Genomic DNA, 54,464 nt, shown 5'->3' on the forward strand with positions numbered 1-54,464 from the left:
AAACCGTCCACCATGTCTCCGAACATGTGTCCACCATGTCTCCGGTACATACACCGGGAGAGGGTTAGGGTGAGGGGCAACGTCAGACCCCGCCGACTCGCCCCGGGTGCACCACGACAAGGCACCAAGACCCGTAATCGCGCACAGCGCCCCTTGGCCTACTCCGTCGAAACCCGCGTAAAAAACCAAACGCAAAATGCACAAAAGCCCCGTATTACGGGGCCTTCGACATTGTGTCGGGCTTTTTTGTTTCAAAACGATAAAAACTGGCACGCCCCCTGCAATAACCCTTTCAGGTGATTCGTTTCACCAACCCTTTCGGGGGCCTTGGTACAGGCAGGCCGGGGATTCCCCTCTTTACACCGGACTCATCGAGTCCACCCTTTTGGGGCCCTTGATACAGGCAGGTCAGGGGTTCCTTCTTTACACCGGCTCAGTACGCGATGCGATGAGCCCGCCCGTTTCGGGAACCTTGGTACAGGCAGGCCGGGGATTCCCTCTTTTATTGCTCCCGGAGATGGATCTCCAGCCGCCAGCGGTCATCGACCGCCTGGCCGGCCCAGTCGCCCTGCAGCGGCCGCGCCGCCACCAGCGTCAGCAACAAGCCCCCGTCACTCAATCGCGTCCGCCAGTTCACGTCCTTGCCATTGAGCTTGAGCTGGCCTTTCTGCGCCTTGCCTTCAGCCTCGAACAGCAGCGCAACGCTGCCATCGACGATCTCGCCGTGCAGCTTCGGCTCGTTGTTGAACCAGACCGCCAGACCGCCATCAATCACCTCGACCTGCTGCAAGACACTCGGGTCAGGCGTGGTCAAACGGCCGATCATCATCCCGACCATCACACCGACGATCGCCAGCGACGCCATCACCCGCGGGAATAGTTTCGAACGCGGGTCGGCTTGCGGCGTAGAATGCGCGTCATCTTTACCTTCGGAGCCGTGCATGTTTCACGTCATCCTTTTTCAACCGGAAATTCCACCGAACACCGGTAACGTTATCAGGCTCTGCGCCAACAGCGGCTGCCACCTGCATTTGATCGAACCGCTGGGCTTCGAGATGGACGACAAGCGCCTGCGTCGCGCCGGTCTCGACTACCACGAGTACGCCACTCTGCAGCGCCATGCCGACCTGGCCAGTTGCCTGGAAAGCCTCGGCCATCCTCGGCTGTTCGCCTTCACCACCAAGGGTTCGCGACCGTTTCACGATGCCGCGTTCGTCCCGGGCGATGCGTTCATCTTCGGCCCGGAAAGCCGTGGCCTGCCGCCGGAAGTGCTGGATGCCCTCCCCGCCGAACAGCGTCTGCGCCTGCCGATGCGTGAGGGTTGCCGCAGCCTGAACCTGTCGAACACCGTGGCAGTGGCCGTGTACGAAGCGTGGCGGCAGAACGACTTCAAATAACACCGCATAACAAATGTGGGAGCGGGCTTGCTCGCGAAGGGGCCGCATCAGATGACATTTATGCCACCTGACACACCGCTTTCGCGAGCAAGCCCGCTCCCACATTGGACTTGCGTCAACGCTCAGATCATTTACTGAACGGTCGGGGTCTCGCCGGCTTCCTGCATGCGCTGCAGCTCTTGCGCGTACAGGGCGTCGAAGTTCACCGGAGCCAGCATCAGGGCCGGGAACGAACCACGGGTCACCAGGCTGTCCAGGGTTTCGCGAGCGTACGGGAACAGGATGTTCGGGCAGAACGCACCCAGAGTGTGGCTCATCGAAGCCGCGTCCAGGTTCTTGATCAGGAAGATACCGGCCTGTTGCACTTCAGCGATGAAAGCCACTTCTTCACCGTTTTTCACGGTGACGGACAGGGTCAGCACGACTTCGTAGAAATCGCCTTCCAGCGCCTTCTGGCGGGTGTTCAGATCCAGACCGACCGCCGGGTCCCACTGCTGGCGGAAGATCGCCGGGCTTTTCGGGGCTTCGAAGGACAGGTCGCGTACGTAGATGCGCTGCAAGGAGAATTGCGGTGCGGTTTCTTCTTCGCTGGCTGCAGTGTTCTGTTGGTCAGTCATCTCAGATCCTTTCTGATCTTGGGTCTTTTAGGGTTCTTTACGTGTGCAGCAGTTCAGGCCTTGAGCAGCGCGTCGAGCTTGCCGGCGCGCTCCAGGGCAAACAAATCGTCACATCCGCCGACGTGGGTGTCGCCGATCCAGATCTGCGGCACGGACGTGCGTCCGGCCTTCTGGGCCATGGCGGCGCGCACCTGCGGCTTGCCATCGACCTTGATCTCTTCGAAGGCCACGCCTTTGTTCGCGAGCAGGTACTTGGCACGCGAGCAGTAAGGGCAGTAATCGCTGGAGTAGACGATGACGTCGCTCATGTCACTTCACCAGCGGCAGGTTGTCGCCTTTCCAGCTGGAAATCCCGCCGGACAGCTTGGCGGCGGTGAAGCCGGATTTCATCAGCTCGCGGGCATGAGTGCCGGCAGTCTGGCCCAGGGCGTCGACCAGAATGATGGTCTTGGCCTTATGTTTTTCCAGCTCGCCGATGCGGGCGGCCAGTTTGTCCTGGGGAATGTTCACCGCGCCAACGATGTGACCGGCGGCGTATTCCTTGCTCGGACGGATGTCCACCACCACGCCGGCTTCCTTGTTGACCAGTGCGGTCAGCTCGCCCGTGCTCAGGCTTTTACCGCCGCCCTGCACTGTATGCGCCAGCAGCAATGCCAGCAGTACGACGAAGATACCGACAAGAATGTAGTGGTTAGTGGCAAATTCAATCAGGTGAGCAACCATCGAAGGAGGTTCCAGGGCGTTAAAATGTCGGCCAGTATACACAGCCGCTATGGTCGGCCAAACCCCGTCCGGCGGTGACGCGGTCGGAACTTCGCTTTAAACTCCAACTCCCTTTTCCATCGCCCTCTTCTTTATTAGCCACGAGTGGATTCCATGACTACCACGCCTAAACCTTTGGTCCTGATGATTCTCGACGGCTTCGGTCACAGCGACAGCCCCGAGTCCAACGCCGTCTTCGCGGCCAAAAAGCCTGTGCTGGATCGCCTGTGGGCCACCGTGCCGAACGGCCTGATCTCGGGCAGCGGCATGGACGTCGGCCTGCCGGACGGCCAGATGGGCAACTCCGAAGTCGGCCACATGAACCTCGGCGCCGGCCGCGTGGTGTATCAGGACTTTACCCGCGTGACCAAAGCGATCCGCGACGGCGAGTTCTTCGAGAACCCGACCATCTGCGCCGCCGTGGACAAAGCCGTGGCCGCCGGCAAGGCCGTGCATTTCATGGGCCTGCTGTCGGACGGCGGCGTTCACAGCCATCAGGATCATCTGATCGCCATGGCCGAACTGGCCTTCAAGCGTGGTGCCGAAAAAATCTACCTGCACGCTTTCCTCGACGGCCGTGACACCCCGCCGAAAAGCGCCGCTTCGTCGATCGAACTGCTCGATGCGACCTTCCAGGCCCTCGGCAAGGGTCGTATCGCCAGCATCATCGGCCGCTACTTCGCCATGGACCGCGATAACCGCTGGGATCGCGTTTCCCAGGCCTACAACCTGATCGTCGACGGCAAGGGCGAATTCAACGCCGCCACCGCTCAGGAAGGCCTTGAAGCCGCTTACGCCCGTGGCGAGAGCGACGAATTCGTCAAAGCCACCAGCATCGGTGAGCCAGTGAAAGTCGAAGACGGCGACGCCGTGGTGTTCATGAACTTCCGCGCCGACCGTGCCCGGGAACTGAGCCGCGTGTTTGTCGAAGACGGTTTCAAGGAATTCGAGCGCGCGCGCCAGCCAAAAGTGCAGTACGTGGGCCTGACCCAGTACGCCGCCAGCATCCCGGCCCCCGCAGCCTTCGCGCCGGGCAGCCTGGAAAACGTGCTCGGCGACTACCTGGCGAAAAACGGCAAGACTCAGCTGCGCATCGCCGAAACCGAAAAATACGCCCACGTGACCTTCTTCTTCTCCGGCGGTCGCGAAGAACCGTTCCCGGGCGAGGAGCGCATCCTGATCCCGTCGCCAAAAGTAGCTACTTATGACCTTCAGCCGGAAATGAGCGCACCGGAAGTCACCGATCGCATCGTCGATGCCATCGAGCACCAGCGTTACGACGTGATCGTGGTCAACTACGCCAACGGCGACATGGTCGGCCACAGCGGCGTGTTCGAGGCGGCGGTGAAAGCCGTGGAATGCCTGGACACCTGCGTCGGCCGCATCGTCGAGGCACTGGAAAAGGTGGGCGGCGAAGCGCTGATCACCGCCGACCATGGCAACGTCGAGCAAATGGCCGACGAAGCCACCGGCCAGGCACACACTGCGCACACCACCGAGCCGGTGCCGTTCATCTATGTTGGCAAACGCGACCTCAAGGTGCGCGAAGGCGGCGTACTGGCAGATGTGGCGCCAACCATGCTCAAACTGCTGGGCCTGGAAAAACCGGTGGAAATGACTGGCACTTCGATTCTGGTCTGATATCAAAAACGCCCTGTAATCAGCCTGAAACGGCTTTTTATGACGAACGCCTCAAAGCAGTTGGCTTTGAGGCGTTTTTTTTGCCGCGTGGGGCGGGCATACTAGGCCGTCCCTTACCCTGGTGCCGCCCGCCTCTATGCTTCGCGTCCTGATCGCCCTCGCTCTGACATGCCTGCTCCAACCGGCCTTCGCTGACGAGCGCGCGCAAACCCAACAACAGTTGGACGCCACGCGTCAGGACATCGCCGAGCTGAAAAAACTGCTGGGCAAGCTCCAGGAAGAAAAATCCGGCGTACAGAAAGAGCTCAAGGGCACTGAAACCGAGATGGGCAATCTCGAAAAACAGGTCGACGCCCTGCAAAAAGAGCTCAAAAAGAGCGAATCCGAGCTGCAGCGGCTCGATGCGGAGAAAAAAAAACTCCAGAGCGCGCGCACTGAACAGCAACGACTGATCGCCATCCAGGCCCGTGCGGCCTACCAGAACGGTCGGCAGGAATACCTCAAGCTGCTGCTCAACCAGCAGAATCCCGAGAAATTCGCCCGCACCCTCACCTATTACGACTACTTGAGCCAGGCCCGCCTGGAGCAACTGAAGAATTTCAACGAAACCCTGCGTCAGTTGGCCAATGTCGAAAAGGACATCTCCTCCCAGCAAGCTCAGTTGCTGGTGCAGAAAAGCGACCTCGACACCCAGCGTGACGCCCTCGACAAGGTTCGCAAGGAGCGCCAGCAAGTGCTGGCCAAGCTCAACGACGACGTGAAGGCCCGCGATCAGAAACTGGCCGCCCGCGAGCAGGATCAGGCAGACCTGTCTAAAGTCCTTAAAACCATTGAAGAAACCCTGGCTCGCCAGGCCCGTGAGGCAGAAGAAGCGCGGCAGAAAGCGCTCATCGCCCAGCAGGAAGCCGAAAAAAAGCGTTTGCGTGAGGCCCAGGCCCGCGCCGATGCGGACTCGGACACCAGCGACGCCCCGCGAAAACAAGCCAGACCCACACCTGGCGCGCTGGTTTCCAGCAGCGGCGAGACGTTCGGCGGCCCTTTTGCTGCCACTCGGGGAAAACTTCCATGGCCGGTTGACGGTCGACTGCTGGCACGCTTCGGTGAAACCCGTGGCGACGATGCCCGCACCAAGTGGGATGGCGTGATGATCAGCGCCTCCGCCGGCAGCCAGGTGCACGCGGTACACGGCGGGCGCGTGGTGTTTGCCGACTGGTTGCGCGGTGCCGGGCTACTGGTGATCCTCGATCACGGCAACGGTTTTCTGAGCCTTTACGGTCACAACCAGACGCTGCTCAAGTCGGCTGGTGACGTGGTAAAAGCCGGTGAGTCCATCTCCACTGTGGGTAACAGTGGCGGGCAGGACACACCAGCGCTGTATTTCGCAATTCGTCAGCAGGGTCACCCGAGTGATCCGGCGCAATGGTGCCGCGCGCAAGGATAGGCGTTGAGTCACCAACTTTAGGAGTTCGTTCGACATGCTGCATTTGTCCCGTCTTACCTCGCTGGCCCTGACGATCGCCCTGGTGATCGGCGCGCCTCTGGCGTTCGCCGCTCAACCGGCTCCGGCTGTCGCTCCGGCAGGCACTGCCGCGACTTCCAAGGCCCCGTTGCCACTGGAAGAATTGCGCACCTTTGCCGAGGTCATGGACCGGATCAAGGCCGCCTATGTCGAACCGGTAGACGACAAGACCCTGCTGGAAAACGCCATCAAGGGCATGCTCAGCAACCTCGACCCGCACTCGGCCTACCTCGGCCCGGAAGACTTCACCGAACTGCAGGAAAGCACCAGCGGTGAGTTCGGCGGCCTGGGCATCGAAGTCGGCTCGGAAGACGGCTTCATCAAGGTAGTGTCGCCAATCGACGATACGCCAGCATCGAAGGCTGGCATCCAGGCCGGTGACTTCATCGTCAAGATCAACGGCGCACCGACCCGTGGCCAGACCATGACCGAAGCCGTGGACAAGATGCGCGGCAAGATCGGCCAGAAAATCACCCTGACCCTGGTCCGCGACGGTGGCACGCCGTTCGACGTGACCCTGGCTCGCGCAGTGATCCAGGTGAAGAGCGTCAAGGCGCAACTGCTGGAATCGGGTTACGGCCTGATCCGCATCACCCAGTTCCAGGTCAAGACCGGCGAGGAAGTCTCCAAGGCCCTGGCCAAGCTGCGCAAGGACAACGGCAAGAAACTCAACGGCATCATCCTCGACCTGCGCAACAACCCGGGCGGCGTGCTGCAGGCCGCGGTGGAAGTGGTCGACCACTTCATCACCAAAGGCCTGATCGTCTACACCAAGGGCCGGATCGCCAACTCCGAACTGCGCTTCTCCGCCACCGGCAAGGACGAAAGCGAAGCAGTGCCGATGGTTGTGCTGATAAACGGTGGCAGTGCCTCGGCCTCGGAAATCGTCGCCGGCGCCCTGCAAGACCAGAAACGCGCCGTGGTCATGGGCACCACCAGTTTCGGCAAGGGCTCGGTACAGACCGTGCTGCCGCTGAACAACGACCGCGCGCTGAAGATCACCACCGCGTTGTACTTCACGCCGAACGGCCGCTCGATCCAGGCCCAGGGCATCGTCCCGGACATCGAAGTGCGCAAGGCCAAGATCACCAACGAGGCGGACGGCGACTACTTCAAGGAAGCCGACCTGCAGGGTCACCTGGGCAACGGCAACGGCGGCGCGGACAAACCGACCGGCTCCGGCGCCAAACCGAAAGCCATGCCACAGGATGACGATTACCAGTTGGCCCAGGCCCTGAGCCTGCTCAAAGGCCTGAGCATCACGTCCGGCCGTTGAGGATGTCCTTGCGTTTCGTCTTTGTCCTGCTGTGCTTTCTGGCAGGTGCTGCTCACGCAGAACCTGCCAGACCAACACCTCAAAAAGCCTACCTGACACTGATCATCGACGACCTGGGACAGAACCTGCCCCGGGATCGTCGCGTGCTGGCCCTGCCCGGGCCAGTCACTACGGCAATCATGCCCGACACCCCGCACGCCACCGAATTCGCCCGCGAAGCCCATCGCGCCGGCAAGATCGTGATCCTGCACATGCCGATGGACCCGGCCACCGGACCGTTCGCCTGGCATCCTGAACTGCCCATCGAAGAACTCGAGAAACGGCTGAACGCCGCCTTCAAAATGGTCCCCTACACCGCTGGCATCAACAACCACATGGGCAGCCGAATGACGGCGCAACCGGTAGCGATGGCGTGGTTGATGGGTGAGTTGCAGCGTCGCCACAAGTTCTTCGTCGATAGCCGCACCAGTGCGCAGACCGTCGCCGCGCAGCAGGCGCAGAAGATCGATCTGGCGAGCGTTTCCCGGGATGTGTTTCTCGATGACGAACGCACTGAAGCCGCGATCTACAGCCAGTTACAGACCGCAATCAGTCTGGCGCGCAAGCAAGGTTCGGCGGTAATGATCGGCCATCCGTATCCCCAGACGCTGGCCGTACTGGAGCGGGAACTGCCGAAGCTCAAAGCCCAAGGCATCGACTGGATCGACATCAAGCAGATGATCAGCGTGCGCAGCAATCGTGCAATGACTGCCCACGGTAAAGATGGCACTTACCGGTAACAGCCCGTTACGAACCTATAAATACATACCGCAAACAGCCACTCCCGAACCCGGATATTGAAACCCGCCGCGGCACTCTCCGTGCCGCTTTCTGTTATCGGGATGGAATATGCACACTCAAGAAACGATCAAGTCGCCCACTCAACCCATGGACCCCATCAGGGTTGAGAACCTGTTGATCAGCTTCACCACGGAATTTCACCGCCTCTGGGACAACAAAGGCTCCAAATCAAAACCCGGCAGCTTTTGGCGCCCGACCCCGGCACCAGACCTGTTGCCGGGTTATTTCCCCTTGGGCGATGTCGTCGTCTCGGGCCGCGACAATATCAATGAGCAACGGGCAGTCGCGGTCGTTTGCGAAGGTGATTCGCAAGCCGAAAAGAAAGCCCTCAGCAAGCCTGTCGACTTCAAACTGGTCTGGAGAGATACAGGCTCGCGGGCCAACGGGGACTGCTCAGTCTGGAGGCCGGTGCCACCGGAAGGCTACGTGGCACTCGGCCTTGTGTGCACCAATGACAGCAACAGGCCCTCATTCAACGCCATTCGATGTGTACGGGCCGATCTGGTGATTGCCTCCAGCGCCAACACGTTGATCTGGAATGACCAGGGCAGCGGCGCCAACCAAGATTTCAGCGCCTGGAGCATCCAGCCCCCTGTCGCCCCCACAGGTGAAATCTACTTTTCTCCCGGGACCTTCGTCGGCGCCGCCAGCTACAACAAACCTGCGACCCCCATCACTGCATACGCCTTAAGGATGCCGATCCCGCTTCAGGTGGATCCCGCGCCCGCACCTCCGATACTGACCCGGAACGAGGCCTCCACCGCCCTGACACCGTCCAGGGTCACACAGGTCGCAAGATTGCCGTGGTTCGCCGTGACTGATGCAGATCTGCGGCCTGTGGCGCAACTGCGTGCTTCACCCTTCTATCGTGTGCAGAGAACCGACCAATACGTTCTGGTGGGGCACGGCCACAATACCGACGCAGTCCATCGCGCCTTCAAATGGAGGGCCGATCGGGTCCAGTCCTATGAGAGGCTACGCGCCTTTACCCGCCGCACTTCAATTGATCTGAGTGGACACTGGAGATCGATGACGCCAACCCTCCAGTCCGGAATGGTTTACTCGGCAAATCTGAGCGATGGCTTCGCTCACAATGGATCGACCGCTCATGAGTGGTTCAATAGCGCGAGCGCCGACGTCATTGCCCTGGTTGCCAGACAGCGGTTCGCGGCAGTGTATGTGATTCAGAGTGAATTCAGGCTGCTTCGAGAAGACGGCTCACAGGTAGAAGAAACCATCAGCTACACCGATCTGGATAGCCTGCATCTGGCTGAATACCCGCAGGAAGCCGAGCCTCCTGCAAAGCCTGCAGAAGAGCCGGTAGAGGTAGTTGCCAAGGAACAAGAACTGCCGCCAACGCAGATTCAGGCCGAGCCACAAGTACCGGAAACGTTACCCGCGCCTACAGATAACGCCCCATGATCTCGTCGACTACGCCGTCCTTGCGCATTTGCTCGAGCGCTGCCTGAAGCTTGGCTACGGCTTCGTCCGGCACCTCCTTGTTCAGCGCCAGATACAGTTGGGCGCTGTTGAAGCGAAGGACAGTCTTCAGACCGGTCACACCATCCTGCCGCGCCAGATAACGGCCGGCAGGATCACCCGTGGCCCACAAATCGATCTGGCCGCTGACAAGCTTTTTGGCGTTGTCCTGATCGCGCAGCACCACCACCGGCTTCAGACCCTGTTTGGTCAGAGTCTCGGCAATCGCATCACCTTTGTAGGCGCCGATCTTGTACTTGCGCGCGTCATTGAGGGTTTCGAGGGTGATCTTGCTGTCGCCCTTGGCCAGCATGACCCAGTCGTCCGGGCCGATCGGGCCGACCCATTTGAACAATGCCTCGCGATCCGGCAGACGCGCCATGACGAAAGCACCGTAACCTGGATTCTCCAACGCCAGCTTGTAGACCCGCTCCCAGGGGAAGCGCAGGGTCAGGCTGTAGGTGATGCCGGCACGCTTGAACATCTCGCGCACGATGTCCGTGGCGATGCCATTGATGTTTTCGTCTTGAGCGAAATTCTTGCCGTTCTTCGCCATGTTGTACGGCGGGAAGTTTTCGGTGAGGAGCACCAGATCGGTGTCGGGACTTTCTTCGGCGTGGCCAGTGTTGATCAACAACACGGAGGCACTGGCGAGGGCGAGAAGCAGGCGTTTGATCATGTCGGGCTACCGAAATCCATGGCGTGCCCAAGAGTGCCTTGGGTACGCCATGCTGTCCACTGGCCTGTATTGTTTAGCGCATTACGATGCCGCGGTGAGCCATATAAGCCTTGGCTTCCTGAACGGTGTATTCGCCGAAGTGGAAAATACTCGCCGCCAGCACGGCACTGGCGTGGCCTTCGAGGATGCCGTCCGCCAGATGCTGCAGGTTGCCGACGCCGCCGGAAGCGATCACCGGGATCCCCAGCGCATCGCTGATGGCGCGAGTCACACCGAGGTCGAAGCCGTTTTTCATGCCGTCCTGATCCATGCTGGTCAGGAGGATTTCACCGGCACCCAGGCCTTCCATTTTCTTCGCCCACTCGACCGCGTCGAGGCCGGTCGGCTTGCGTCCGCCGTGGGTGAAAATCTCCCAGCGCGGGGTTTCGCCCGGGCCCGAAACCTTCTTCGCATCGATGGCGACGACGATGCATTGCGAGCCGAAATGCTGCGCCGCTTCACCGACGAACTCGGGGTTGAACACGGCAGCGGTGTTGATCGACACCTTGTCCGCACCGGCGTTGAGCAGGTTGCGAATGTCCTGCACGGTGCGCACGCCGCCGCCGACGGTCAGCGGAATGAACACCTGGCTGGCCATGCGCTCGACGGTGTGCAGCGTAGTGTCACGGCCATCGACGCTGGCGGTGATGTCGAGAAAGGTAATCTCGTCGGCACCCTGCTCGTCGTAGCGACGGGCGATTTCCACCGGGTCACCGGCGTCACGGATGTTTTCGAACTTCACACCTTTGACGACCCGGCCGTTGTCCACGTCCAGGCAAGGGATGATGCGTTTGGCCAGCGCCATGGTCAGTCCTCAGCCTTGGTACGAATCGCAGAAAGCTTGCGCTTCAGCGACGTCGAGAGTGCCTTCGTAGATCGCCCGGCCGGTGATGGCGCCGATGATGCCCGGCGCCTTGGCGTCGAGCAGCGACTTGATGTCACCCAGGTTGTGAATGCCGCCGGAAGCGATTACCGGGATTTTGGTTGCAGCAGCGAGCGCAGCGGTGAACGGAACGTTGCAGCCCTGCATCATGCCGTCTTTGGCGATGTCGGTATAAACGATCGAGGACACGCCGTCGGCTTCGAACTGTCTGGCCAGGTCGATGACCTGCACGGTGCTGATTTCAGCCCAGCCATCGGTGGCGACAAAACCGTCTTTGGCATCCAGACCGACGATGATCTTGCCCGGGAAGGCGCGACAGGCTTCAGCGACGAACGCCGGATCCTTCACCGCTTTGGTGCCGATGATCACGTAGCTCACGCCAGCCTTGACGTAGTGCTCGATGGTTTCCAGAGAACGAATGCCGCCGCCGATCTGGATCGGCAGGGTCGGGTAGCGCTTGGCGATCGCGGTCACCACTTCGCCGTTGACCGGCTGGCCTTCGAAAGCGCCGTTCAGGTCGACCAGATGCAGACGGCGGCAACCGCCCTCCACCCACTTGGCAGCCATGCTCACCGGGTCATCGGAGAACACTGTGGAATCTTCCATGCGGCCCTGGCGCAGACGTACGCAGGCACCGTCTTTAAGATCGATAGCGGGAATAATCAGCATCTGGCAAACCTTCAAATTTGAATGTTCAGCTTGGCTCGGAAATCAGTTTTTCTCGAGCGCCCACAGGTCGCTTTCGATGCTTTCAAACCGCTCCTTGAGGTGGGTCTGCACATCGAAAATCGCCCTGTTGTAATAGTGCGGAGCAATTTCGCGGGTAAACAGCTCAAGAATTTCCGCCGCCTCGAACGAACCCAGATCCAGTTCGAAACGATCCTCCATGAACCGCTGGATCTTGCGATTGGCGTCGCTTTCCTGCTCGGGTGTGAGGGTCAGGATTGGCGGCTTGGATTTCTTGGCGGCCATTTACCAGCGACCGTCCCACGCCGCGAAGTTCTGCAGCAATTGCAGGCCATGGGTATGGCTTTTCTCCGGGTGGAACTGCACGGCAAAACGCGAACCTTCGGCCAGCGCCGCAGCGAAATCGACGCCGTAATGACCGCTGCCGACCACCTGCCGCGGGTTACCGGCGGCAATGTAGTAGCTGTGCACGAAGTAGAAACGCGCCAGGTCCGGGATGTTGTGCCACAGCGGGTGATCCACCGACTGTTTCACTTCGTTCCAGCCCATGTGCGGGACTTTCAGGTGTTCGCCGTCTTCATGCAGGTCTTTGCCGAAGAACTTCACCGCGCCCGGGAACAGGCCGATGCAGTCGACGCCATCGTTCTCTTCGCTGGTGTCGAGCAAGGCTTGCATGCCGACGCAGATGCCGAGGAACGGACGATCCTGGCTGACTTCACGTACCAGCGAATCGAAGCCCAGGCGACGGATCTCCGCCATGCAATCGCGAATCGCGCCGACGCCGGGGAAAACCACGCGGTCGGCTTCGCGGATCACTGCCGCATCGCTGGTGATCAGCACCTTGCCGGCACCTACATGCTCAAGGGCCTTGGCCACCGAGTGAAGGTTGCCCATGCCGTAATCGATTACCGCAACCGTCTGCATTACAGCACGCCCTTGGTCGAAGGCATCTGGCCGGCCATGCGATCGTCCAGCTCGACGGCCATGCGCAGTGCGCGGCCGAATGCCTTGAACACGGTTTCGATCTGGTGGTGGGTGTTGGTGCCACGCAGGTTGTCGATGTGCAGGCTGACCAGCGCGTGGTTGACGAAGCCCTGGAAGAACTCCTGGAACAGGTCGACGTCGAAGCCGCCGACGGTGGCGCGGGTGTACGGCACGTGCATCTGCAGGCCCGGACGACCGGAGAAGTCGATCACTACGCGCGACAGCGCTTCATCGAGCGGCACGTAGGCGTGGCCGTAGCGACGGATGCCTTTCTTGTCGCCGATGGCTTGCGCGAAGGCCTGGCCGAGGGTGATACCGACGTCTTCCACGGTATGGTGGTCGTCGATATGCAGATCGCCCTTGCATTGGATATCCAGGTCGATCAACCCGTGACGGGCGATCTGATCCAGCATGTGCTCAAGAAAAGGAACACCGATATCGAATCGGGCCTTTCCGGTGCCATCAAGGTTGATCGAGGCTTTGATCTGGGTTTCCAGAGTGTCGCGCTCGACAGACGCCTTACGTTCGGCCATCACCAGCTCCGCAAAATCATTGGGCGAAAAAGGCAGCCATTATAGGGGCGCGGGGCCGAAACAGAAACACGAGACGTGATATGGCAGACGGATAGAAGCCCCGGCTGTCGCGGGTAGACATGTCCATACAAGCCATTACAGGCACCCGGAAACAAATGTGGGAGCGGGCTTGCTCGCGAAAGCGGTAAGTCAGCCAACAGTGATGTCGACTGACCGGACGCCATCGCGGGCAAGCCCGCTCCCACAGGGGTTCTGCGCTTTAACGGTTACTTAGTGAAACAGAACCGCCGTCTTCTGCAGGGTCACCCACACACCCCACGCCAACGGAATCCCGACCACCAGCCACGCAGCGATAGCCAACGGCTTGCTGCCCGGCGCGGCTTTCCACTCAAGCACGGTGCTGCTGTCAGCACCCTTGTCGTGGCCCAGCGCCTGTTCGGCGGCCAGCTCGGCGTCAGTCATGAAGTACTTGTCCGCCACCGGGCGCACCAGCAGGTTGCAGAGGAAGCCCAGCACCAGCAGGCCGGCGAGGATGTACAGGGTGATGTCGTAAGCGGCGGCGCGTTCAACACCGATGCTCAGCTGATATTCGCGCAGGTAGTTCACCAGCACCGGACCCAGCACGCCGGCGGCGGCCCATGCCGTCAGCAGACGACCGTGGATCGCGCCGACCATTTGCGTACCGAAGAGGTCGGCCAGATACGCCGGAACGGTCGCAAAACCACCGCCGTACATCGACAGGATGATGCAGAACGCCGCCACGAACAGCGCAACGTTGCCCAGGTGACCGAGATTCGGGATCAACGCGTACAGCGCAAAGCCCAGCGCGAAGAACACGAAGTAGGTGTTCTTGCGGCCCAGGTAGTCCGAGAACGACGCCCAGAAGAAACGGCCACCGATGTTGAACAGGCTCAGCAGACCGGTGAAGCCGGCCGCAATCGCAGCGATGGAAGCCAGTTGACCGGCGTCCAGTTGACCGAACGGCAGATCGTTACCCAGCAGCTTGCCGCCGAACACTTCCTGCAACAGTGGCGAAGCCATGCCGAGGATGCCGATACCGGCAGACACGTTCAGGCACAGCACCAGCCACACCAGACGGAATTGCGGGGTTTTCCATGCCACATTCACGTGAACGTGACGGTGGGTGATCATCGCGTTCGAGGCTTTCTTCGCCGGCGCGGTCCAGCCTTCAGGCTTCCAGCCGGTTGGCGGTACGCGGTAGGCCAGTGCGCCACCGATCATGAACACGAAGTAGATCGCAGCCATGGCCACGAAGCTCTGCCACACGCCCACGCCAGTCGGCGAAGCGAAATGGCTCATCAGAGCGGTTGCCAGCGGAGCGCCAACCATCGCGCCACCACCGAAACCCATGATCGCCATGCCGGTCGCCATGCCGCGCTTGTCCGGGAACCACTTGATCAGGGTCGACACCGGCGAAATGTAGCCCAAGCCCAGACCGATACCACCGATCACGCCGGAGCCGATCCACATCAGCCAGATCTGGTGGGTATAGATACCCAGTGCGGAAATCAGCAGACCGCCGCACCAGCACAGTGCCGATACAACGCCGGCCTTGCGCGGGCCTGCGTGTTCGAGCCAGCCACCCCAGATCGCTGCCGAGCAGCCGAGGAAGATGAAGAACAGGGTGTAGATCCAGCCGAGCATGGAGATCGGCCAGTCGCATTGCGACGAGAAGACTTGTGCGATGAAGCTCATGTCCGGTGCGCAAGCCACCGGAGCGGTGATGCCCAGCGCCTTGGACAACGGCAACCAGAACACCGAAAAGCCGTAGGCCATGCCGATGCACAGGTGGATGGCCAGAGCGGCCGGTGGTACCAGCCAGCGGTTGAAGCCTGGCTTGGCGATGATGCGTTCCTTGGACAGGAACGCAGGCTGGGCGGCGCTGAGGCCGTCCGCCGTGATGCTCGTGCTCATTGTGTATCCCCCAATTATTAGTATGGTTCGCCAGCCACTGCTCACCCCCGGCCTTTATGCACGCAGGCATGACCGTGTTGGTGGGTGAAGCTCCTTGAGGCGCGACCAAAAGTCGCAGAAGGGCGGACGAACGGGCGAAGGTTACCATCTGCACGTGACAGAAAAACCAAACTGATATCACCTTTTTTGAGTCATCTGATCTCCTGTGGCCGGGGAACCCTCCGGCCGACCGTTGTCGAAGCGCTACACATCGCGGATCGACAGGTTCCTCAGGACGCCGCACCAGCGCGGGGTTATGCAGCGCTATACTCCCCGGCTAAATTACGAATTCGACTAACTACAAGGACTCGCCCATGAAAGCGTTCGGCAAAATCCTGGGTCTGGTACTTCTCGGGCTGTTGCTGATCATTGTGGCGGCGGGCTTCGCCCTGACCCACTTCTTCGATCCCAACGACTACAAAGACGAGATCCGCCAGATAGCCCGCGACAAGGCCCACATCGAGCTGACGCTCAATGGCGATATCGGCTGGAGCCTGTTCCCGTGGCTCGGCCTGGAACTGCACGAGGCCAGCGTTGCCACCCTGATCAAGCCTGCCGAACCGTTTGCCGATCTGCAGATGCTCGGCCTGTCCGTACGTGTGCTGCCACTGCTGCGCCGCGAAGTGCAGATGAGCGATGTGCGTGTCGAAGGCCTGAACCTGCGCCTGAACCGTGACAAGAACGGACACGGCAACTGGGAAGACATCGGCAAGCTGCCTGCTCAAGCGCCTGCGCCGGGCAGCACGCCGCCAGTGGCCGCTGGCGAACCAGTCGCAGAAACACCTGCCCAGCCGGAAAAACCGCCACAACCGATCCGCCTCGACATCGACAGCCTGACCGTCAACAACGCCCGGGTTGAATACAACGACGAGCAGACCGGCAAGCAGTTCAGCGCCGAAAGCATCCAGCTGAGCACCGGCGCGGTACACGATTCGACCAACATTCCGCTGAAAGCCACGGCGTTCCTCAGCACCAATCAGCCCGTGCTGCGGGTACGCACCGAGCTCAATGGCGAGCTGCGCATCGAGCGCGCCCTGCAACGCTACAAGTTAGAAGACTTGAAGCTGTCCGGCGAACTGACCGGCGATCCGCTGCAAGGCAAGGCCATGACGTTTTCCGCCCAGGGCCAGATGTTGCTGGACAAGGCTGCGAACGTCGCCGAATGGACCGGGATCAAGATCTCCGCAAACCAGTTGCGCGCCTTGGGTGAGCTGAAAGCCAACGATCTGGACAAGACCCCGCAGATCACCGGCGGGATTTCCATCGCCCAGTTCGATCTGGCGAAGTTCGTCGACAGCATCGGCCAGACCCTGCCGGCCATGGCCGAAGGCAGCCTGAGCAAAGTCGAACTGGTCAGCCGTGTCTCTGCCACGCCAACCAGCATGGCGCTGGACAACATCAACCTGAAACTCGACGACAGCAGCTTCAGCGGCCGCATCGCCGTCGAAGACTTCGCCAAGCAATCGCTGCGGGCGATCCTCAAGGCCGACACCTTCAACGTCGACCGCTACCTGCCGCCGAAATCGGAAAAGGCCACCAGTGCCACCCAGGCACGGCAGACCGAAGTCGCCAGCACCGAAGCCGATGCCATGGCCGGCGCCGGCAGCACCCCGCTGCCGGACAAGCCGAGCAAAAGCGCGTGGAGCACCGAACGACTGTTCCCGGTGGAGCGCCTGAGCAAACTGGACGTGAACGCTGACCTGACCTTCGGCCAGTTGACCCTCGACAAGTTGCCGATCCAGAACGCCGCACTGAAAGCCACCGGCCAGGGCGGCCTGCTGACCCTGGAGAATCTGCGCGGCGAGCTGTACAACGGCGACTTCGAAGCCAAGGGCACGCTGGACGTGCGCCAGACGGCGCCGGTGTTGAACCTGCAAACCCGGATCAACCGGGTGCCGGTTGAGAAGATCCTCGAAAGCCAGGGCAAGAATCCACCGGTCAAAGGCCTGGTGAATCTGACCAGCACCGTCACCGGTAGCGGCAACAGCCAACAAGCGCTGATCGACACCCTCAACGGCAACGCCAGTTTCGTGATCAACAACGGCGTGCTGCTCAACGCCAACCTTGAACAGCAATTGTGCAAAGGCATCGCCACTCTCAACCGCAAATCCCTGAGCGGCGAACCGCGGGGCAAGGACACGCCGTTCCAGGAGCTCAAGGGCAACCTGACCTTCCGCAACGGCGTGGCCAGCAATCCGGACCTGAAAGTGCGCATCCCGGGCATGACCGTCAACGGTGACGGCGACATCGACCTCAAAGTGCTGGGCATGGACTATCGCGTCGGCATCATCGTCGAAGGCGACACCAGCGCCATGCCGGACCCGGCCTGCCAGGTCGGTGACAAATTCGTCGGCATCGAGTGGCCGCTGCGCTGCCGTGGCCCGCTTGAGCTGGGCGCCAAGGCGTGCCGTGTGGATAACGAACGCCTCGGCCAGGTCGCGACCAAACTGGCTGGCGACAAGCTCAGCGAAAAAATCGACGAGAAACTGGGCGACAAAGTCAGCCCTGAACTGAAAAACGCATTGAAGGGGCTGTTCAAGCGATGAGAGCGGAGCAGTTTTCCACGGCGGTGCTGGAATGGTTCGACCGCCACGGCCGCCATGATTTGCCCTGGCAACAGAACATCAACCCGTATCGGGTATGGGTGTCGGAAATCATGTTGCAGCAGACTCAGGTCAGCACCGTGCTCAATTACTTCGACCGCTTCATGGCCGCGTTGCCGACGGTCGAGGCCCTGGCCGAAGCGCCGGAGGACGAAGTGCTGCACCTGTGGACAGGCCTGGGTTACTACACCCGCGCGCGCAACTTGCAGAAGACCGCGAAGATCGTCGTCAGCCAGTACGGCGGCGAGTTTCCGCGCGACGTAGAGAAGCTCACGGACTTGCCGGGCATCGGCCTGTCCACTGCTGGCGCGATTGCCAGCATCAGCATGGGCCTGCGTGCGCCAATCCTCGACGGCAACGTCAAACGGGTGCTGGCGCGCTTTACCGCGCAAGAGGGCTACCCCGGCGAGCCGAAGGTCGCCAAACAGCTCTGGGCCAACGCCGAATTGTTCACCCCCCATGACCGGGTCAACGCCTACACCCAGGCAATGATGGATCTGGGCGCCACGCTCTGCACCCGCAGCAAGCCAAGCTGCCTGCTGTGTCCTCTGGAAAAGGGCTGCGAAGCGCACATGCTTGGCCTGGAGACGCGCTACCCGATCCCCAAGCCCCGCAAAGCCATCCCGCAGAAGCGCACGCTGATGCCGATGCTCGCCAACGAAGACGGCGCAATTCTGCTTTATCGTCGCCCGTCCAGCGGATTGTGGGGCGGTTTATGGAGCCTGCCGGAGCTCGACGACCTCGACGACCTGCAACACCTCGCCGCGCAGCACTCGCTGGAACTGGGTGAGCAGCAGGCGCTGCCAAGCCTTGTCCACACCTTCAGCCATTTCCAGTTGTCCATCGAACCCTGGCTGGTTCAGGTACAGGAAGCCGGCGGGCACGTGGCCGAGGCCGACTGGCTCTGGTATAACCTCGCCACCCCGCCGCGCCTGGGCCTCGCCGCCCCGGTCAAGACCTTGCTCGAACGCGCGGCCACCGTTTTGAATGCAGGAGAGTCGTCATGACCCGCACCGTAATGTGCCGCAAGTACAAAGAACAACTCGAAGGTCTGGAGCGCCCACCGTACCCGGGCGCCAAGGGCCAGGACATCTTCGAACACGTCTCGGCCAAGGCCTGGGCCGACTGGCAGAAACACCAGACCCTGCTGATCAACGAAAAACGCCTGAACATGATGAACGCCGAAGACCGCAAATATCTGCAGGGCGAAATGGACAAGTACTTCTCCGGCGAGGAATACGCCCAGGCCGAAGGCTACGTGCCGCCAGCGGAATAACCCCCGAAAATCGGGGGTCGGATCGTAAGCGACGGAATTAATTTAAGAAATTTTAAAAAAGTGTTTGACGTAAATCCGAAAAACCCTTTTAATGCGCCCCGTTGCCCAGATAGCTCAGTCGGTAGAGCAGGGGATTGAAAATCCCCGTGTCGGCGGTTCGATTCCGTCTCTGGGCACCAAATACCGAAAACCCTGAATCGCAAGATTCAGGGTTTTTTTATGCCCGCGATTTGACAGACCACACCTCACCCCTTCTTCCAGTGCTTTTGCTGGCCATTATTTTGATGGTAGGCTCAGCCAGCTTTTTTCCGGCGGTTCATTGATGACTGCCGAAAATATTCGTCGGGCACTTCAGCCCTGATGACCAGCATTTATAGCACCACCCAAATAACGCACTCCGCACCCGCGAGCCATCGGAATCTACCGTGGTTATTGCAGGTATCAGGAGAGTTGCGTCTGTGAGCAGGAAAGCTCGCAGCCCCTCATAAACTTGTCAGGGAGGACAAGACCTCAGCGCAGGTCATCTGCTGTTGTTTAAAGCTGTCAGGCAAGCGACAGCAAAAACTGACAAGGCATTCAGCATTTGTTTGAACTGTCACGTCACAGCGCCCTGTGCCCCTTCGAAAAAACCAAACCTGTATCAACTCGCCCACGTCCGGATCTGTGCGTGCGCTCGGCACGCATTGCATCATCGAAACAGCCAACAGCTCCCACAAAAAAATACAAAGGGAGCGGATACGACAGGGATGTAAACAATGACCGAAGCAATACAACAAACCCATAAAAGCGTTGAGTCTTTTGTTGATCAGGAAGTCAGAACTTTCAGCTTTGATACGCAACAATCAAAGCTGCTACATAAGTTCTCCGAAGAACTGGCAGCCATTGGCGGACCACAAGCCGCCGGCGCCAAGTCCAAAGCCTCGCTGGCAGCGACCGAGTTGAAGTTTTCGTTTTCAAAAGATCAATGCGAACTTCTGGGTGCTTACTCCGACGGCCTCGTTTCCCTGCTGATTTTTGAGGGGATGCAAAAAGTCAGCGACACCAGCCCTCCGGATGAACTTCCCGACCTGACCGCTCTGGAGGAACGTCACGACGTGCTTTGCCTGGCGGCACGCAATCAGATTCTGTTGAAACTGGTGGATAACAGCGCCTTTGCCTATGACATGGACAACGAAGGCAAACTGGTCCGACTCGTCGCCAACTTCAAGGGCGGCGGACTGACCAAAATCAATGACGAACCGGAAGTCAAAGAGCTGAGCTCTCATTCCGGACTCCCCCTCGGCCCGCACACCGAGGCGCCGTACTGGTGCGCCGTGAACGCGAAAGACGGGCACTCGCCCTCCCCCTCGTCGTTGATACTGTCAGCCCTGTGGAATCCAGGCCTGGAACCGACGTCGGTGATTCCGTTGCCACCCCTGCTGGACGAAATCGGTGTCACCGGATGCCTCGCGCTCACGACGGGCAACTTCCAGTTCACCCGCAGCGACTCTTTCGTCAGCGGCAAGGGCGAGGATGGTCGCAACGTTTCGATTCTGGAGTTCGATGACAACGTCGGATTCGCCGCGCGATTCAACTCGTACCGTTTTTCGGTCAACGACAACGCCTCGGACTTTGTAAAAACGGCTTATTCGGCTCTTTGCGAAAGTGTGGGTAAAGCCACACCGGTTCAATACACGCTGACGCAAGAATCGGCCATGGTGATCAATAACGTCCGGGCCCTGCACTGTCGCGATGTCATCAAGGACAACCGACGCGTGTTGGTGCGCATCTTCGGACTGTCGAAGTTCACATCCCCCATTGTCATTTCAGACGATCCGCTGCTGATACAGGGCTGATATTCATTGCGCTGCAAGGCTGTTGAATGGCCAGTCATGCGGATGACTGGCCAATAACTATAAAAGGAAAAATGTAATGGCTTGGGATGTAATTGGCATGTTGGCGCTTGTGGCTTTTTGCGCCGGTTTCTTTGATGCAATTGCCGGCGGCGGCGGTTTGATTACTTTGCCTGCCTTGTTTCTGGCGGGTGTCGACCCGATCAGCGCGATTGCCACAAACAAGTTCCAGGCCGCGTCGGCCACTATTTCGGCCACTGTCACCTTTGCTCGCAAAGGAATGATTGAATGGCGCGAAGGACGCTTTCTGGTTATCTGCGCGTTCCTGGGCGGAGCCAGCGGTGCACTGCTGGTCAGTTCCATCGACAAACGCTATCTGGAAGTGTGCGTGCCCATCATGCTTATTCTGGTGGCGATCTACTTTGCGCTCTCGCCGAAACTGGCCAATGAGGATCGACGCAAGAGAATCGGCATTCTACTGTTCTCGTTCACCGTGGCGCCGATCCTGGGCTTCTACGACGGCATATTCGGCCCCGGTGTCGGCTCGTTCTTTATCGTCGGTTTCGTTCTGCTCTGCGGGCTCGGGATGATGCGGGCAATGAGCTTCACCAAACTGGCCAACGCCTCGTGCAATCTGGGTTCGCTGTCAGTCTTCATCACCAAAGGCGTGATCATCTGGCCGATCGCGATTGCCATGGCTCTGGCGGCGTTCCTCGGCGCACAACTGGGCGCAAGAGCCGCTGTCCGGGTTGGCCCGCGCCTGATCAAGCCCATGCTGATCGTGGTCTGCTGCGCATTGGCGATCAAACTTCTGAGCGTGGAGACCAATCCATTGCGCGTTGCCGTCCTTCACACCCTGGCAGCCTTGTGATCAATCGGCTGGCGCTGACCGGCACGTCTCGACTTCGGACTCGGTTGCAGTTCGACGAGGCGCCAACCGGCCCTGAGGGTTTCTTTTCGCAAACCTTCGCGGGCTACGAGCTTGAAGGGCGCGTGCTGGCCGGCCACGCCGGTGAATCATCAACGCCGAAGGTGCTGGCCATTCATGGCGCCCGTTCTGACTATTCGCGACTCAATGCCATCCTGCATCCCTTGCAGGCCCTGGGGGTTGCCAGCCTGAGTTTCAATCTTTCCGGCCACAACCCCGGCGCCGGCATTGCCCCTGAACACACTTCGCTGGCGCATAACCTTCAGGAAGCCTTGCAGTTTGCCGGTCACCTTGGCGCCGAACTCAGCACGGTGATCGGACACAGCCTGGGCGGCGCACTGGCGCTCAAGGTGGCGCAAGCTCATCGCGCTTCAGTCCGCCGAATCGTGCTGTTCTGTCCCGCCCTGTACGCGGAGGCGGCCTGGCAAGAACCGTTTGGCCCTTCCTTCAAACGTGCCATTTCTGTGCCCTACGGTTTTCTCGACTCGCCATCGCTGGCGTTCCTGCGCACATTCGACGGGGAGGTTTTGCTGGTGATCGGCGAATACGATGGCCTCCAGTCAAGCGCATTTGGCGGGATCGCCGGCACGTCTGCCGGAACCCGGCAAATGGGCGCACGAGAGATCTATAGCGCCATTCCATACGAGGTCATCGAGGCCATTGAAAAGAGTCTGGCGCCCCGTCAGTTGAAGAAAATCGTGCTGCCAGGGTGCGACCACGCCGTATCGACGTGGCTTCGGGAAAACACGCTGCACGCAGCGGAACTGGCGAGCGAGATAGCGAGGTTCATCAATGCCCCATAGCCGCTTTGCCGTCACGACAGGAAACAGGTACCAAGCGTCATGAATCAAAGGAAAACCCGTATTCCCCTGCCCCATCCGCCACCCCATCGTCCGAGCCGCATGACTTACTGGCTGACCTTGCTCGTTGCGATGTTGATGGCCCTGGCCATCGGCGCATCGATCTACTTGCTGATCGAGAGCCTGATCACTGGCTCGATCACCACCAACAATCGCGGACCGCGCAGCACTTACACGCTGGCCCTGCAACCTCGTCGGTTCTGGTTCGAGTTTGTGTGGCAGAGCCTCTGCACGTCATTTTTGCTGGCGGCTTGCGTGTTCGGCTTATGGATCTACCGCAAGGTGCTGGCGCCCTTGCACACGCCGAAACGCAAGCGCCGCACAGAGAAAGCCTAGAGCGTATTGATGTAATCGACAGGCAACAGAATGGTATCCAGCGCTGCGTCCACGGGCAGGGAGACGACGGTGATGACCGGACAGACAATCATCATGTAACAGACTATCGCTGCCGGCATGCCATCGCTGCCTCCGCCACGCACACCCAGCAGGTGAAGGTTGCCATCAACCCCTCGGTAATATCGGGCATCCGACAAACCGTCATTCAAACGCCCGATGAGCGTTCCGCAGCCGGTCAACTGCAACACGAGCCCCACCACACAACCCAAACGCAAAATCCCTTTCAAAACAGCGCTTCCTTACGTCACAAAACAGGAGGCGCGGGATTGTACCCGCGCCTCGGCTTTGCGATCACACCTATCGCTATCCAGCGTTATTCCAGTGAAACACCAGATTGCGCGCAGTGCCGCTGCCGACATCTGTCACGTCGTGCCGCGTTTCACCGTTACGCGTGGCCACCACGGTGTACTTGCCAGGTGGCAATTGCACGTACACCAGCGGGCCTGTCTGACTCAGTGTCAGAACGACTTGGCCGGGAGCTTTCTGGATCGTCACGTCAACATCGGCGGTGTATTGGTTTTGCACGCCGACGGCGAAGGTCATGTGCAGGTTGTAGTCAGCGGATTGCTGAATGGCTTTCGACTCATCCAGGCCAATCCCTCCGGCCAGATAACGAATGCCGTTTTGCTCTTGTTGTTGAACCTGCACAGCTGAACTGTCGATCGGCTCCAGACTTGCAGCCTGCAACATGAGCGGAAACAGCAGCACCGCGGCAGCGGCGACGGGCAACACAAATGTTAGAACGCGTTTCATTAGGACGACTCCCGGGTTCTCGCGGAACCCAATCGTTACCCTTTGTTAGATTTTGTCTCGCAGGGTGGGTTCTAGATCGATTGGGAGTTGCCGTTGATACGAAAAGGACTACAGGCCGTATTCCCCGGTCGCTGACTTCGTCAGCCAGATCCCGCAAAACTCGCCCACTCTTCCTTCAGTTGAACCAGACACGGCCGGCATCCCCAGGACCCGGTCTATTGGCATGCTCTTGCTTCTGTTTCTCCTGAGCCGGACGACCTGATGAGCCAACTTGAACCTGCTGACATGCAAGATCCAAAACTCGATTCGCTGCTCGGCGATCTGGGTGAACTGATACGTCAGGCGCGACAGAAAGTGCTGCGAACGGTCGACACGATTCAGGTCCAGACCTGCTGGCAGATCGGGCGACATATTGTCGAGTTCGAGCAGCAGGGTGCCCGGCGGGCGGGGTATGGAAAAAAGCTTCTGGCTACGCTGGCGAAGGAGCTGACTGCGGACTTTGGGAAAGGCTTTGACGTAACCAATCTTCGAAAAATGCGGCAGTTTTATCAGCTCTTTCCAATTCGAGACGCACTGCGTCTCGAATTGAGCTGGACCCATTACCGCAGGATATTGCAGGTCGAAAGCGAATCAGCCCGCCAGTGGTACATGAACGAATCCGCCACGCAAAACTGGTCAAGCCGCGCCCTGGATCGCCAGATCAACACGCTCTACTACGAACGCCTGCTGCTGAGTCGAGACAAAACCGACCTCTATACAGAGGCGGCGACCAACATTGCCGCGATGAAAAGCAATCCCCGGGAATTCATCCGCGACCCCGTCCTACTGGAGTTTCTCGGCCTGCCGTCACCGGGCAAGCTTCAGGAATCGGAACTGGAACAGGCCTTGATCGATCAGCTCCAGGGGTTTCTCCTCGAACTGGGCAAGGGGTTCGCTTTTGTCGGCCGCCAGCAACGTATCAGTGCTGGTGACGATGATTTTTACATTGACCTGGTGTTCTATAACTATCTGCTCAAGTGCTTCGTCATCCTTGATCTGAAGCGCGGCAAACTCAGCGCTCGGGACGTAGGCCAGATGGACATGTACATCCGCATGTACGATGACCTCAAGCGCAGCGAGGGCGATGGACCGACGGTGGGGATCATTCTTTGCGCACAGCAAAATGAATCGGTTGCGCGCTACACGATTCTCAAGGGCAATGAACAACTGTTCGCGAGCAGCTACAAACGGGTGCTGCCGAGCGAAGAGGAGTTACGAGCGGAGTTGAACCGGGAACACACGCGGCTGGAAGAACGCTTGAGCGATCAGCCGGCTGATTGACCGCTGCCGGATTGTTCACCGAGCCACCTGAGACTATCGTTGGCAGCTACTCCGCGAAGGTCGACAGCCATGGGTTTTCAAGAGACGCACGCACTGGAAGGCGCTCAGAACAGAACCGCACTCGCAAGCGCCGATCTGGACGCCCCCTTCCACGAGCCCGCCGCCGATGGCTATCCCCTTGGCGGTTTCACCTGGCGTCACGCTTCGCCCGATCCACAAAGACCGGTGGTGATAATCAACGCCGCCACCTCCGTGCGTTGCCGCCACTATTCGCGCTTCGCCGCGTTCCTGTTCGCCAACGGGTTTGACGTGATCATTTATGACTACCGGGGCATTGGTGAGTCGCGGCCGAAGTCGATGAGGCATTTGCAGGCCTCGTGGACGGATTGGGGCGCACTGGATTTCGAAGCGATGCTCACGCGCGCGCAACGTGAGTTTCCCGGTCAACCGATCGATGTGGTCGGCCACAGCTTTGGCGGTTGTGCGGCGGGGCTGGGGGCATCCGGGCAGGTGATCCGACGATTGGTAACGGTCGGCGCACAATTCGCCTACTGGCGCGATTACGCTCCCGAGCACCGCTGGCGGATGTTCGGCAAATGGCATCTGCTGATGCCGCTGGTCACGCTGTTCCGGGGGTACTTTCCGGGCAAACGACTCGGTTGGCTGGAAGATACTCCGGCGGGCGTGGTGCGCGACTGGAGTACGCCTGGCGCACGTTATGAGCAGCGCCCGAGCGGTCGGGCAATGCTGGAGAAAAGCGGCCACCTGCCCTTTGCCAACGTCCGCGCAACTACCTTGGCGATCAGTATCAGTGACGACCCTTACGGGACCATTCCGGCAACCGAACGCCTGCTCAATTACTTCCGCAACGCCCGAAAGACTCACCTGCGAATCGAACCGCAGGACATCGGCGAACAAGAAGTCGGACATTTCGCCTTTTTTCGCAGCGCATACCAAGCCACACTATGGCCCATCGCTCTGACCTGGCTGCAAACCGGCGCACTGGCCCCCGACACACCGGGGCGGCAAGTACCGCGCAGCCAAGCCCTTTAACGCACCACGGAACACACACCATGGCTTCTGCCAACAAGCAGCAAAAACGCGCCGCCCGGGCCAAGACCAAGGCCAGGCAGAACCGCACCAAACGTGCCGAAGCGCCAGTCGAGCTGGACCCGAACGACGACCGCATCGATTTCGAGTCGGTGGATCTGACCGAACTGTTCAAGAAAATGATCGACGCCGAGAAGATCAGTCAGCAGGCCATGTGCACCGCATTCCTCGAAGACCCGTTGCTGGAGCTGGTGTACGAACAGGAAGGCGAAGAAGGCGCGATGGATTTCATCCTCGCGGCGCTGATCGAGTACCGCCAGTGGTCCACCGAGACCGACGAGGCTGGTGCCCTGGCGTGGATCGAATCGCCAGATTTCCAGAAAGACTATGTGGCCGCGTCCGACGCAATCGCCGCACAAACCCAACAGAAAAACTGAGTTCCCATGGCATCCCTGAACAAGCAGCAGAAACGCGCCAAACGCGCCAAGGCCAAAGCCAAGCAAATCCGCATGGTCGGTCGCAAACCTCTGGCCCAGGACGATGACCTCGGTCACCTGGCCGAGCCGATCCCGGAATACACCCTGGCGATGTTCAGCAAGATGCGCGACGCCGAAGCCGTCAGCCGCAACGACATGCTGCTGACGCTGCTGCGGGAGCTGGCGTTCATCATCGTCGATCATCCTGAACTGCTGGACATGGAAAACGCCGACAACGAAGGCATGGCCGCCACCCACCTCGCCGCCGACATGTTGATCGACTACCGCATGTGGGCCGATGGCATGGATCGCGAGACCGCCCAGGCCTGGCTGAGCGAACCGCAGTTCATCACCGATTTCGGGATTGCGCTGGACACCTACGGTCAGTCGGTGGAAGCACAGGAAGAGAAGAGCGAATAAATCGCCCGCAGTAACAAAAACGGCCGCTTGTCATCACTGACAGCGGCCGTTTTGCATTACGCGATACGGATCAGTTCAGAACCGCCGCACCACGGTTTTCCGCCTTGCGACGGCGAGCCACCAGCAGACCGGTAGCCACCACCACCAGACTCAGCAGGCCGGTTGCGAGGATTTCCACGCGGTGGGCGTCCTGGAACAGCATGATGGTCAGGGCTGCGACGATGAATGCGATCACCGCGTAGGTCAGGCCTGGGAACAGCCACATGCTGAAGACGATTTTTTCGCCGCGAGCCATGCGTTGTTTACGCATGCGCAGTTGCGAAATCGCGATCACCAGGTACACCAGCAGCGCGATGGCACCGGAGCTGGCCAGCAGGAATTCGAACACCGCAGCCGGGGCCACGTAGTTGGCGAAGGTGCACAGGAACGCCGCGCCAGTGGACAGCATCACCGCCCAGTAAGGGGTGCCGCTCTTGTTGGTGCGGGTTGCCATGGCCGGAGCATCGCCACGCTTGCCGAGGGAGAACAGCATGCGCGAAGAGGTGTACAGCGCCGAGTTCAGGCAACTGGTCACCGCGACCAGTACCACGATGTCGACGATCATCTTGGCGTTCGGGATGCCCATGCGCTCAAGCACAGTCTGGTAGGAGCCGAGGCTGGCCAGAACCGGGTCGTTCCATGGCACCAGGGCCACAACGATGAAGATCGATACGAGGTAGAACAGGCCGATCCGCCAGATCACCGAGTTGGTGGCCTTGGAAATCTGTTTGCCAGGGTTCTTCGATTCCGCGGCCGCAATGGTCACGATCTCGGTACCCATGAAGGAGAACATGGTGGTCAGGATCGCACCCAACACCGCGCCCATACCGTTTGGCAGGAAGCCCTGGGTGTCGAAGATGTGCGAAACGCCGCTGACCTGGCTGTTCGGCAGGAAGCCGAAAATGGCCGCGATGCCGAGGATGATGAAACCGATGATCGCCACGACTTTGAGCAGGGCGAACCAGAATTCGAACTCACCGTAGTTTTTCACGCTGAACAGGTTGGTCACGGTCAGCAGCATGGTGATGATCAGCGCGAAGGCCCAGATTTCCACACTCGGGAACCAGGCGTGCAGGATGGTCGCGGCGGCGTTGGCCTCCAGCGGGATCACCAGCACCCAGAACCACCAGTACAGCCAGCCGATGGTGAAACCGGCCCAATGGCCGATGGCACGGTCGGCATAAGTCGAGAAGGAGCCAGTGTCAGGCGAGGCAACTGCCATTTCGCCGAGCATGCGCATGACCAGCACAACCAGCGCGCCGGCAGCGGCGTAAGCCAGCAGAACAGCGGGACCGGCAGCGGCGATGGCGTGGCCGGAGCCTACGAACAGACCTGCACCGATCACCCCGGCGATCGACAGCATGGTCACATGACGCGGTTTGAGCCCCTGTTCGAGGCCATTGGAGCTTTGGGTACTGCTCATTGAAACTACCTTTGCGAGGAAAGCGATTGCGTCCGGCCCGTCTGGCGTTCCTTCTCGTAAAAAGAATCCAACGGGGCGTTCCAGATTCTGCACGCAATAATTGCGCCAAAATGTTTCAAACTCTTCTGGTCTGCGGTTTTCAGCTCGACCGGACAGTCATCGCAAGTCCTTGAGAATAATGGCCTTTCGCCAAAGCGTTACCCTGCGACTCACTTTTTAAACGATCGAGCGCACCAGAAACACACTGAAAAAGTGTGGGATGCACAATAAAAGGGCGAATGAGGAACGTTCGGCCGGATAGCGCTTCCAACACCCCGCCAAAGGTGGCAACATCGCGCCTTTTTTTACGCGACACCCACGGGAATCAACGTTCAAACACCCGTTCGGTTGTTGATGGGGCGACAGTCTGCTGCGCCGATGCGACAACCTGTCACACGCCATCCGTTTACCGCCCGTAGCGCTGTTGGCTGCCATTGAAACGCTATGCTAGCTTGGCCGCCTCGCCAGGAAGGCCAACCAACAGCAGGAGCGCAACATATATGAGGAACGCACATGGCTGAGGCCACGCCCGCGCTTGAAATCCGCAACTTGCACAAACGCTACGGACAGCTTGAGGTGCTCAAAGGCATCTCGCTGACCGCCCGCGACGGCGACGTGATCTCGATCCTGGGTTCCTCCGGTTCCGGCAAGTCCACGTTCCTGCGTTGCATCAACCTGTTGGAAAACCCGCATCAGGGCCAGATCCTGGTGGCCGGGGAAGAACTCAAGCTCAAGGCCGCCAAGAACGGCGAACTGGTTGCCGCCGACGGCAAGCAGATCAATCGCCTGCGCTCCGAGATTGGTTTTGTGTTTCAAAACTTTAATCTGTGGCCGCACATGAGCGTGCTCGACAACATCATCGAAGCCCCGCGCCGCGTGCTCGGCCAGAGCAAGGCCGAAGCCATCGAAGTCGCCGAAGCCCTGCTGGCCAAGGTCGGCATCGCCGACAAGCGCCACGCCTACCCGGCGCAACTGTCCGGCGGCCAGCAACAGCGCGCAGCGATTGCCCGCACGCTGGCGATGCAGCCCAAGGTGATCCTGTTCGACGAGCCCACCTCCGCCCTTGACCCGGAAATGGTCCAGGAAGTACTTAATGTCATCCGCGCATTGGCCGAAGAAGGCCGCACCATGCTGCTCGTGACCCACGAAATGGGGTTCGCCCGTCAGGTGTCCAGTGAAGTGGTGTTCCTCCACCAGGGCCTGGTCGAAGAGCAAGGATCGCCACAGCAGGTGTTCGAAAACCCGCTTTCGGCGCGCTGCAAACAATTCATGTCCAGCAACCGCTAACGGAGCTACCCGCATGCAGAACTACAAAAAGGTCTTCCTGGCCGCCGCCGTCTCCCTGGCGTTCAGCGCCGGCGCCATGGCCGAGACCCTGAAGATGGGCATCGAAGCGGCTTACCCGCCGTTCAACAACAAAGATGCCAGCGGCAACGTCGTCGGCTTCGACAAAGACATCGGCGACGCCCTGTGCGCCAAGATGAAAGTCGAATGCACCGTGGTCACCTCTGACTGGGACGGCATCATCCCGGCCCTGAACGCCAAGAAGTTCGACTTCCTGATTTCTTCGATGTCGATCACCGACGAGCGCAAGCAAGCGGTGGACTTCACCGACCCGTACTACTCCAACAAGCTGCAATTCATCGCGCCGAAAAACGTCGACTTCAAAACCGACAAGGCTGCGCTGAAAGGCAAGGTGATCGGCGCTCAGCGCGCGACCCTGGCCGGCACCTTCCTGGAAGACCACTTCGGTGACGACATCACCGTCAAGCTCTACGACACCCAGGAAAACGCCTACCTCGACCTGACTTCCGGTCGTCTGGACGGCATCCTCGCCGACAAATACGTCAACTACGAGTGGCTGAAAAGCGACGCCGGCAAGGCCTACGAATTCAAGGGCGACCCGGTGGAAGAAAGCGACAAGATCGGTATCGCTGTACGTAAAGGCGACGCCATCCGCGAGAAGCTGAACGTCGCGCTGAAGGAAATCGTTGCTGACGGCACCTACAAAAAGATCAACGACAAGTACTTCCCGTTCAGCATCTACTGATCCTGACCTGCCGGATCGACGTCGCTACGCAGCGACGCCGATCCCCGGCCTTGCCTGCCGCGATTTGAAAAGAAATCCATGATTATCGACCTCTACGGATTCGGCCCGGCGCTCGCCGCCGGCGCGCTGATGACCGTCAAACTGGCACTTTCGGCCCTGTGCCTTGGGCTGGTGCTCGGTCTGCTCGGCGCCTTGGCCAAGACTTCACCGTACAAGCCGTTGCAATGGCTTGGCGGCACTTATTCGACCCTGGTGCGCGGCGTCCCGGAATTGCTCTGGGTGCTGTTGATCTACTTCGGTACGGTCAACGCCATGCGCGCGCTCGGTGAGTTCTTCGGCAATCCCGAACTGGAACTCAGCGCCTTCGCCGCTGGCGTCATCGCGCTGGGCCTGTGCTTCGGCGCCTACGCCACGGAAGTGTTCCGCGGCGCGATCCTCGCCATTCCCAAAGGCCACCGTGAAGCCGGCGTGGCCCTGGGCCTGTCGAAATGGCGGATCTTCACCCGGTTGATCATGCCGCAGATGTGGCGCATCGCCCTGCCCGGCCTGGGCAACCTGTTCATGATCCTGATGAAGGACACCGCACTGGTGTCGGTGATCGGTCTGGAAGAAATCATGCGTCACGCGCAGATCGGCGTGACTGTGTCCAAACAGCCGTTCACCTTCTATATGGTCGCAGCCTTCATGTACCTGGGCCTGACCGTGCTGGCCATGACCGGCATGCACTTCCTGGAAAAACGCGCCGCACGCGGCTTCGCGAGGAGCGCTCAATGAACTGGGAAGTCATCATCAAGTGGCTGCCGAAACTGGCTCAGGGCGCGACCCTGACCCTGGAACTGGTAGCCATCGCCGTCATCGCCGGATTGCTGCTGGCAATCCCGCTGGGCATCGCCCGCTCTTCGAAGCTGTGGTACGTGCGCGCTTTGCCCTACGCCTACATCTTCTTTTTCCGTGGCACGCCGTTGCTGGTTCAGTTGTTCCTGGTCTATTACGGCCTGGCGCAGTTCGATGCGGTGCGTAACAGCTCGATGTGGCCGTACCTGCGCGATCCGTTCTGGTGCGCCACCGCGACCATGACCCTGCACACGGCGGCGTACATCGCCGAGATCCTGCGCGGCGCGATTCAGGCGATTCCGCCGGGTGAGATCGAAGCGGCGCGGGCACTGGGCATGTCCCGGCCGAAAGCGCTGTTCTACATCATCCTGCCGCGTGCCGCGCGCATCGGCCTGCCGGCCTACAGCAACGAAGTGATCCTGATGCTCAAGGCCAGTGCCCTGGCCAGTACCGTGACTTTGCTGGAACTGACCGGCATGGCCCGTACGATCATTGCCCGCACTTATTTGCCGGTAGAAATCTTCTTCGCTGCCGGCGTGTTCTATCTGGTGATGGCCTACGTGCTGGTTCGCGGCTTCAAGCTGCTGGAACGCTGGCTGCGCGTCGATGCGTGCCAGGGGCGCTGAATCTTCTTACGTGCTGACGGGCGAGGACCTGCTCGCCCGCTTCACGGCACTGGATACATTTCTCACAACGCATCAGGCGCTGTGGAAGCCTCGCCCGTTTACTCATCTGCAACTTCCGTGGGAAGCGTCCTACCCTGAGCTGGCCTTGTGGCTACGTGGACGGTCGCTGGAGGATGCGGAAAACGCCCACAACAACCCAGCCGATCTTCTGGATGCGCCGGAGCCCTTTGCTTCATTGGCGGCGTTATCGCTTGAGTTGAGTGCAGTGGGTGAATTACCTGCGCGTGATCTGGAAGCCGCCGGTCATCGCCTGAATGTCGATGTGCCCGGGCGCAAATGGCAGCAGATCGAGGCCTTCGCCAGTCGCTTGTCGTTTGCCACGCAACCGAAGCACTGGCTGGATTGGTGTTCGGGCAAAGGCCATTTGGGCCGACGCCTGCTCGGTGCCGGCCAGCAGCTCACCTGCCTGGAATACGACCCGGCGCTGGTCGCCAGCGGTCAGGTGCTGAGTCAGCGTCATCACTTGCACGCACTGCATGTCGAACAGGATGTGCTCGCAGCGGACACGGCTTTATTGCTGAACACCGAACACACCCCTGTCGCCCTGCACGCTTGCGGTGATCTGCATGTGCGGCTGATGCAATTGGCCTCCGCCGCCGGCTGCCGACAACTGGCAATTGCACCGTGCTGCTACAACCGGATCAGTCGCACTGAATATCAGGCGTTGTCCTCCGCAGGTTCACGCTCAGTCCTACAGCTCTCGCTGGAAGATCTTTCACTGCCAATGAGCGAAACCGTCACCGCCGGTGCCCGCGTCCGACGTCAGCGTGACACCTCCATGGCTCGCCGACTGGCTTTCGATCTGCTGCAACGGCAAGTGCGCGGCGTCGACGAATACCTGCCGACGCCGTCCTTGCCGAGCGCGTGGCTGGAAAAACCGTTTGCCGATTTCTGCCGCGACCTGGCAGCGCTGAAAGAGTTATCCACAATCGGCTCGCCAGATTGGGTAGCACTGGAAACCGCTGGCTGGCAGCGATTGGCCGAAGTTCGCAACCTGGAATTGCTGCGGGGACTCTTCCGACGGCCGCTGGAGCTTTGGCTGAATCTTGATCGGGCACTTTTTCTCACTGAACAGGGATACATCGTACGCCTCGGCACCTTCTGCGAAGCGCCGCTCACACCGCGCAATCTCCTGCTATTGGCCGAGCGCGCTTAAATCTTTACAGCCTGTGGATAACTCTGTTGATGGAATTCTCGTGGATCCAATATCCACGCCTGTTTCAAGCCATTAACAGCCCTGGTCATTTTTTGTTCATATGAATAAAAAACCGGTAAAACAGGGATTTGCGATTCAAATGAGAACCCGTCCACAAAATCCAGCCTAAACCCGCCTGCTTAAACGCCCGTTGTGCATAAGCCCCCAAGCAAAAGGACATAACCGCCGAATTGCGGACGCCGGCAACGGAAAATTGCACCTGCCCACCACCCTTGCTATACAGGCTCACACCGTGCCGGCAGCGCACGCACGAACAAGAAGAACCTGATCGACAGGGAGTGACCGTGACGTTCATCTCTTACGCACAGAATTTCGAAGACATCCGCCTGTGGCGCGCCCTCAAGTTCTTTGAAAACGGCTTCTACATTGATGTCGGCGCCAACGACCCGACCCATGATTCGGTCACCAAGGCGTTCTACGATCGCGGCTGGAGCGGCATCAACGTCGAGCCGATGCAGAACTTCCACGACGCCCTGCAACAGCAACGCCCCCGCGACACCACGTTGCAATGCATCGCCAGTGATAAGCCCGGCGAAGTGACCTTCTACGGCATTCCCGGCACCGGCCTGTCCACCGCCGACCCTGTCACCGCCCAGGAGCGCCGCGACCTCGGCCTCGACGTGCGCAGCCTCACCGTCAAGGCCCGCACCCTGACCTCGATCTGCGAAGAACATGCAACGGGCCGCGAAATCCACTTCCTGAAAATCGACGTCGAGGGCCACGAAGAGACCGTGCTGCGCGGCATGGACTTCAGCCGCTTCCGCCCGTGGATCATCCTTATCGAAACCCCATTCGAACGCGACCACACCTGGGAACACCTGATCACCGACGCCGGCTACACCAACGTCTGCTTCGACGGCCTTAACAGCTACTTCCTGGCCGCCGAACACCTGAACCTCAAACCCGCCTTCGACATGCCGCCCTGCCAGCTCGACAACTTCCAGCTATGCCTCGGCCACCCCTTCGCCCACCCCGTCAGCCCCAGCGAAGCCGACGCCCTGGCGCAAATCAGCGCCGCCACGCAACGCGCCGAACACGCCGAAGCCCAACTGCGCGCCCTCCAGAACAACCGCGCCTGGCTAGCGATCCAGAAACTGCGCAACGTCCTGCGCCGAGCCTGATCGGAGCCCGCGCAAAAATAGTCTGAATTCAGGGGTTTACAGAAGCAACCGAGTCGCTATAATCGTCGCCCACACGCCGGTATAGCTCAGATGGTAGAGCAACTGACTTGTAATCAGTAGGTCCCGGGTTCGATTCCTGGTGCCGGCACCATACAAGGTTCCAGAGAAGGCTTTCAAAATCTCTGGAACCCCCGAAAAACCCGCCTTCTGGCGGGTTTTTTCGTTTTGGCGTTCCATCGGCTTCCGTCAGAAACTGGTGGATTCCAACCGTTTTAAGGGTAGAGTTTGGGATACAGGTCACTTCGATAAAAGGGAGTACCCTTATGTCGCGCACCACAGCTCCGCTCTCCGACGCAGCTTGCCGCTTGGCAAAACCTACAGACCGCGCCTACAAGCTTTTCGACGGCGATGGCCTCTACCTCCTAGTCCAGCCCAATGGCCGCAAAGGCTGGCGGCTCCGTTACGTCAAACCTGACGGACGCGAAGGACTGACCTCGTTCGGCAACTACCCCGTCATTGGCCTCGCCGATGCGCGCCGCAAGCGCTTGGAAGTTAAGCGAATGCTGGCGGATGGCGTTGATCCTATAGAGACCAAGCACCAAGCCAAGGCGGAAGCCGTAATCAAAGGCAGAACCTTTGAAAGCGTTGCGCTCGACTGGCATACGGAAATGTCAGCCAAGTGGGCACCAGGCCATTCCAAGACAGTGATGAGCCGCCTCAAAACCCACGTGTTCCCGCTGATCGGCGCCCGCGCCATTGTCGACCTCGACACCCATGACCTCATGCAGCCCTTGGAAGCGATCAAGAAACGCGGAACGATAGACGTTGCTTTAAGGGTACAAAACTACCTGCAGAGCATCATGCGCGAGGCAAAGCGCCTCCGGCTTATCACCATAAACCCTGCTTACGACCTCGAAGGCTCGATCAAAGCCCCGCGGGTGGTACATCGCCCCGCTCTACCCTTATCGCGACTGCCGGAACTGGAGGAGCGGATCGACACCTATAAAGGCCGGGCACTTACCCGCCTGACGGTGATGCTGTCGCTGCATGTGTTTGTACGATCCAGCGAGCTGCGTTTCGCACGCTGGAGCGAGTTCGACCTCAAGCGCGGCACCTGGGAGATACCGGACACTCGACCTGCGTTGGAGGGAGTACCCTTTTCCACAAGGGGTACGAAGATGGCAGGGGATATCCATTTAGTACCCTTATCGCCGCAAGCAGTGGCGCTACTCGAAAAAATCCATGCACTCACAGGCAAATTCGCATTGGTCTTCGCAGGGGATGCCAAACCCTGGAAGCCCATGTCCGAAAATACCGTGAACAACGCGCTTCGGACGATGGGATACGACACCAAAACCGATATCTGCGGGCATGGATTTCGTTCGATGGCCTGCAGCGCACTGATCGAGTCAGGATTGTGGTCGGAGACGGCTATTGAACGGCAGATGAGCCACAAGGAGCGCAACAACGTCCGCGCCGCTTACATCCACAAGGCCGAGTTCATCGAGGAGCGCAGGCTGATCATGAACTGGTGGAGCCGGTACCTAGAGGCGAACCGTGAAGAGCATGTCACTCCGCATGAGTTCGCCAACCAGATTGGGGCGAATGTAACTCGGATGAAGGTGAAGCGGATCATTGATTGAGTCCGCCCGCCCTTAGATCCCTGAGGCAATCCCGCTATGGGAAGATGCCTAAGACCTCAGGGGTCAAGATCTGAAGCCCAATCCCCGACAACAGACTTGTACCCAGCAAGAAGAGAGCTACTTTCAACACCAAGCGAATACCACCGCCGAACCCTTTATGACGCAACAAGTAACTGGCAACAATCTTCCGGTAAGCATCACCGTGGCTAAACGCATAGGCGATCGCTACCGCGAAGACAAACCATGCAGCGCGCTCAGGATGAGGCATTGTGATTATGGTCAACGCCAAACCGACACAAACAAAACCAATGCTATTCACTTTCTTGAAATAGCTCTTGGCGATGGCTTCATCTTCATCGTCCAGAAAGAAATTCGGTCTCATTGATATGCTCCTTTTGAGATCACAGTGCCGATCACCATGTCATCCAGTCACAGATTAAGAACTCTCCTTGACCGTTTCCACCCGAAGCAGGCGCATTTCTCCCGCAAATCGACAGGAGCATGTCACTCCACACGAATTCGCGAACCAGACCGGAGCTAACGTCACTCGCCTAAAAGTAAAACGTGGCGCAACCGAGTAAGCGTTCGGTCTTCATATCTCAGTGATCCGCTTGTCCACGCGGGTCCATCCAAACAGGGCTGCAAAGCCGCCCTGTTTGGATGGACCTCACTTAAAAAATCTAAAGCCAACGCAACTGTCTGTGGAAAACCACAGATTTCCACCGGTGGATAATTTCATCCACAGCCGCAGAACTCCCGAAAATTGGAGTCTTGACCCGAATTATCCACAGGCGTAGAAAAGATCGGGCAAAGCGCTGTCGTTGACAGCAACCCAGGTAGCCAGAACCTTTAAGGCTACGCCACACCGTGGTGGTTCTCCCAAAGTGCGATTAGCGTCCGGCGGCTCGCACGGTCACTCACCGAGTGATGGATGCCAACTTCAGATCATTGCCATTGCGGCAAATACATCCCCCTACCCAGCTGCTCTGCAGCAACCTATCCGCTTGGCCATTTCACTGCGCCAACCTGCGCCCGTCTCTTTCTTCCGGAAAGAGACGGGCGCGCCTACCGCTGCTGCAGCCCAACTCGTACAAGGCTTTGCGGCATTCCCCCTCGTGACAATCGGCGTGACAAACACCGAAATCACCAGCAACAGCGATGCAGATGATGGTGCCGCAGCCCACGGAATGGACTGCACCTGACTGACAGTCAGGCATGCCCCGGTCATCGCATCCCTGCCTTCACCTGACTCAGGATCTCGCGGCACCGGTTTCGTCAGCCAGTGCAGCCTCCACCCGCCCACCTCTTCGGAGGTGCTCAGGAGGCCAGATCATGAGATGCCCAAGCTCCCGGTCGTAAAGAGCCGTCAGTCCCGCGTTAGTGGATAACCCTCACAGGTCGCAGGGGCCTTGATCCCTGATAACACTCAACATCCTTGGCGGGATGACGTGGGGCGAGGATCGGAGAACGGGAGATGAGGTGATTGAGATGGCATTGGTGGGTAGACGCGATGGCCGCAATTTCGGCTACGGCAGGCAATTGAGCTACGCAGGACCGCAGGCATTGAAAGACATGTTCGGCGGCGGCCACTACGGCACGGTGAAGGCACACTGTGATCGGTGGCAGGCATTCGTGAAGTGGTGCCGCTCAGATCAGGGCCCCGGTATCAATGATGCGCGGCAGATTGATCGGAAGGTATTGGCGGACTATGCGGCGTATCTGCGCGACGTGGTTAGGCGCGGTGACCTCGCCGTCAGCACCGCACAAAATCGGCTTTCCAGCGTTAACAGGACCATGGCGGCGCTTCGCGGTGATCAGTACGTGAAGTTGCCAAGTCCGAGCAAGGCGTTGGGTATGCAGCGTACCGGGGTCCGTCACTCGGTTCCGCAGGGCCAAGACCGCGAACAGGTTAAGCAGGTCGTCAATGTGCTTTGCAACCATCATCAGCTGCGGGCCGCCGCGATTGTTCTGTTGGCGCGAGCCACCGGCATGCGCTTGCGTGAGGCCATATTGGCTGACCTGCCACGGCTAAGCCGTGAAGCTAAGAACTTCGACAAGATCAATATCCAAGACGGTACGAAAGGTGGCCGCTCCGGCACCTCGGCGCCACCTTGGATTGCGGTGGATGACTATGTACTTGATGCGCTTGCATTGGCGGAGCAGGTGTCGCCTCTGGGTAGCCGCAACTTGATTGCGCCAAATGAAAGCTACTTGAACGTGTTGCAGGAAGTCGTCCGCCCGGCGCGGGACATCCTTCATGCACAGAATCTTAAAGCCCTCCACGAGTTACGAGCAGCGTTTGCATGTGAAAGCTATGAACGGATCACCCATCACCGCGCACCTATCAACGGCGGTGATTGCTCTCGGATAGATCGGCGCCTTCATTTTGAGGCTCTGAGGCAAATCAGCTATGAGCTGGGACACGGTCGAATCGACGTGGTCGCCGCCTACATTGGGGGTAGGCATGAGTAAGCCATTCGATATGGAGATATTTTTAGCTGGGGTATTGACCGGGTCACACGCGACGCGGGAACGTCATTTGCGTCAGTCCAAGATTATCCAAGCAGAGATTGCAGAACGCTGGCAGCGGCTGACGCCATGGACTTGGCAGAGAAAGCATGTTGCGTGGTTTCTCGATCATCGGCTAGGTCGGCGCAGTGAGGCGACACGGTATTACTATTTACTGACTGTACGTCTGCTCACTCGTCGTTTAGCAAAATCATGGGTTTTCAAACTCTGAGTGAGATTCAGGTTTGGATAGTTACGGACGACAGCAATAGACCCAGCGATGACACTACCGCCAAGCAAAATGATGACCTACAGGGAAGCTAAGGGTAGTCACAATTCGTCCCCTAACTCGGTGTTTCCGTCTACGAAAGGAGCTATATTGTGATTTCCACCCTTTCAACCTGGATGAACGATGACGAACCGAAATGGAAATTACTGCGCGTTCTATGTTGCAGAGCCGTTCAACGAAAGCTCACTTAAAGCTCACGCCACTCCCGACTTTGTTTATTACAACATGTTGCGTGCATGGAAGGGTAAAGACTCAGCCTTCCCTTTCAACGACTCGCATGCCAAAACCTATAGCGTCAGGGACGGCAGTGACTGGGAAGCTACTTTGAAGCCTAGATTGCGCCAGCGCCTACAGGTTTCGAAAAACATCATTCTATTTCTAAGCAACTCCACTATTGAGTCGAAAGCGCTTAAGGAAGAAATCGAGTATGGTATCAGCAACCAAGGACTGCCGGTGATAGTCGCATATCCTGGATTTGATCTTCTCTTGAGCAATGGAAGTTTGAAAAAAGAAGTCAAAGATCTTTGGAATAAGCTTCCAACATTCAAGAGACTGATGGACGGAGTGCCAACACTTCACATTCCTTTGCAAAAAGACGCAATCACAAAGGCTTTAAGCAACTCTAATTTCTCGCTCTCGACTAAGTGCAAACCTAGCATCTATCGCTATGACGAATGATGACTGAGCTAAATTGGCGACTGCTTAGGAGAGCATTGTGAAAAAAGTAGATTTTTTTGATCGGCAATTGGTAAAGGATTTTAAAGAAAGAATTTCAACGGTGAGTACTGTCTTCTCACTTTTTTTGATTTTCGTAGAGATCCCTTCTGACAAAAAAGCTGCTGCGGGATGTATTTTTGTTTTAGCCCTAATTATTTTATATATAATTCTGTGGCAGCGCGCGAACAAGCTAAACCTGGTTGAGCTTGACATTGAAGGAAGCAAAGTAACAATAAAAAGCGGCGATATTTTTTCGGAGCGCGGACTTAAGGTTATTGCCTTTAATGAATATTTTGACACAGTGGTTGACGACAAAATAATCTCTGCACACTCTTTAAATGGTGTATTCATAAATCACCACTTACCTGCAACACTAGCAAAACTCGACCAACACATAGAGAACTATGCATTTGATGCGGATGAGCTTGCCGAACGCAATGATGCACGAGCGGAGGGCAAGAAGCAACGCTACAACATAGGCACTCTATGTGTATATGACGATTTCATTCTCGCTGCCTTTTCAAAATTTGATAAGAGCAATCGTGCGGTTTTGACTATGCCAGAATACTTAGAATTTTTAATTAATTTCTGGGATAGGATAAATAAGGTCTACGCCCAACAAAGCGTGTCCACGCCAGTGTTCGGCTCGGGAATCACCAGAATAAAAGAACATAAAAATATTACGGACGAAGATCTTCTGAAAATAATGCTATGGACTTTTCGAATTAGTGAAATGCGCTTCAAATACCCGGCAAAACTTACCATCGTCGTTCACAAAGACAAAATGGCCAGTATTAACCTTCTTGATATTAAGTCAGTAAGAAACGGAATATAAGAAACTCAGAGACGATACCATCACTGGCATTCGCTTAAGCCTTAGTATCCTCTTCTGGGTGAAAGCAGCCATTTTCAAAATGGCTGCCTCCGAATCATAACTAATTATTGCTATTGCAAGGTTCTACGCAATGAAGGCGAGACATTACTGATCGCGCAGTCTCCACCGAGAAACCAGGTGACGGAAATTTTTCGCCCACCCGCAAGAATTCTCAAGCAGTGCTCAATCAGAAACGGGGTCAAGTCAAGACACTTTTTAATTTGTGAAAAACTCGTGCAACCATTGTTCACAATCGCGGAAACAACTGAGCTAAAAACAGCGTCATAATTGCTCACATGCTCACGAGCATACAATTCAAATCCTGCATCAGTGAGCGCTATGGACGGCATTTCGCCTCCAAGAAAATGCTGAAGCTCAAACGTGCCGTGTTCACCGAGAAACTCAATGGAGTCTCTAAGCTGGTGCTCAGGCATAACCAACTCGCCATCCTTGCAAAATGCTGAAATGTTTATGTGTCTCGAGCCTGTTTTTATCGCGAAATCACATGCAAGCTTGCACACCAAGCTGTCCACGTTATTATGCCCCGCGACACTTACACCGAAGCTGCCCACGTATGCTGGTGGCTTACCCAAAGCTGGCTTGTCTGAAACACCAAAGATTGAAGCAATAATGCGCTCAAGACTTGATTGATAGGATGCAGTATCTTCAATACTCTCCCAAAGTGTAGACTTTAACGCTTCAGGAACTTCGCAATCGTCAATTACGACAGGAATCAACTTACTTCCAGTATTGATTCGCTTTACACAAGCAGCATCGAGCTCATACTTAACCCAAGGTTTACTAACGCTATTTTTTGAGAGAACTACAATTACTGCCTGAGCATCTTTGATCCCCTCGTCAAATATCTTTGTAACAAGGCTGTCGCCAGGAAGCATCTCCCACTTATCGAGCCATGCGTCAACTCCATGGGCTCTGAGCTGCTTCGCAAAGTCCAACACGAACCGATCCTTATCCTCACTCGCGTGACTTACAAAAACCTTGGGAGACATATCCATTCTCGTGTTTTGATGATTGCGAATTATGAGCACAATTGGTGAAAAATCGCTACAAAATAGCACTCCTAGGTTAGCGTAGCGTTCTCAGCGCGTCGGATGCGAAGCGCGGTAGGCAGAACGCGCTCAGTTGGAGGTGACGACTGCTGTGGATTGTACCAACTGCATCTTTGAGTCCCTTGCTACTTGCCGTGCCCCAATAATGAAGGCGCGAGAGGCTGTCGTGTGTTGAGGGCAACCGCCCCTTAGTTAAGCTTTTCTTGCATGTATGAAAGCTCGGGCGAGGTATGAAAGGGTAGTTTTAGAGATAGCGCTCCATGCCTTTAAATATAAAATGCCTATAAATCATGTAGTTATGAACATTTTCGACTCCTGGTGCCGCACCATACAAAACAAAGCCCCTTTAGAAATGCAGGGGCTTTGTTGTTTCTGGAGTGTCCACATTTCGTCCACACTTCCGATCATCGGCAACCGTGTTGCCAGTTTCTAGTCGAAACAATCCGTAGACGATTTCACCTCAGGCTGACTGCAAGTACCGCAATGCTTCCGGATGCTGGCTAGCAACACGTAACAGTGTCTGTGCTGCACCTGTCGGCTGCCTGCGGCCTTGCTCTCAATCCTTCAACGTCCGCAAACTCACGCCGATCAACTTGGCAAATGCACTTTGCGAAACACCCACTTTAGCGGCCGCCGGAAGTGGCACCTCTGTCACACAGGCTGCTTTTCCCGCCTTCATTTGGCGGACAGAGTCCAGAAAGTCCTGCTGGAATTGCTCCAGTTCATTGACCATCGCTGATTTGTCCTTCAGTTGCTTGGTGATCAAAGGGTATAGATTTCTTCCAAGAACATCAGCCCGCCACCACCTAGCCACGATTGCGCACAAACCACACCCAAGCTACCGTCAAACCCATCGCTGCCAATTCAGCGACCGGGCCTGAGAACCCGCGTAAGATGCAGGCGCACCAGCGCCCCAACCCACGTTTGCCGGCGTTTTTTTGTGCCTGCATTTCCGTGCAATGGCGGCTGTGCGTGGGAGGTCCTCGGACCTGCCGGGTTCCTGTATCTCCGGTTTCTCAGCCTGCGCATAGCTGCCACCCTTTCGCCTGAGAACGAAGTGGCAGCGCTCATTTGATACAGGGAGTTTCACAAATGATTAGCATCGATCCGTCCAAGGTCTGCCCTTTCCACCTTCCAGCAAACGGTAGGTGAAGCCATGACCAATCCCCACGATCTGAAAACCCTCGGCCTCACCCATTTTTTCTTCCACTCCAATCACGCACTCTTCCGCACCAACCCCGGCGTGCCGGTCGTCACCGCCCTCTCCCACGCCTCCCATCTGCTCCACATTTCCAAACTACTCACATCAGATACTTCCGCCGCCAACGACCCAGAACTCCACACCTGCGCCTCGCAATATTTGCAGGAGTTGAGCAAGGCGCTGGTCGATGACGCGGTCAAAGTGCTGAGTCCAGATCCGTAAACCGTCGCCCACAAAAAAGCCCTCGCATCGCTGCAAGGGCTTTGTGTTACCGCATCAATCAGTGCCCAGCGCTCTGCCCGCCATCCACATGCAGAATCTCGCCAGTCACAAACTTCGCGTTATCGAGATACACCACCGCCTGCGCAATGTCGTCGATCTCGCCCATGTGCCCAACCGGGTGCAGCGCGCCCAGTGCCGCATGGGTTTCCTCGCCATGCATCGGCGTCTTGATGATGCCCGGCGATACCGCGTTCACCCGGATTCCGCGCTTGGCGTATTCGATGGCCAGGGATTTGGTGGCGGCGTTGAGGCCGCCCTTGGTCAGCGACGCCAGGACCGAGGGTACGCCGTCGAGCGCGTGGTCGGTCAGGCTGGTGGTGATGTTGACCACGTGGCCCTTGCCCTGTTTTTCCATTTCGGCGATGGCCAGTTGGGTGATGTAGAAGAAGCCGTTGAGGTTGACCGACAGCACCGCCGCGTAGTCTTCCGGGGTGTAGGCGGTGAACGGTTTGGCGACGAAGATGCCGGCGTTGTTGACCAGGGTGTCGATGCGGCCGAAGCGGGCCACGCCTTCGCTGATCACGCGCTGTGCGGTGGCCGGGTCGCCGATGTCGCCGGCGATGGTCAGGATCTGCGGGTCGTTCGACGGTTTGATCGAGCGCGAGGTGGCGACAATGTTGTAGCCCAGCTCACGGAAGGCTTTGACCATGCCTTCGCCCAGACCTTGGGAAGCACCAGTGATGACGACGGTTTTTTTCGAGTTGCTCATGATGAAATCCTCAATCAATAAGTAGGTGTTGAATCAGGCGGTAGCCAGTTGTTTCAGCATTTGTTCGTAGTACTCGACCGATTGCGAACCGGACACCAGGTGCTTGCCGTTCAGGATCAGCGCGGGCACCGAGTTGATTCCGTGCTGCCGGTAAAACGCTTGCAGTTGCCGTACTTCACTGGCGAATTCGTCGTTGGCCAGCACCTTGCGGGCCCTCGCTGCATCCAGTCCCGCTTCGGTCGCCAGACGGATCAGCGTCGGGTGATCGTTGGGGTTGTCGCCGTCGCGGAAGTAAGCGCGCAGCAGGATCTTTTTCAGCGCGATCTGTCGCCCTTCCTGCGCCGCCCACATCAGCAATCGGTGGGCATCGAAGGTGTTGTGAAAGTGCGTGCGTTTCTCCAGGTCGAACTCGAAACCGATGGCCTTGCCGCGCTCGATCTGCATCTTCTTGCCGGCGGCGACGTCTTCGGCGGTGCGGCCGTATTTGCGCATTAGGTGCTGCACGGCCGGTTCGCCTTCGGCGGGCATGTCCGGGTTGAGTTCGAAGGGCTTGTAAGTCAGCTCCACCGCAACCTCGCCGGCCAGATTGCCGATCGCCTGCTCCAGCGCTGTCACCCCGAGTGCGCACCAGGGGCACACCACGTCGGAAACGAAATCGATGGTTACGGTCGGGGTCATGACTGGCCCCGTTCCGCCAGTTGTCGGCGGTATTCGGTGGTGGTGATGCCGGCGTAGCCCCAGTTATCGGTGTCGACTTCTTCGATCACGATGTGGGTCAGGTCCGGACGTTTGTTGAGGACGCGTTCCAGGGTTTCAGTGATTTCGGCGATCACCTGAGCTTTCTGCTCACGGGTAACACCGTCGCGGGTGATGCGTACGCTGACAAATGGCATGACGACTACTCCAGTGACCTGCCCTCGGGATGATGGTCAGGTGTTGGAGCTCAATTTAGGCGTGCGGCGGGAGGGGAAAAAGTAGGGGGGGGGTACTTCATTTGTGAGGTGGTGTAATGAATTGACAATCCGAAGTTCAGTAACAGAGAATCCCCCCAAGAGCGCGAAACCGGCTGCCATCAGGTGGCGATAGCCGGCGTTAGGAACCCCGTTGATGACCTGAAAATCAGCGTTCGGGTGAGACCTCTTCTCCCCTGCTTGAGGGAGCAGAATATCGAGCGACTTCAACAAAAAAGCCGACAGTGATGTCGGCTTTTTTGTGTGCGCTATTTGAACAGTTCGGAGTGAGTACCCAAGTCAACGAAGGTGATCAAATCTGGGCGTGTGTTTTCGTAAATCATCAAAAAGTCACCGCCGATGTGACACTCGCGAAATCCAGACCAATCACCGTTCAGAGCATGATCCACATACTCCGCAGGCAACTGTTCGCCCAAAAACAACATGACCATCACCTTACGAACTTCATTCATATCTCGACGCCCGGCACGCTCGTAACGATCCCAGGACTTCTTGAACTCGGACGTTTGTGAAGCCTGCTTAGGCCGTTCAGCGCGTTTTTGTCTTTTCTCCGGTTTCGCCATCGGCAGCCCTCAGCATCTCGTCTATCGAGTCGAAACGCTGGCGAATATCTCGTGCTTCCATCATCGCGCGGGCGGTCTTCTCTGAAGGGACGCGCACCTCAAAGGGCAAGCCTTGGGTCGCAACGACCTGACGGAGAAACAGACGCATGGCATCACTAATACTGAGCCCGCAAGCGTTCAAAACCTCAGTGGCACGCGCCTTCAAATCCTCATCAATGCGGCAACGCACATCGGTGGTTTTCAGTAGTGCACCCATTTCAATTACCTCATTGTGATTTTGTAGCTACATCGGCGCTACCTCTGCATTGTGGTCAGGGGATTCGTTTTGGGTCAATGTGAAGTTGATATACGGGGCCTCACCGTCGTAACTCACTGCCATTTCATCCGCTTTGACAAAGGTCCGCTATCAGCCCAATCGCCAATTTCCCTGAGATGAATCTGCTCACCGTGCAGGCATAACGTGTGAACCCTGTCAGTCGTTTCTCTTGATGAACCCGTCCAAACGCACCCAAACCGTGCACTTTTTTTGACCCCAATCACCCCCGCGTCACCAAAAACCCCGATCCTGTGTCAGCCTCCAGCCATCGGCAGGGACATCAATTCGCTACTAATTGCGCGACAACTATGCTCAGGTGCAGGAATATAGCCGGCAAATGGCGCCGTTCAGGCCGTCACGTACACAACAATACCCAGCCCACTTCAGAGGGCATTACCCATGGATAGCAGAACCTTACGCAACCTGATGCGCATCGTGCAGACCGGCTCCTTGTCGGCCGCAGCCGAGCATTCGTGCCTGACTGTGCAGGCCCTGGCCGCGCAATTGAACAAGGTCGAAGAGCAGTTCGGTTTCCGCTTGTTTCGCCGTTCCAACAAAGGACTGACGCTGACGCCGCAAGGCACGGAGCTCACGCCTTATATGGATCGGGTGCTGATTGCCACGCGGCAGATGGAAGAGAAAGTCGAGGCGTTGAAGGTGCCTGGACAGCGCACGTTGAAAGTGGCGTTGAACACCACGCTGGACCCGGATTTCAACCGGCGATTGATCGGACGCCTGATCGAGGTGTTTCCCGATTATCAGATGGAATTCAGCTACGCCGAGTCGATGGAAAACCTCAGCAAGCTGAAGAACGAGGACTTCGACCTCGCGGTGCTGATCGGCCCGCAGCGTCCGGGTTTGCCGAGCATTGTCCTGCCTGAAGTGCAGGTGCAGGTGGTCGGTGCTCATTGCGGTCAGGAGAACGATCCGCTGACGTTGCTCGGCAACAAGTTTCAGGTGCGTCCGGCAGAAGATTGTCCGTATTCCCACAGCTTTTTGCGTTTTCTCGACGCCGGGCTGGGCAATCACGAGAACAGCCAGCGGACGATTTACTCCTGCAGCGAAACGCTGACCCTGTCGCTCATCACGCAGATGGACGCCGTCGGCATGGTCTCTCGCGAGGCCGCGCAGAAGAACGGCCTGACGATTTTCCCCGGGTTCGAGGATTTCCTCGAAGTGCGCCTGGCGGTGAATAACCCGGATCTGTCCGGACAGGCGTTGAACGACGTGGTCGATCTGCCGCTACATGAACGAGCCGAGCGCAATGTACGCAGCCGTCCCAACCGCCACACTGAGAAAGAGGTTTTTGCTGAAATACGCACATAACAGCGTCGGAATCGCTGCATAGAATTCCGGGCGATCGAGCTGTATGTGCTGATCCTTGATCAACAAGGGTGTCAGGCTGATCGCAGCTACGATCGCCACCGGCAGGTATTCCAGCGCCCGGGCGACGAAGGGCGGCCAGTGCTCGGTGTTGACTTGCAGCGGCAAGGCCCGTGGCAGGAAGGTCACGGCCATCATCAGCGCGACCACCAGGATCAGGAACGTTTGGTCAGGCATACACCCACTCCGCAGCCCACAAACGTGGCGATGAAAACGTTGAACGGCGAGCTGCCAACCAGGCTCAGCGCGCCCATGCAGACCACCGCGGCCAGGGCGGCGATGAGCTTGTTGCGGGTGTTGCACAGCGAGACCAGCACGTAGAGCATCATCGCGGTCAGTGCGTAATCGAGCTGGTATTTGATCAGGTGCGAGGCGTACTGCGCGCACAGGGCCCCGAGCAATCCGCCAATCACCCAGGAGGTGTGGCAGAACAGGTTGAAGCCGATCAGATAACGGATGTTCACCGGCGCACCGGTGCCCAGCTTGACGCTGTGGAAGGCGAACGATTCATCGGTCAGGCCGCCGGCGTAGCACCAGCGCTCCATGCGGCTCAGGCCCAGCGCCCGCAGGGCCTTCGCCATGTAGACCGACATCAGCATGTGCCGCGCATTGATCAGAAACGTGGTCAGCACGATGGTGGTCAGCGACGCCCCGCTGCTGATCAGCGCCAGCGCCGCGAATTGCGAAGCCCCGGCATACACGAACAGACACATCGCCACCGGCAGCCACAGCGGCAGCCCGGCGTTGACCGCCATCAGCCCGAACACGAACGACACGGTGAAATAACCGGCCACCACCGGGCTGGCTTCGGCAAAGGTGCGCGACGGCTGACGGTCGACCATCAGCGGCGCACTGCCGGATGTTTCATTCATAGATCCCTCTCAAATGTCCGTTCGCCGTGAGGTTCGCAGAAACCCTGGGCAGTCCAGAAACGCTTGCCCGCGAGGTTAGCATCATCGACGAACAGGAACATCCGCAGCACACCGACCCGTTTCATGTCGGCCGACGCCGCTTCCACCAGCCGCTGGCCAACGCCCTGGCTGCGATAGCGCGCACTGACCGCCAGATGGTTGATCGTGCCGCGACTGCCCAGCATGCCGCCCAGCACTGCGCCGACGATCTCGCCTTCGACATCGAAGGCCAGATACGCCGTGGTGGTTTTCTGGATCAGCACGCCGCGCAGGCACTTGGCGTCCTGCCACTCACAGAACGACACCTCGTCGAACTGGCGGAAGAAGCGCTCCATGCGCTGCGCGTCCTTGGCCGTCGCGCGCCGCAGCACCACGGGCGTCGAGCATTCGACGCCGTCTACTTGAGTGATCTGATTAGCGAACAATGTCGAAAGCGGTCCCGGGCCGCGAGAAGGAAATCGCCAGAATCTGCCGGTACGCCATGGCATGGGAGTGGGTGTTGCGCGCCGGTGTCACGTAGTGGCGCATGTCACGATCGAGGAAGTAAGTGGTGTCGAGAATTTCCTGGTAGGTCGTCGACGCCAGTTGCTGCTCGTGAATATCGTACAGACGGCTTTCGGCGCCCTCGACATTGTTGCGACCCCAGAAGTGCACGCCGCTGAACGGATAACCGTCGCAGTGAATGCCTTCCGGCGTGATTTCCAGTTGTTTGCCCGGTTTGATCTCGATACGGATCTGATGGATCTGGCACTGCCAGATTTCCTCGTGCAGCTCCTCCGGCAACACGCTTTTGTACACTTCGAAATCGGTGTCGATCAGGCTGCGCATCACCGGCGAAGTAATCACTTCATCCGAGAAGTCCTGGAAGTGCCGCACAACGCCGCCCACATAGGCGTTGTTTTCCTTGGATTGCACGTAGGCGCGATGCTCAAGCTGCTTGAGTTCGCGAGTCTTGGGGTTGTATTCAAAGTCGCTGTAACGACGGTAACGCATGCCGGCTTCGGCCTGACCGTAGTAACTGTCAGGCTCCATGTTTTCCCAACTTTTGGTCAGTCTGACGAAGTCGGCGAAATGACCGTAGAGATTGAAGTCAGCACCCTGCACATTGGCGTACTTGTCACGCCGTAGCGATTCGCCCACTTCTCTGGTTAAAACGATCATTACCAAATTCTCCGCTGCATTGAGCGGCCTAATCTATTAGGTGGAGAATTTGCGTCCATGAGAAAGAATTTCAGGCATTTAAAGCCCTGTTTGAAACGCGATTTGAAACCGCCTGAAAGTGCATTTCAAATGACAAAAACACGGGTTTTTATGCTTTTTCCAGAAAAAACGTCAAAAAAAAACCCCGAACCAGTCGGGGTTTTTTATGGCGTTTCGCAGCCTTAACCGATCATCAGAAGATGTTGATCGGGTAATCCACGAACACACGCAGCTCGTTGCCGCTGACGTTGTATTCGCTGGATTTCTGCGAAACACGCAGGATCGAGCTGCGCAGTTTCACGCTCAGGTCTTTGGCCGGGCCACTTTGCACGACGTACTTGAACTGGTTGAAGATTTCGCGCTCAGTGCCGCCTTCGCTGGTGGACGTGGTGATGTTGTCGCCACGCACGTATGCGAAGTTGTAGCTCAGACCCGGTACGCCGAATGCGCCGAAGTCCAGGCCGTAGCCCAACTGCCAGCTGCGCTCGTCTTCAGCGTTGAAGTCCGACCAGTAGGAGTTGGCCAGGTAGATGGTGTTGCCACCGTCACCCACGCGACCTTGACCTTTCTGGTAGCCGCCGTAGGCGTAACCCAGGTTGCTGTCGCCGGTGGAACGCTGGTGCGCCACGGTGAACGAGTGCGGACCGGTGGCGAAGGTCGCTGCCAGGCTCCAGATCTTGTTGTCGTCGCCGGTCACACCGTTTTCGCGGACATAGGAGTTGTCCAGCTTGGTGCGGTAACCGTTGAAGTCCAGGGTCAGGGACTGATCCTTGTCGATCGGGAACACGTAGTTGGCGTTCACGTATTGCTTCTTCAGCACGTCTTCGACGTCGGAAGCGTACAGCGCAGCCTTGAACTGTTCGGTGAACTGATAGCTACCGCCCAACACGTTGATCGACTTCAGACCACCGCTGTCACGGCCTTCAGCGCTCTTGCGCGATTCGGCGGTGAAACGACCGGCATCCAGTTGCAGACCTTTGATCTCTTTGGAAGTGATCAAGGTACCGGTGTAGCTTTCCGGCAGCAGACGCGAGTTGTCGTAGTTCAGCACCGGCAGGGCCGGCATCTGGTCGCCGTAGGTCAGGGTGGTGTTGGACAGGCGGAATTTCACCGCTGCGCCGCCCTTGGACAAGTCGTTGGCCGGGTGGCCGCTGTCGCCCTTCTTGAAGAAGTCGATACCTTGAGCGCCGCTGCGATCTTCGCTGCGCTCCAGGTTCAGGGCGTACAGACCGAATGCGTCAACACCGACACCGATGGTGCCTTGGGTGAAACCGGACGAGAACGTACCGATGGCCGCTTGGCCCCACTCGGATTTGTCCTTGTTGCCGTCTTTATAGTCACGATTGATGTAGGCATTGCGCAGCAGCACTTTGAGGCTGCTGTCTTCAACAAAACCCTTGGACTCGGCCTGGTCGTTAGCCATGGCCTGAGTGGCGCTCAACATCCCCAATGCGATCAGACTGATCCGCTTGTTCAACATTTTGTTTTCCTTATTACGGGTTGAAACGCGCTGTGTCGAACGGCTGAAACGGCGCTAATGCACTCTTTTTTCACCCCGAAACAAAAAGGCCCGCCCACGACAAAGTCATGGCGGGCCTTTTTATTATTTTTGAGTCATGGCGGTTGGCCACAGGCGTTGGGCCGAATCGTAGCCGCGCCCTGAACAATGTGTCAATTTCAAGAATCGTCTTTAAATAGGCGAAAAACGTCTAAAAAAAGTAAATTTTGCGCTAAGCACTTGCCGGGAAACACCTGTAATCAGGGATTTGATGTCGACTCAAGCGCAGCCGTCGAGGCCGCAGACCGGCAGGGTTTCCGACGGTGATGCAGTGGCAGACGACTCGCTCAACCATTGCGCAAAAGCCTGCGGTTTGCCGAGCCATGGGCCGATATCGATCAGTGTGAACTGGCCGTTCTGTTCGAGCGCGAAGGTTGGAAAGCCTTGGCCGCCGAGTTTCGCCAGCAGTGCGCGGCTGTTCTTTATATGTTGATCCGTGTCGGTCGCTTGCAGTGTTTTGCGAAAAACGTCCGCCTCCAACCCCAGCTCCACCGCACATTCCACGAGCACGGCTTCATCGGCAATTCGCCGGCCTTCTACATAGTGTGCGGTTTGCAAACGACCCAGCAGTTCCAGGCCACGCCCATCGATGCTTTCCGCTGCCATTACAGCGGCAATCGGTGGTGCGGAATCAAAGACTGCCGTGTGATCGCGCAACAGACCTTCGAAATAGGCTTCGCCGAACGGCTGACCGGTGTATTCGGCGATGCGCCGATCATGCGGCATCACGTAATTGCGCAATTGCGGCGAAACGCTTTGGCGATTGGCACCGGTCATCATGCCGCCCGCGTGGGCGATCACCGGCAGCACTTGTTGTGCGGCTTGTACCAGCGGTTTGGCGCCATAGCACCAGCCGCACAGAGGGTCGTAAATGTAGTGAAGGGTCATGGGAAGGCTCCGGGAAATCGATGACAGCCACGTTAGTCCCTCGGCCGTTGCGGAAAAACGCCGAAATGGCTTTCAGTCTGTTTCGGCAATCGGTCGAATGCGATTGTTGTCCGCCCGGATACAAGCCAGAAACAAATTGACACAATCAAACCACGGAACTTTCCCGGAATAATTAACGGAAGCAAATGCAAAGCATTACCATTCGCGCGCTCGAATTCTTCCACCCTTTCGGATGCGCTTTTCAATGCCTGCCCCGTTCCGTCTCATGCCCGTCACGCTTGGGCTTTCTGCCTTTTTGTCCTCTGGTTTCGCTTACTCCGCGACCGAGCTTCCCGCCACTTCAATCAGTGCCGAATCGCAGGCTGACGACCCGCGCGTGAAGATCAGCAACACCGCGACCCGCACGTCCACCCCGGTGCGCTACGTGCCGCAGGCGATCGATTCGATCAAGACCGCCAACGTCGCGGATTACGGCATCAATGACATCGAAGATGCCCTGAGCGGGATTCCCAATGTCAGCGGCGGAGGCGACACGCGCTTCGACAGCCTGCGCATCCGTGGTTTCGACGCCAGCAACGACTTCTATCTGGACGGCATCCGCGACGACAGCCAGTACAAACGCGACCTGCACAACATCGAACGCGTCGAAGTACTCAAGGGCCCAGCCGCCGTGCTGTACGGCCGTGGCAGCCAGGGCGGGATCGTCAACCGCGTCAGCAAGGCACCCGAGTTCGGCCGCCGCTCGACCATCGAGGCCCAGGGTGGCAGCGAAGATCTGCGCAGTCTGTACGCCGACCTCAGCGCCGACCCGAGCGAAAACATCAGCCTGCGCCTGAACATGGGCAACATGGACGAAAACAGCTTTCGCGATGGCGTCAGCGGCAACCGCCAACTGTTCGCACCGTCGATGAGCTGGCAGCTCACGCCTGACCTGAACTGGCTGGTGCAATACGAATACAGCCGCTACAACCGCACGCCGGATCGCGGTGTTCCCGGAGTCGGCGGGCGTCCGGCCGACGTTAGCCGGGACACGACCTACGGCAATGATCACGACTTCATTGATGACAAGGCACAGTCCCTGCGCTCGAAACTGAGCTATGAAATCAACGACAACTGGCAGCTGCGCCACACGCTCGGTGTGTTCAAGCTCGACAGCGATTTCGACAACACCTACCTCACCGGTTTCGACGCGAAGACCAACAAGGTCACCCGCCAGCACTGGCAACAGGATCTGACCACCCGCAACGTCTTCAACAACGTCGAACTGGAAGGTGGATTCGATACCTTCGGCCTCGAGCATCGCCTGCTGACCGGGATCGAAACCGGCAGCCAGCGCCGCGACCCGACGCTCTATAACGCGGCCACCGGCCGTGGTACCCAACCGGTGCCGTCGCTGGACCTGTACAACCCCAACCGCGACCTGCGCCACACCGGGCGCATGCAGGTGTCGAGCAGCAGCCACACTGAAGTCGAAAGCCGCGCGATCTACGTTCAGGATCAACTGCGCCTTAACGATCAATGGCAATTGCTCGCCGGCCTGCGCTACGACACCTTCGACATCGAGTCGACCAACAAGCTGCGCAACATTTCCGAGGACCGCGACAGCCACAGCACCAGTCCGCGTTTCGGCGTGGTCTGGACGCCGCTGCAGAACCACTCGTTCTACGCCTCGTGGACCAAGACGTTTTCGCCGGTCGGCGGCGGTCTGATCGGTATCACACCGGGAGCACCAGGCAACACCAACGACCTGAGCCCTGAGCTGACCAAGCAGAAAGAAATCGGCGTGAAGAGCGACTGGCTCGACGATCGTCTGAGTACCACCCTCGCCGTCTACGAGCTGGAGCTCTACAACCGTCGCACCACCGATCCGAACGACCCGACCCTGACCGTGCTCAGCGGCCTTCAGCGCTCGCGCGGGATCGAACTCACCGGCACCGGCAAGATCGTCGGCAACTGGTACGTGCGCGGTGGCGTCGGCGTGCAGGACGCGACCATAGAGAAGGACAACAACGGCCTGGAAGGCAAACGCGTCAACAACGTGGCCAAACACAACGGCAGCCTGTTCCTGACCTGGAAACCGGAAATGGGCTGGTACGGCGAAACCGGCCTGACGCTGGTCGGCCAGCGTTACGCCGACAACGCCAACACCACCGTGTTGCCGGGCTACGGTCGCTGGGACGCCCTGGTCGGCTACCGCCACAAGGACTGGGACCTGCGCGCAGCGCTGAACAACATCACCGACCGCGAGTACTACTCGTCGGCCACCAGCGCGTTCCAGATCCAGCCAGGCGCCCCGCGCAGCCTGGTCATGACCGGCACCTACAGTTTCTGATTCACGCCCATAAAAAAAGCGCTGCCATCCCGGCAGCGCTTTTTACAATCCTTGTCTGTTCTTCTTATCCTTCCATCACATCCCACAATGCGTCCAGTTCGGCCTCGCTGAACAGGCCAGCGGGGTAACGCTCGATCATCATCCGGCGCGGATCAGGTTCCCTGATCTGACGCGTTCCATTGGACTTCAACCAGTGCGCGACAATCTGGAGCGACTCACTATTTACAGCCATGGGATGCAACGTCCGCTCGCTGATTACGTTCACTTCGGCGTTCATTTCAGCGCTCTCTCCCCGTTCGTGAGCGGCTAAGTTATCCAAGGTTTATGACAGAACTGTTGAAGTTCTCCCCCCTCCCTAGTGCGTCATGAGCGATACAAGAGCTATGCCAATGTGTTGGAAATGCCGACAGGCGGACA

General features: G+C 58.3%; 59 protein-coding genes, 2 tRNA genes and 1 pseudogene. 33 read left to right on the plus strand and 29 right to left on the minus strand.

Annotated features, from left to right (window positions below):
* Nucleotides 1–502: 502 nt before the first annotated feature.
* Nucleotides 503–943, minus strand: coding sequence for a hypothetical protein (locus ACW9HX_RS13185; protein WP_457380955.1), 441 nt, complete (start codon nt 941–943; stop codon nt 503–505).
* On the opposite strand from ACW9HX_RS13185, the gene ACW9HX_RS13190 reads away from it, so the two are divergent.
* Complete coding sequence (locus ACW9HX_RS13190; RefSeq protein ID WP_041071426.1) at nt 942–1,397, plus strand: tRNA (cytidine(34)-2'-O)-methyltransferase; 456 nt, start codon at nt 942–944, stop codon at nt 1,395–1,397. The genes ACW9HX_RS13185 and ACW9HX_RS13190 overlap by 2 nt on opposite strands.
* A 131-nt stretch (nt 1,398–1,528) precedes the next feature.
* On the opposite strand, the gene secB is transcribed toward ACW9HX_RS13190, so the two are convergent.
* Genes secB through ACW9HX_RS13205 form a run of 3 tightly spaced genes read right to left on the minus strand, consistent with a single transcriptional unit; the run spans nt 1,529 to nt 2,737 of the window.
* Nucleotides 1,529–2,014 carry a protein-export chaperone SecB gene (secB, locus tag ACW9HX_RS13195; protein ID WP_085733279.1) on the minus strand — a complete coding sequence of 162 codons (486 nt, stop codon included), beginning with the start codon at nt 2,012–2,014 and terminating at the stop codon, nt 1,529–1,531.
* Nucleotides 2,015–2,067: 53 nt separating this feature from the next.
* Nucleotides 2,068–2,322, minus strand: a complete 255-nt coding sequence (gene grxC / locus ACW9HX_RS13200) for a glutaredoxin 3 (protein WP_102687867.1) — start codon at nt 2,320–2,322, stop codon at nt 2,068–2,070.
* A 1-nt stretch (nt 2,323) separates the two neighbouring features.
* Nucleotides 2,324–2,737 (minus strand): rhodanese-like domain-containing protein, encoded by a 414-nt coding sequence (locus tag ACW9HX_RS13205; protein WP_085712774.1) that lies wholly within the window; start codon nt 2,735–2,737, stop codon nt 2,324–2,326.
* Nucleotides 2,738–2,890: 153 nt separating this feature from the next.
* On the opposite strand from ACW9HX_RS13205, the gene gpmI reads away from it, so the two are divergent.
* The 5 genes from gpmI to ACW9HX_RS13230 all read left to right on the plus strand — a co-directional run bounded on the left by gpmI (nt 2,891) and on the right by ACW9HX_RS13230 (nt 9,474).
* Nucleotides 2,891–4,417, plus strand: a complete 1,527-nt coding sequence (gpmI, locus tag ACW9HX_RS13210; RefSeq protein ID WP_457380956.1) for a 2,3-bisphosphoglycerate-independent phosphoglycerate mutase — start codon at nt 2,891–2,893, stop codon at nt 4,415–4,417.
* A gap of 136 nt (nt 4,418–4,553) precedes the next feature.
* Complete coding sequence (locus tag ACW9HX_RS13215; protein ID WP_457380957.1) at nt 4,554–5,858, plus strand: murein hydrolase activator EnvC family protein; 1,305 nt, start codon at nt 4,554–4,556, stop codon at nt 5,856–5,858.
* A gap of 34 nt (nt 5,859–5,892) precedes the next feature.
* Entirely contained in the window at nt 5,893–7,212 is a 1,320-nt protein-coding gene (locus ACW9HX_RS13220; protein ID WP_248738624.1) for a S41 family peptidase, read from the plus strand.
* 2 nt (nt 7,213–7,214) lie between these two features.
* Nucleotides 7,215–7,991, plus strand: a complete 777-nt coding sequence (locus ACW9HX_RS13225) for a divergent polysaccharide deacetylase family protein (RefSeq protein WP_457380958.1) — start codon at nt 7,215–7,217, stop codon at nt 7,989–7,991.
* 109 nt (nt 7,992–8,100) lie between these two features.
* Complete coding sequence (locus ACW9HX_RS13230; protein WP_457380959.1) at nt 8,101–9,474, plus strand: Vps62-related protein; 1,374 nt, start codon at nt 8,101–8,103, stop codon at nt 9,472–9,474.
* Here the strand turns inward: ACW9HX_RS13230 and ACW9HX_RS13235 are convergent.
* The 7 genes from ACW9HX_RS13235 to ACW9HX_RS13265 all read right to left on the minus strand — a co-directional run bounded on the left by ACW9HX_RS13235 (nt 9,455) and on the right by ACW9HX_RS13265 (nt 15,271).
* Complete coding sequence (locus tag ACW9HX_RS13235; RefSeq protein ID WP_457380960.1) at nt 9,455–10,210, minus strand: substrate-binding periplasmic protein; 756 nt, start codon at nt 10,208–10,210, stop codon at nt 9,455–9,457. The two genes, ACW9HX_RS13230 and ACW9HX_RS13235, sit on opposite strands and share 20 nt — an antisense overlap.
* 73 nt (nt 10,211–10,283) lie before the next feature.
* Nucleotides 10,284–11,054 (minus strand): imidazole glycerol phosphate synthase subunit HisF, encoded by a 771-nt coding sequence (gene hisF / locus ACW9HX_RS13240; protein ID WP_007897430.1) that lies wholly within the window; start codon nt 11,052–11,054, stop codon nt 10,284–10,286.
* Nucleotides 11,055–11,063: 9 nt separating this feature from the next.
* Entirely contained in the window at nt 11,064–11,801 is a 738-nt protein-coding gene (gene hisA / locus ACW9HX_RS13245) for a 1-(5-phosphoribosyl)-5-[(5-phosphoribosylamino)methylideneamino]imidazole-4-carboxamide isomerase (protein ID WP_064363356.1), read from the minus strand.
* A 42-nt stretch (nt 11,802–11,843) separates the two neighbouring features.
* Complete coding sequence (locus ACW9HX_RS13250) at nt 11,844–12,104, minus strand: DUF2164 domain-containing protein (protein WP_122593988.1); 261 nt, start codon at nt 12,102–12,104, stop codon at nt 11,844–11,846.
* Entirely contained in the window at nt 12,105–12,743 is a 639-nt protein-coding gene (hisH, locus tag ACW9HX_RS13255) for an imidazole glycerol phosphate synthase subunit HisH (protein WP_457380961.1), read from the minus strand. It abuts the gene before it with no gap.
* A complete protein-coding gene (hisB, locus tag ACW9HX_RS13260) occupies nt 12,743–13,336 on the minus strand; it encodes an imidazoleglycerol-phosphate dehydratase HisB (protein WP_085712764.1) in 594 nt (197 codons plus the stop codon). Before hisB ends, hisH begins: the two co-directional genes overlap by 1 nt.
* Before the next feature lie 270 nt (nt 13,337–13,606).
* Complete coding sequence (locus ACW9HX_RS13265) at nt 13,607–15,271, minus strand: OFA family MFS transporter (RefSeq protein ID WP_457380962.1); 1,665 nt, start codon at nt 15,269–15,271, stop codon at nt 13,607–13,609.
* Nucleotides 15,272–15,624: 353 nt separating this feature from the next.
* On the opposite strand from ACW9HX_RS13265, the gene ACW9HX_RS13270 reads away from it, so the two are divergent.
* From ACW9HX_RS13270 to ACW9HX_RS13305, 8 genes are all read left to right on the plus strand, one after another.
* A complete protein-coding gene (locus ACW9HX_RS13270) occupies nt 15,625–17,856 on the plus strand; it encodes an AsmA family protein (protein WP_457380963.1) in 2,232 nt (743 codons plus the stop codon).
* Nucleotides 17,853–18,920, plus strand: a complete 1,068-nt coding sequence (gene mutY, locus ACW9HX_RS13275; RefSeq protein WP_457380964.1) for an A/G-specific adenine glycosylase — start codon at nt 17,853–17,855, stop codon at nt 18,918–18,920. The genes ACW9HX_RS13270 and mutY overlap by 4 nt, the downstream gene beginning before the upstream one ends.
* Complete coding sequence (locus tag ACW9HX_RS13280) at nt 18,917–19,189, plus strand: oxidative damage protection protein (RefSeq protein WP_085712761.1); 273 nt, start codon at nt 18,917–18,919, stop codon at nt 19,187–19,189. The genes mutY and ACW9HX_RS13280 overlap by 4 nt, the downstream gene beginning before the upstream one ends.
* Nucleotides 19,190–19,292: 103 nt before the next feature.
* Nucleotides 19,293–19,368, plus strand: a tRNA-Phe gene (locus ACW9HX_RS13285).
* A gap of 576 nt (nt 19,369–19,944) precedes the next feature.
* The gene (locus tag ACW9HX_RS13290; protein WP_457380965.1) at nt 19,945–21,024 is read left to right on the plus strand and encodes a hypothetical protein; all 1,080 of its coding nucleotides are present in this window, start codon (nt 19,945–19,947) and stop codon (nt 21,022–21,024) included.
* Nucleotides 21,025–21,100: 76 nt separating this feature from the next.
* Nucleotides 21,101–21,892: a TSUP family transporter gene (locus ACW9HX_RS13295; RefSeq protein WP_457380966.1), complete on the plus strand. Its 792-nt coding sequence runs from the start codon at nt 21,101–21,103 to the stop codon at nt 21,890–21,892.
* Entirely contained in the window at nt 21,889–22,752 is an 864-nt protein-coding gene (locus ACW9HX_RS13300) for an alpha/beta hydrolase (RefSeq protein ID WP_457380967.1), read from the plus strand. Before ACW9HX_RS13295 ends, ACW9HX_RS13300 begins: the two co-directional genes overlap by 4 nt.
* Nucleotides 22,753–22,791: 39 nt before the next feature.
* Nucleotides 22,792–23,145, plus strand: coding sequence for a hypothetical protein (locus ACW9HX_RS13305; protein WP_457380968.1), 354 nt, complete (start codon nt 22,792–22,794; stop codon nt 23,143–23,145).
* On the opposite strand, the gene ACW9HX_RS13310 is transcribed toward ACW9HX_RS13305, so the two are convergent.
* Nucleotides 23,142–23,432 (minus strand): YceK/YidQ family lipoprotein, encoded by a 291-nt coding sequence (locus tag ACW9HX_RS13310; RefSeq protein WP_457380969.1) that lies wholly within the window; start codon nt 23,430–23,432, stop codon nt 23,142–23,144. The two genes, ACW9HX_RS13305 and ACW9HX_RS13310, sit on opposite strands and share 4 nt — an antisense overlap.
* 76 nt (nt 23,433–23,508) lie before the next feature.
* Entirely contained in the window at nt 23,509–23,958 is a 450-nt protein-coding gene (locus ACW9HX_RS13315) for a carboxypeptidase regulatory-like domain-containing protein (protein ID WP_457380970.1), read from the minus strand.
* A 261-nt stretch (nt 23,959–24,219) separates the two neighbouring features.
* Here ACW9HX_RS13315 and ACW9HX_RS13320 point away from each other — a divergent pair, with 261 nt between their 5' ends.
* From ACW9HX_RS13320 to ACW9HX_RS13335, 4 genes are all read left to right on the plus strand, one after another.
* On the plus strand, nt 24,220–25,278 hold the full coding sequence (locus ACW9HX_RS13320) for a PDDEXK nuclease domain-containing protein (protein ID WP_457380971.1): 1,059 nt from the start codon (nt 24,220–24,222) through the stop codon (nt 25,276–25,278).
* Nucleotides 25,279–25,347: 69 nt separating this feature from the next.
* Nucleotides 25,348–26,331, plus strand: coding sequence for an alpha/beta hydrolase family protein (locus ACW9HX_RS13325; protein WP_457380972.1), 984 nt, complete (start codon nt 25,348–25,350; stop codon nt 26,329–26,331).
* Between the two features lie 20 nt (nt 26,332–26,351).
* Nucleotides 26,352–26,765, plus strand: coding sequence for a hypothetical protein (locus ACW9HX_RS13330; RefSeq protein ID WP_457380973.1), 414 nt, complete (start codon nt 26,352–26,354; stop codon nt 26,763–26,765).
* A gap of 6 nt (nt 26,766–26,771) precedes the next feature.
* Complete coding sequence (locus ACW9HX_RS13335; RefSeq protein ID WP_457380974.1) at nt 26,772–27,224, plus strand: hypothetical protein; 453 nt, start codon at nt 26,772–26,774, stop codon at nt 27,222–27,224.
* A gap of 70 nt (nt 27,225–27,294) precedes the next feature.
* Here ACW9HX_RS13335 and gabP read toward each other — a convergent pair whose 3' ends face one another.
* Nucleotides 27,295–28,686, minus strand: a complete 1,392-nt coding sequence (gene gabP, locus ACW9HX_RS13340) for a GABA permease (protein WP_096821940.1) — start codon at nt 28,684–28,686, stop codon at nt 27,295–27,297.
* A 552-nt stretch (nt 28,687–29,238) separates the two neighbouring features.
* Between gabP and ACW9HX_RS13345 the strand changes: the two genes are divergently transcribed.
* From ACW9HX_RS13345 to ACW9HX_RS13380, 8 genes are all read left to right on the plus strand, one after another.
* Nucleotides 29,239–30,012: an ABC transporter ATP-binding protein gene (locus tag ACW9HX_RS13345; RefSeq protein WP_007897462.1), complete on the plus strand. Its 774-nt coding sequence runs from the start codon at nt 29,239–29,241 to the stop codon at nt 30,010–30,012.
* A 13-nt stretch (nt 30,013–30,025) separates the two neighbouring features.
* Nucleotides 30,026–30,775 carry an ABC transporter substrate-binding protein gene (locus ACW9HX_RS13350; RefSeq protein WP_457380975.1) on the plus strand — a complete coding sequence of 250 codons (750 nt, stop codon included), beginning with the start codon at nt 30,026–30,028 and terminating at the stop codon, nt 30,773–30,775.
* Between the two features lie 78 nt (nt 30,776–30,853).
* Nucleotides 30,854–31,549 carry an ABC transporter permease gene (locus tag ACW9HX_RS13355; RefSeq protein WP_457380976.1) on the plus strand — a complete coding sequence of 232 codons (696 nt, stop codon included), beginning with the start codon at nt 30,854–30,856 and terminating at the stop codon, nt 31,547–31,549.
* Nucleotides 31,546–32,235, plus strand: a complete 690-nt coding sequence (locus ACW9HX_RS13360) for an ABC transporter permease (RefSeq protein ID WP_007952568.1) — start codon at nt 31,546–31,548, stop codon at nt 32,233–32,235. Before ACW9HX_RS13355 ends, ACW9HX_RS13360 begins: the two co-directional genes overlap by 4 nt.
* On the plus strand, nt 32,216–33,451 hold the full coding sequence (locus tag ACW9HX_RS13365; protein WP_457380977.1) for a methyltransferase: 1,236 nt from the start codon (nt 32,216–32,218) through the stop codon (nt 33,449–33,451). Before ACW9HX_RS13360 ends, ACW9HX_RS13365 begins: the two co-directional genes overlap by 20 nt.
* Before the next feature lie 344 nt (nt 33,452–33,795).
* The gene (locus ACW9HX_RS13370) at nt 33,796–34,632 is read left to right on the plus strand and encodes an FkbM family methyltransferase (RefSeq protein ID WP_457380978.1); all 837 of its coding nucleotides are present in this window, start codon (nt 33,796–33,798) and stop codon (nt 34,630–34,632) included.
* A gap of 75 nt (nt 34,633–34,707) precedes the next feature.
* A tRNA-Thr gene (locus ACW9HX_RS13375) sits at nt 34,708–34,783 on the plus strand.
* 172 nt (nt 34,784–34,955) lie between these two features.
* On the plus strand, nt 34,956–36,275 hold the full coding sequence (locus ACW9HX_RS13380; protein WP_457380979.1) for a tyrosine-type recombinase/integrase: 1,320 nt from the start codon (nt 34,956–34,958) through the stop codon (nt 36,273–36,275).
* 34 nt (nt 36,276–36,309) lie between these two features.
* On the opposite strand, the gene ACW9HX_RS13385 is transcribed toward ACW9HX_RS13380, so the two are convergent.
* The gene (locus tag ACW9HX_RS13385; protein ID WP_063427819.1) at nt 36,310–36,657 is read right to left on the minus strand and encodes a hypothetical protein; all 348 of its coding nucleotides are present in this window, start codon (nt 36,655–36,657) and stop codon (nt 36,310–36,312) included.
* 1,106 nt (nt 36,658–37,763) lie between these two features.
* Between ACW9HX_RS13385 and ACW9HX_RS13390 the strand changes: the two genes are divergently transcribed.
* The 4 genes from ACW9HX_RS13390 (at nt 37,764) to ACW9HX_RS13405 (ending at nt 40,624) form a co-directional block, all read left to right on the plus strand.
* Nucleotides 37,764–38,747: an integrase domain-containing protein gene (locus ACW9HX_RS13390; RefSeq protein ID WP_457381012.1), complete on the plus strand. Its 984-nt coding sequence runs from the start codon at nt 37,764–37,766 to the stop codon at nt 38,745–38,747.
* Nucleotides 38,740–39,015, plus strand: coding sequence for a hypothetical protein (locus ACW9HX_RS13395; RefSeq protein ID WP_223481381.1), 276 nt, complete (start codon nt 38,740–38,742; stop codon nt 39,013–39,015). Before ACW9HX_RS13390 ends, ACW9HX_RS13395 begins: the two co-directional genes overlap by 8 nt.
* A gap of 180 nt (nt 39,016–39,195) precedes the next feature.
* Complete coding sequence (locus ACW9HX_RS13400; RefSeq protein WP_223481382.1) at nt 39,196–39,750, plus strand: TIR domain-containing protein; 555 nt, start codon at nt 39,196–39,198, stop codon at nt 39,748–39,750.
* 37 nt (nt 39,751–39,787) lie between these two features.
* Nucleotides 39,788–40,624 (plus strand): macro domain-containing protein, encoded by an 837-nt coding sequence (locus ACW9HX_RS13405; RefSeq protein ID WP_248751174.1) that lies wholly within the window; start codon nt 39,788–39,790, stop codon nt 40,622–40,624.
* A gap of 110 nt (nt 40,625–40,734) precedes the next feature.
* Here ACW9HX_RS13405 and ACW9HX_RS13410 read toward each other — a convergent pair whose 3' ends face one another.
* Together ACW9HX_RS13410 and ACW9HX_RS13415 are read right to left on the minus strand one after the other, a co-directional pair.
* Entirely contained in the window at nt 40,735–41,673 is a 939-nt protein-coding gene (locus ACW9HX_RS13410) for a toll/interleukin-1 receptor domain-containing protein (RefSeq protein WP_457380980.1), read from the minus strand.
* Nucleotides 41,674–42,193: 520 nt separating this feature from the next.
* Nucleotides 42,194–42,466: pseudogene (locus tag ACW9HX_RS13415) on the minus strand (helix-turn-helix domain-containing protein).
* A 423-nt stretch (nt 42,467–42,889) separates the two neighbouring features.
* Between ACW9HX_RS13415 and ACW9HX_RS13420 the strand changes: the two are divergent.
* Nucleotides 42,890–43,156, plus strand: a complete 267-nt coding sequence (locus ACW9HX_RS13420) for a DUF3077 domain-containing protein (protein ID WP_457380981.1) — start codon at nt 42,890–42,892, stop codon at nt 43,154–43,156.
* 58 nt (nt 43,157–43,214) lie between these two features.
* Here the strand turns inward: ACW9HX_RS13420 and ACW9HX_RS13425 are convergent, their stop codons facing one another.
* The 5 genes from ACW9HX_RS13425 to ACW9HX_RS13445 all read right to left on the minus strand — a co-directional run bounded on the left by ACW9HX_RS13425 (nt 43,215) and on the right by ACW9HX_RS13445 (nt 45,715).
* The gene (locus ACW9HX_RS13425; RefSeq protein ID WP_457380982.1) at nt 43,215–43,925 is read right to left on the minus strand and encodes an SDR family NAD(P)-dependent oxidoreductase; all 711 of its coding nucleotides are present in this window, start codon (nt 43,923–43,925) and stop codon (nt 43,215–43,217) included.
* Nucleotides 43,926–43,958: 33 nt separating this feature from the next.
* Nucleotides 43,959–44,603 (minus strand): DsbA family oxidoreductase, encoded by a 645-nt coding sequence (locus tag ACW9HX_RS13430; protein WP_457380983.1) that lies wholly within the window; start codon nt 44,601–44,603, stop codon nt 43,959–43,961.
* Nucleotides 44,600–44,818, minus strand: coding sequence for a tautomerase family protein (locus ACW9HX_RS13435; RefSeq protein WP_007952610.1), 219 nt, complete (start codon nt 44,816–44,818; stop codon nt 44,600–44,602). Before ACW9HX_RS13435 ends, ACW9HX_RS13430 begins: the two co-directional genes overlap by 4 nt.
* 326 nt (nt 44,819–45,144) lie before the next feature.
* Nucleotides 45,145–45,459 carry a type II toxin-antitoxin system YafQ family toxin gene (locus ACW9HX_RS13440; RefSeq protein WP_119428637.1) on the minus strand — a complete coding sequence of 105 codons (315 nt, stop codon included), beginning with the start codon at nt 45,457–45,459 and terminating at the stop codon, nt 45,145–45,147.
* Complete coding sequence (locus ACW9HX_RS13445; protein WP_085712741.1) at nt 45,425–45,715, minus strand: type II toxin-antitoxin system RelB/DinJ family antitoxin; 291 nt, start codon at nt 45,713–45,715, stop codon at nt 45,425–45,427. Before ACW9HX_RS13445 ends, ACW9HX_RS13440 begins: the two co-directional genes overlap by 35 nt.
* 459 nt (nt 45,716–46,174) lie before the next feature.
* Here ACW9HX_RS13445 and ACW9HX_RS13450 point away from each other — a divergent pair, with 459 nt between their 5' ends.
* The gene (locus ACW9HX_RS13450; RefSeq protein WP_085647967.1) at nt 46,175–47,101 is read left to right on the plus strand and encodes a LysR family transcriptional regulator; all 927 of its coding nucleotides are present in this window, start codon (nt 46,175–46,177) and stop codon (nt 47,099–47,101) included.
* Here the strand turns inward: ACW9HX_RS13450 and ACW9HX_RS13455 are convergent.
* From ACW9HX_RS13455 to ACW9HX_RS13480, 6 genes are all read right to left on the minus strand, one after another.
* Entirely contained in the window at nt 47,018–47,335 is a 318-nt protein-coding gene (locus ACW9HX_RS13455; RefSeq protein ID WP_007952614.1) for an AzlD domain-containing protein, read from the minus strand. The genes ACW9HX_RS13450 and ACW9HX_RS13455 overlap by 84 nt on opposite strands.
* Nucleotides 47,314–48,030, minus strand: a complete 717-nt coding sequence (locus ACW9HX_RS13460) for an AzlC family ABC transporter permease (RefSeq protein WP_085608636.1) — start codon at nt 48,028–48,030, stop codon at nt 47,314–47,316. Before ACW9HX_RS13460 ends, ACW9HX_RS13455 begins: the two co-directional genes overlap by 22 nt.
* Nucleotides 48,027–48,404 carry a GNAT family N-acetyltransferase gene (locus tag ACW9HX_RS13465; RefSeq protein WP_096821986.1) on the minus strand — a complete coding sequence of 126 codons (378 nt, stop codon included), beginning with the start codon at nt 48,402–48,404 and terminating at the stop codon, nt 48,027–48,029. The genes ACW9HX_RS13460 and ACW9HX_RS13465 overlap by 4 nt, the downstream gene beginning before the upstream one ends.
* Nucleotides 48,405–48,483: 79 nt before the next feature.
* Nucleotides 48,484–49,230: a 2OG-Fe dioxygenase family protein gene (locus tag ACW9HX_RS13470; RefSeq protein WP_457380984.1), complete on the minus strand. Its 747-nt coding sequence runs from the start codon at nt 49,228–49,230 to the stop codon at nt 48,484–48,486.
* A gap of 232 nt (nt 49,231–49,462) precedes the next feature.
* On the minus strand, nt 49,463–50,749 hold the full coding sequence (locus ACW9HX_RS13475) for an OprD family porin (protein ID WP_457380985.1): 1,287 nt from the start codon (nt 50,747–50,749) through the stop codon (nt 49,463–49,465).
* 297 nt (nt 50,750–51,046) lie between these two features.
* Nucleotides 51,047–51,715 (minus strand): DsbA family protein, encoded by a 669-nt coding sequence (locus tag ACW9HX_RS13480; RefSeq protein ID WP_457380986.1) that lies wholly within the window; start codon nt 51,713–51,715, stop codon nt 51,047–51,049.
* A 244-nt stretch (nt 51,716–51,959) separates the two neighbouring features.
* Here ACW9HX_RS13480 and ACW9HX_RS13485 point away from each other — a divergent pair, with 244 nt between their 5' ends.
* Entirely contained in the window at nt 51,960–54,047 is a 2,088-nt protein-coding gene (locus tag ACW9HX_RS13485) for a TonB-dependent receptor (protein WP_457380987.1), read from the plus strand.
* A gap of 64 nt (nt 54,048–54,111) precedes the next feature.
* Here ACW9HX_RS13485 and ACW9HX_RS13490 read toward each other — a convergent pair whose 3' ends face one another.
* Entirely contained in the window at nt 54,112–54,324 is a 213-nt protein-coding gene (locus ACW9HX_RS13490; protein WP_065257771.1) for a hypothetical protein, read from the minus strand.
* Nucleotides 54,325–54,464 lie beyond the last annotated feature (140 nt).

This window comes from Pseudomonas sp. SDO52101_S400 (assembly GCF_054071635.1).

What these genes read in the sequence shown, in the direction of transcription:
- ACW9HX_RS13250 (WP_122593988.1), bottom strand. Translation starts at nt 12,104, where the DNA reads ATGGCCGCCAAGAAATCCAAGCCGCCAATCCTGACCCTCACACCCGAG.
- ACW9HX_RS13410 (WP_457380980.1), bottom strand. Translation starts at nt 41,673, where the DNA reads ATGTCTCCCAAGGTTTTTGTAAGTCACGCGAGTGAGGATAAGGATCGG.
- ACW9HX_RS13270 (WP_457380963.1), top strand. Translation starts at nt 15,625, where the DNA reads ATGAAAGCGTTCGGCAAAATCCTGGGTCTGGTACTTCTCGGGCTGTTG.
- ACW9HX_RS13425 (WP_457380982.1), bottom strand. Translation starts at nt 43,925, where the DNA reads ATGAGCAACTCGAAAAAAACCGTCGTCATCACTGGTGCTTCCCAAGGT.
- gabP (WP_096821940.1), bottom strand. Translation starts at nt 28,686, where the DNA reads ATGAGCAGTACCCAAAGCTCCAATGGCCTCGAACAGGGGCTCAAACCG.
- ACW9HX_RS13290 (WP_457380965.1), top strand. Translation starts at nt 19,945, where the DNA reads ATGACCGAAGCAATACAACAAACCCATAAAAGCGTTGAGTCTTTTGTT.
- ACW9HX_RS13390 (WP_457381012.1), top strand. Translation starts at nt 37,764, where the DNA reads ATGGCATTGGTGGGTAGACGCGATGGCCGCAATTTCGGCTACGGCAGG.
- ACW9HX_RS13450 (WP_085647967.1), top strand. Translation starts at nt 46,175, where the DNA reads ATGGATAGCAGAACCTTACGCAACCTGATGCGCATCGTGCAGACCGGC.
- ACW9HX_RS13480 (WP_457380986.1), bottom strand. Translation starts at nt 51,715, where the DNA reads ATGACCCTTCACTACATTTACGACCCTCTGTGCGGCTGGTGCTATGGC.
- ACW9HX_RS13490 (WP_065257771.1), bottom strand. Translation starts at nt 54,324, where the DNA reads ATGAACGCCGAAGTGAACGTAATCAGCGAGCGGACGTTGCATCCCATG.
- ACW9HX_RS13335 (WP_457380974.1), top strand. Translation starts at nt 26,772, where the DNA reads ATGGCATCCCTGAACAAGCAGCAGAAACGCGCCAAACGCGCCAAGGCC.
- ACW9HX_RS13320 (WP_457380971.1), top strand. Translation starts at nt 24,220, where the DNA reads ATGAGCCAACTTGAACCTGCTGACATGCAAGATCCAAAACTCGATTCG.
- ACW9HX_RS13265 (WP_457380962.1), bottom strand. Translation starts at nt 15,271, where the DNA reads ATGAGCACGAGCATCACGGCGGACGGCCTCAGCGCCGCCCAGCCTGCG.
- ACW9HX_RS13380 (WP_457380979.1), top strand. Translation starts at nt 34,956, where the DNA reads ATGTCGCGCACCACAGCTCCGCTCTCCGACGCAGCTTGCCGCTTGGCA.
- ACW9HX_RS13460 (WP_085608636.1), bottom strand. Translation starts at nt 48,030, where the DNA reads ATGAATGAAACATCCGGCAGTGCGCCGCTGATGGTCGACCGTCAGCCG.
- ACW9HX_RS13465 (WP_096821986.1), bottom strand. Translation starts at nt 48,404, where the DNA reads ATGGAGCGCTTCTTCCGCCAGTTCGACGAGGTGTCGTTCTGTGAGTGG.
- grxC (WP_102687867.1), bottom strand. Translation starts at nt 2,322, where the DNA reads ATGAGCGACGTCATCGTCTACTCCAGCGATTACTGCCCTTACTGCTCG.
- ACW9HX_RS13400 (WP_223481382.1), top strand. Translation starts at nt 39,196, where the DNA reads ATGACGAACCGAAATGGAAATTACTGCGCGTTCTATGTTGCAGAGCCG.
- hisA (WP_064363356.1), bottom strand. Translation starts at nt 11,801, where the DNA reads ATGCTGATTATTCCCGCTATCGATCTTAAAGACGGTGCCTGCGTACGT.
- ACW9HX_RS13190 (WP_041071426.1), top strand. Translation starts at nt 942, where the DNA reads ATGTTTCACGTCATCCTTTTTCAACCGGAAATTCCACCGAACACCGGT.
- ACW9HX_RS13235 (WP_457380960.1), bottom strand. Translation starts at nt 10,210, where the DNA reads ATGATCAAACGCCTGCTTCTCGCCCTCGCCAGTGCCTCCGTGTTGTTG.
- ACW9HX_RS13305 (WP_457380968.1), top strand. Translation starts at nt 22,792, where the DNA reads ATGAATCAAAGGAAAACCCGTATTCCCCTGCCCCATCCGCCACCCCAT.
- ACW9HX_RS13475 (WP_457380985.1), bottom strand. Translation starts at nt 50,749, where the DNA reads ATGTTGAACAAGCGGATCAGTCTGATCGCATTGGGGATGTTGAGCGCC.
- ACW9HX_RS13430 (WP_457380983.1), bottom strand. Translation starts at nt 44,603, where the DNA reads ATGACCCCGACCGTAACCATCGATTTCGTTTCCGACGTGGTGTGCCCC.
- ACW9HX_RS13455 (WP_007952614.1), bottom strand. Translation starts at nt 47,335, where the DNA reads ATGCCTGACCAAACGTTCCTGATCCTGGTGGTCGCGCTGATGATGGCC.
- ACW9HX_RS13345 (WP_007897462.1), top strand. Translation starts at nt 29,239, where the DNA reads ATGGCTGAGGCCACGCCCGCGCTTGAAATCCGCAACTTGCACAAACGC.
- ACW9HX_RS13280 (WP_085712761.1), top strand. Translation starts at nt 18,917, where the DNA reads ATGACCCGCACCGTAATGTGCCGCAAGTACAAAGAACAACTCGAAGGT.
- hisB (WP_085712764.1), bottom strand. Translation starts at nt 13,336, where the DNA reads ATGGCCGAACGTAAGGCGTCTGTCGAGCGCGACACTCTGGAAACCCAG.
- hisH (WP_457380961.1), bottom strand. Translation starts at nt 12,743, where the DNA reads ATGCAGACGGTTGCGGTAATCGATTACGGCATGGGCAACCTTCACTCG.
- ACW9HX_RS13295 (WP_457380966.1), top strand. Translation starts at nt 21,101, where the DNA reads ATGGCTTGGGATGTAATTGGCATGTTGGCGCTTGTGGCTTTTTGCGCC.
- secB (WP_085733279.1), bottom strand. Translation starts at nt 2,014, where the DNA reads ATGACTGACCAACAGAACACTGCAGCCAGCGAAGAAGAAACCGCACCG.
- mutY (WP_457380964.1), top strand. Translation starts at nt 17,853, where the DNA reads ATGAGAGCGGAGCAGTTTTCCACGGCGGTGCTGGAATGGTTCGACCGC.
- ACW9HX_RS13485 (WP_457380987.1), top strand. Translation starts at nt 51,960, where the DNA reads ATGCCTGCCCCGTTCCGTCTCATGCCCGTCACGCTTGGGCTTTCTGCC.
- ACW9HX_RS13355 (WP_457380976.1), top strand. Translation starts at nt 30,854, where the DNA reads ATGATTATCGACCTCTACGGATTCGGCCCGGCGCTCGCCGCCGGCGCG.
- ACW9HX_RS13315 (WP_457380970.1), bottom strand. Translation starts at nt 23,958, where the DNA reads ATGAAACGCGTTCTAACATTTGTGTTGCCCGTCGCCGCTGCCGCGGTG.
- ACW9HX_RS13420 (WP_457380981.1), top strand. Translation starts at nt 42,890, where the DNA reads ATGACCAATCCCCACGATCTGAAAACCCTCGGCCTCACCCATTTTTTC.
- ACW9HX_RS13350 (WP_457380975.1), top strand. Translation starts at nt 30,026, where the DNA reads ATGCAGAACTACAAAAAGGTCTTCCTGGCCGCCGCCGTCTCCCTGGCG.
- ACW9HX_RS13230 (WP_457380959.1), top strand. Translation starts at nt 8,101, where the DNA reads ATGCACACTCAAGAAACGATCAAGTCGCCCACTCAACCCATGGACCCC.
- ACW9HX_RS13215 (WP_457380957.1), top strand. Translation starts at nt 4,554, where the DNA reads ATGCTTCGCGTCCTGATCGCCCTCGCTCTGACATGCCTGCTCCAACCG.
- ACW9HX_RS13435 (WP_007952610.1), bottom strand. Translation starts at nt 44,818, where the DNA reads ATGCCATTTGTCAGCGTACGCATCACCCGCGACGGTGTTACCCGTGAG.
- gpmI (WP_457380956.1), top strand. Translation starts at nt 2,891, where the DNA reads ATGACTACCACGCCTAAACCTTTGGTCCTGATGATTCTCGACGGCTTC.
- ACW9HX_RS13440 (WP_119428637.1), bottom strand. Translation starts at nt 45,459, where the DNA reads ATGGCGAAACCGGAGAAAAGACAAAAACGCGCTGAACGGCCTAAGCAG.
- ACW9HX_RS13205 (WP_085712774.1), bottom strand. Translation starts at nt 2,737, where the DNA reads ATGGTTGCTCACCTGATTGAATTTGCCACTAACCACTACATTCTTGTC.
- ACW9HX_RS13330 (WP_457380973.1), top strand. Translation starts at nt 26,352, where the DNA reads ATGGCTTCTGCCAACAAGCAGCAAAAACGCGCCGCCCGGGCCAAGACC.
- ACW9HX_RS13470 (WP_457380984.1), bottom strand. Translation starts at nt 49,230, where the DNA reads ATGATCGTTTTAACCAGAGAAGTGGGCGAATCGCTACGGCGTGACAAG.
- ACW9HX_RS13225 (WP_457380958.1), top strand. Translation starts at nt 7,215, where the DNA reads ATGTCCTTGCGTTTCGTCTTTGTCCTGCTGTGCTTTCTGGCAGGTGCT.
- ACW9HX_RS13385 (WP_063427819.1), bottom strand. Translation starts at nt 36,657, where the DNA reads ATGAGACCGAATTTCTTTCTGGACGATGAAGATGAAGCCATCGCCAAG.
- ACW9HX_RS13325 (WP_457380972.1), top strand. Translation starts at nt 25,348, where the DNA reads ATGGGTTTTCAAGAGACGCACGCACTGGAAGGCGCTCAGAACAGAACC.
- ACW9HX_RS13360 (WP_007952568.1), top strand. Translation starts at nt 31,546, where the DNA reads ATGAACTGGGAAGTCATCATCAAGTGGCTGCCGAAACTGGCTCAGGGC.
- hisF (WP_007897430.1), bottom strand. Translation starts at nt 11,054, where the DNA reads ATGGCGCTGGCCAAACGCATCATCCCTTGCCTGGACGTGGACAACGGC.
- ACW9HX_RS13185 (WP_457380955.1), bottom strand. Translation starts at nt 943, where the DNA reads ATGCACGGCTCCGAAGGTAAAGATGACGCGCATTCTACGCCGCAAGCC.
- ACW9HX_RS13395 (WP_223481381.1), top strand. Translation starts at nt 38,740, where the DNA reads ATGAGTAAGCCATTCGATATGGAGATATTTTTAGCTGGGGTATTGACC.
- ACW9HX_RS13220 (WP_248738624.1), top strand. Translation starts at nt 5,893, where the DNA reads ATGCTGCATTTGTCCCGTCTTACCTCGCTGGCCCTGACGATCGCCCTG.
- ACW9HX_RS13445 (WP_085712741.1), bottom strand. Translation starts at nt 45,715, where the DNA reads ATGGGTGCACTACTGAAAACCACCGATGTGCGTTGCCGCATTGATGAG.
- ACW9HX_RS13365 (WP_457380977.1), top strand. Translation starts at nt 32,216, where the DNA reads ATGCGTGCCAGGGGCGCTGAATCTTCTTACGTGCTGACGGGCGAGGAC.